General features: G+C 33.2%; 50 protein-coding genes (2 of these 50 only partly in view). 14 read left to right on the top strand and 36 right to left on the bottom strand.

Annotated features, from left to right (window positions below; translation table 11 throughout):
* Positions 1-1,302 carry the end of an FAD-binding and (Fe-S)-binding domain-containing protein gene (locus P0R33_RS05950; protein WP_276175693.1) on the top strand. It extends 1,605 nt beyond the left edge of the window, so the window shows 1,302 of its 2,907 coding nt (coding positions 1,606-2,907); its start codon lies off the left edge, out of view; the stop codon is at positions 1,300-1,302.
* Between the two features lie 304 nt (positions 1,303-1,606).
* Here P0R33_RS05950 and P0R33_RS05945 read toward each other — a convergent pair whose 3' ends face one another.
* Complete coding sequence (locus P0R33_RS05945) at positions 1,607-2,767, bottom strand: Gfo/Idh/MocA family oxidoreductase (protein WP_276174644.1); 1,161 nt, start codon at positions 2,765-2,767, stop codon at positions 1,607-1,609.
* Between the two features lie 366 nt (positions 2,768-3,133).
* On the opposite strand from P0R33_RS05945, the gene P0R33_RS05940 reads away from it, so the two are divergent.
* Entirely contained in the window at positions 3,134-5,065 is a 1,932-nt protein-coding gene (locus P0R33_RS05940; RefSeq protein ID WP_276174643.1) for an amino acid permease, read from the top strand.
* 195 nt (positions 5,066-5,260) lie between these two features.
* Here the strand turns inward: P0R33_RS05940 and P0R33_RS05935 are convergent, their stop codons facing one another.
* Positions 5,261-6,493, bottom strand: a complete 1,233-nt coding sequence (locus P0R33_RS05935; RefSeq protein ID WP_276174641.1) for an aminotransferase class I/II-fold pyridoxal phosphate-dependent enzyme — start codon at positions 6,491-6,493, stop codon at positions 5,261-5,263.
* A 447-nt stretch (positions 6,494-6,940) separates the two neighbouring features.
* Here P0R33_RS05935 and P0R33_RS05930 point away from each other — a divergent pair, with 447 nt between their 5' ends.
* Positions 6,941-7,399 (top strand): Lrp/AsnC family transcriptional regulator, encoded by a 459-nt coding sequence (locus P0R33_RS05930; RefSeq protein WP_276174640.1) that lies wholly within the window; start codon positions 6,941-6,943, stop codon positions 7,397-7,399.
* 386 nt (positions 7,400-7,785) lie between these two features.
* Complete coding sequence (gene lpdA, locus P0R33_RS05925) at positions 7,786-9,189, top strand: dihydrolipoyl dehydrogenase (RefSeq protein WP_115886283.1); 1,404 nt, start codon at positions 7,786-7,788, stop codon at positions 9,187-9,189.
* A gap of 56 nt (positions 9,190-9,245) precedes the next feature.
* Here lpdA and P0R33_RS05920 read toward each other — a convergent pair whose 3' ends face one another.
* Complete coding sequence (locus P0R33_RS05920; protein ID WP_276174639.1) at positions 9,246-9,779, bottom strand: hypothetical protein; 534 nt, start codon at positions 9,777-9,779, stop codon at positions 9,246-9,248.
* Positions 9,780-10,077: 298 nt separating this feature from the next.
* Here P0R33_RS05920 and P0R33_RS05915 point away from each other — a divergent pair, with 298 nt between their 5' ends.
* Positions 10,078-10,620, top strand: coding sequence for a lipocalin family protein (locus P0R33_RS05915; protein ID WP_276174638.1), 543 nt, complete (start codon positions 10,078-10,080; stop codon positions 10,618-10,620).
* A gap of 56 nt (positions 10,621-10,676) precedes the next feature.
* Here the strand turns inward: P0R33_RS05915 and P0R33_RS05910 are convergent, their stop codons facing one another.
* Positions 10,677-11,051 carry a DoxX family membrane protein gene (locus P0R33_RS05910; RefSeq protein WP_223705057.1) on the bottom strand — a complete coding sequence of 125 codons (375 nt, stop codon included), beginning with the start codon at positions 11,049-11,051 and terminating at the stop codon, positions 10,677-10,679.
* A gap of 276 nt (positions 11,052-11,327) precedes the next feature.
* Here P0R33_RS05910 and P0R33_RS05905 point away from each other — a divergent pair, with 276 nt between their 5' ends.
* The 3 genes from P0R33_RS05905 to P0R33_RS05895 all read left to right on the top strand — a co-directional run bounded on the left by P0R33_RS05905 (position 11,328) and on the right by P0R33_RS05895 (position 16,240).
* Complete coding sequence (locus P0R33_RS05905; RefSeq protein ID WP_276174637.1) at positions 11,328-12,614, top strand: anthranilate synthase component I family protein; 1,287 nt, start codon at positions 11,328-11,330, stop codon at positions 12,612-12,614.
* Between the two features lie 234 nt (positions 12,615-12,848).
* Positions 12,849-14,159 (top strand): tRNA lysidine(34) synthetase TilS, encoded by a 1,311-nt coding sequence (gene tilS, locus P0R33_RS05900; RefSeq protein WP_276174636.1) that lies wholly within the window; start codon positions 12,849-12,851, stop codon positions 14,157-14,159.
* Positions 14,159-16,240 (top strand): thioredoxin family protein, encoded by a 2,082-nt coding sequence (locus P0R33_RS05895; protein ID WP_276174635.1) that lies wholly within the window; start codon positions 14,159-14,161, stop codon positions 16,238-16,240. The genes tilS and P0R33_RS05895 overlap by 1 nt, the downstream gene beginning before the upstream one ends.
* A gap of 324 nt (positions 16,241-16,564) precedes the next feature.
* Here the strand turns inward: P0R33_RS05895 and P0R33_RS05890 are convergent, their stop codons facing one another.
* The 3 genes from P0R33_RS05890 to P0R33_RS05880 form a co-directional block, all read right to left on the bottom strand.
* Positions 16,565-17,881: an ammonium transporter gene (locus tag P0R33_RS05890; protein ID WP_184166921.1), complete on the bottom strand. Its 1,317-nt coding sequence runs from the start codon at positions 17,879-17,881 to the stop codon at positions 16,565-16,567.
* A 341-nt stretch (positions 17,882-18,222) separates the two neighbouring features.
* Positions 18,223-19,530, bottom strand: a complete 1,308-nt coding sequence (locus P0R33_RS05885; RefSeq protein ID WP_276175692.1) for an amidohydrolase family protein — start codon at positions 19,528-19,530, stop codon at positions 18,223-18,225.
* 38 nt (positions 19,531-19,568) lie between these two features.
* Positions 19,569-22,568 carry an amidohydrolase family protein gene (locus P0R33_RS05880; RefSeq protein ID WP_276174634.1) on the bottom strand — a complete coding sequence of 1,000 codons (3,000 nt, stop codon included), beginning with the start codon at positions 22,566-22,568 and terminating at the stop codon, positions 19,569-19,571.
* A 118-nt stretch (positions 22,569-22,686) separates the two neighbouring features.
* On the opposite strand from P0R33_RS05880, the gene P0R33_RS05875 reads away from it, so the two are divergent.
* From P0R33_RS05875 to P0R33_RS05860, 4 genes are all read left to right on the top strand, one after another.
* On the top strand, positions 22,687-23,664 hold the full coding sequence (locus P0R33_RS05875; RefSeq protein ID WP_276174632.1) for a Gfo/Idh/MocA family oxidoreductase: 978 nt from the start codon (positions 22,687-22,689) through the stop codon (positions 23,662-23,664).
* 156 nt (positions 23,665-23,820) lie between these two features.
* Positions 23,821-24,306 carry a hypothetical protein gene (locus tag P0R33_RS05870; RefSeq protein WP_276174631.1) on the top strand — a complete coding sequence of 162 codons (486 nt, stop codon included), beginning with the start codon at positions 23,821-23,823 and terminating at the stop codon, positions 24,304-24,306.
* A 12-nt stretch (positions 24,307-24,318) separates the two neighbouring features.
* Positions 24,319-24,984, top strand: a complete 666-nt coding sequence (locus P0R33_RS05865; protein WP_276174630.1) for a hypothetical protein — start codon at positions 24,319-24,321, stop codon at positions 24,982-24,984.
* A 97-nt stretch (positions 24,985-25,081) separates the two neighbouring features.
* Positions 25,082-26,617: a YifB family Mg chelatase-like AAA ATPase gene (locus P0R33_RS05860; protein WP_276174629.1), complete on the top strand. Its 1,536-nt coding sequence runs from the start codon at positions 25,082-25,084 to the stop codon at positions 26,615-26,617.
* Positions 26,618-26,685: 68 nt separating this feature from the next.
* Here P0R33_RS05860 and P0R33_RS05855 read toward each other — a convergent pair whose 3' ends face one another.
* The 16 genes from P0R33_RS05855 to gltB all read right to left on the bottom strand — a co-directional run bounded on the left by P0R33_RS05855 (position 26,686) and on the right by gltB (position 44,024).
* Complete coding sequence (locus P0R33_RS05855; protein WP_276174628.1) at positions 26,686-27,555, bottom strand: alpha/beta hydrolase-fold protein; 870 nt, start codon at positions 27,553-27,555, stop codon at positions 26,686-26,688.
* Between the two features lie 50 nt (positions 27,556-27,605).
* Positions 27,606-28,496 carry a hypothetical protein gene (locus P0R33_RS05850; RefSeq protein WP_276174626.1) on the bottom strand — a complete coding sequence of 297 codons (891 nt, stop codon included), beginning with the start codon at positions 28,494-28,496 and terminating at the stop codon, positions 27,606-27,608.
* Positions 28,493-28,867: a hypothetical protein gene (locus P0R33_RS05845; RefSeq protein WP_276174625.1), complete on the bottom strand. Its 375-nt coding sequence runs from the start codon at positions 28,865-28,867 to the stop codon at positions 28,493-28,495. The genes P0R33_RS05850 and P0R33_RS05845 overlap by 4 nt, the downstream gene beginning before the upstream one ends.
* 106 nt (positions 28,868-28,973) lie before the next feature.
* Positions 28,974-29,477 carry an SRPBCC domain-containing protein gene (locus tag P0R33_RS05840; protein ID WP_276174624.1) on the bottom strand — a complete coding sequence of 168 codons (504 nt, stop codon included), beginning with the start codon at positions 29,475-29,477 and terminating at the stop codon, positions 28,974-28,976.
* A 44-nt stretch (positions 29,478-29,521) separates the two neighbouring features.
* Complete coding sequence (locus P0R33_RS05835; RefSeq protein WP_276174623.1) at positions 29,522-30,025, bottom strand: SRPBCC domain-containing protein; 504 nt, start codon at positions 30,023-30,025, stop codon at positions 29,522-29,524.
* Positions 30,015-30,341, bottom strand: a complete 327-nt coding sequence (locus tag P0R33_RS05830) for a metalloregulator ArsR/SmtB family transcription factor (RefSeq protein WP_276174622.1) — start codon at positions 30,339-30,341, stop codon at positions 30,015-30,017. The genes P0R33_RS05835 and P0R33_RS05830 overlap by 11 nt, the downstream gene beginning before the upstream one ends.
* Before the next feature lie 152 nt (positions 30,342-30,493).
* Entirely contained in the window at positions 30,494-31,681 is a 1,188-nt protein-coding gene (locus tag P0R33_RS05825) for a hypothetical protein (protein ID WP_276174621.1), read from the bottom strand.
* A 216-nt stretch (positions 31,682-31,897) separates the two neighbouring features.
* Positions 31,898-32,365, bottom strand: coding sequence for a DUF1572 domain-containing protein (locus P0R33_RS05820; protein WP_276174620.1), 468 nt, complete (start codon positions 32,363-32,365; stop codon positions 31,898-31,900).
* A 51-nt stretch (positions 32,366-32,416) separates the two neighbouring features.
* Positions 32,417-33,577, bottom strand: a complete 1,161-nt coding sequence (locus P0R33_RS05815) for a heparan-alpha-glucosaminide N-acetyltransferase domain-containing protein (protein WP_276174619.1) — start codon at positions 33,575-33,577, stop codon at positions 32,417-32,419.
* Positions 33,578-33,792: 215 nt separating this feature from the next.
* On the bottom strand, positions 33,793-34,158 hold the full coding sequence (locus tag P0R33_RS05810; protein ID WP_276174618.1) for a hypothetical protein: 366 nt from the start codon (positions 34,156-34,158) through the stop codon (positions 33,793-33,795).
* 59 nt (positions 34,159-34,217) lie between these two features.
* Positions 34,218-34,667 (bottom strand): hypothetical protein, encoded by a 450-nt coding sequence (locus tag P0R33_RS05805; protein ID WP_276174617.1) that lies wholly within the window; start codon positions 34,665-34,667, stop codon positions 34,218-34,220.
* 93 nt (positions 34,668-34,760) lie between these two features.
* Positions 34,761-35,126 (bottom strand): hypothetical protein, encoded by a 366-nt coding sequence (locus tag P0R33_RS05800; RefSeq protein ID WP_276174616.1) that lies wholly within the window; start codon positions 35,124-35,126, stop codon positions 34,761-34,763.
* 2 nt (positions 35,127-35,128) lie between these two features.
* Positions 35,129-35,626, bottom strand: a complete 498-nt coding sequence (locus tag P0R33_RS05795; protein WP_276174615.1) for a hypothetical protein — start codon at positions 35,624-35,626, stop codon at positions 35,129-35,131.
* A 387-nt stretch (positions 35,627-36,013) separates the two neighbouring features.
* A complete protein-coding gene (gene lysA, locus P0R33_RS05790) occupies positions 36,014-37,237 on the bottom strand; it encodes a diaminopimelate decarboxylase (protein WP_276174614.1) in 1,224 nt (407 codons plus the stop codon).
* Between the two features lie 723 nt (positions 37,238-37,960).
* Positions 37,961-39,415 (bottom strand): glutamate synthase subunit beta, encoded by a 1,455-nt coding sequence (locus P0R33_RS05785; protein WP_276174613.1) that lies wholly within the window; start codon positions 39,413-39,415, stop codon positions 37,961-37,963.
* A 94-nt stretch (positions 39,416-39,509) separates the two neighbouring features.
* Entirely contained in the window at positions 39,510-44,024 is a 4,515-nt protein-coding gene (gene gltB, locus P0R33_RS05780) for a glutamate synthase large subunit (protein WP_276174612.1), read from the bottom strand.
* 416 nt (positions 44,025-44,440) lie between these two features.
* On the opposite strand from gltB, the gene sucC reads away from it, so the two are divergent.
* Entirely contained in the window at positions 44,441-45,634 is a 1,194-nt protein-coding gene (gene sucC / locus P0R33_RS05775; RefSeq protein WP_111287952.1) for an ADP-forming succinate--CoA ligase subunit beta, read from the top strand.
* 326 nt (positions 45,635-45,960) lie between these two features.
* On the opposite strand, the gene P0R33_RS05770 is transcribed toward sucC, so the two are convergent.
* The 4 genes from P0R33_RS05770 to P0R33_RS05755 all read right to left on the bottom strand — a co-directional run bounded on the left by P0R33_RS05770 (position 45,961) and on the right by P0R33_RS05755 (position 49,397).
* Complete coding sequence (locus tag P0R33_RS05770) at positions 45,961-46,425, bottom strand: DUF1456 family protein (RefSeq protein ID WP_276174611.1); 465 nt, start codon at positions 46,423-46,425, stop codon at positions 45,961-45,963.
* 96 nt (positions 46,426-46,521) lie between these two features.
* The gene (locus tag P0R33_RS05765; RefSeq protein ID WP_276174610.1) at positions 46,522-47,556 is read right to left on the bottom strand and encodes an aminotransferase class I/II-fold pyridoxal phosphate-dependent enzyme; all 1,035 of its coding nucleotides are present in this window, start codon (positions 47,554-47,556) and stop codon (positions 46,522-46,524) included.
* A gap of 1 nt (position 47,557) precedes the next feature.
* Entirely contained in the window at positions 47,558-48,568 is a 1,011-nt protein-coding gene (locus tag P0R33_RS05760; protein ID WP_276174609.1) for a dipeptide epimerase, read from the bottom strand.
* Positions 48,569-48,596: 28 nt separating this feature from the next.
* Positions 48,597-49,397, bottom strand: a complete 801-nt coding sequence (locus P0R33_RS05755; protein ID WP_276174608.1) for an alpha/beta hydrolase-fold protein — start codon at positions 49,395-49,397, stop codon at positions 48,597-48,599.
* 57 nt (positions 49,398-49,454) lie between these two features.
* Between P0R33_RS05755 and P0R33_RS05750 the strand changes: the two genes are divergently transcribed.
* Entirely contained in the window at positions 49,455-49,856 is a 402-nt protein-coding gene (locus P0R33_RS05750) for a TerB family tellurite resistance protein (RefSeq protein WP_276174607.1), read from the top strand.
* Here the strand turns inward: P0R33_RS05750 and uvrB are convergent.
* The 9 genes from uvrB to P0R33_RS05705 form a co-directional block, all read right to left on the bottom strand.
* Positions 49,853-51,844, bottom strand: a complete 1,992-nt coding sequence (gene uvrB / locus P0R33_RS05745) for an excinuclease ABC subunit UvrB (RefSeq protein WP_276174606.1) — start codon at positions 51,842-51,844, stop codon at positions 49,853-49,855. The genes P0R33_RS05750 and uvrB overlap by 4 nt on opposite strands.
* Positions 51,845-51,891: 47 nt before the next feature.
* Positions 51,892-52,830 (bottom strand): alpha/beta hydrolase, encoded by a 939-nt coding sequence (locus tag P0R33_RS05740; protein WP_276174605.1) that lies wholly within the window; start codon positions 52,828-52,830, stop codon positions 51,892-51,894.
* Positions 52,831-52,915: 85 nt separating this feature from the next.
* Positions 52,916-53,152 (bottom strand): uroporphyrinogen decarboxylase, encoded by a 237-nt coding sequence (locus tag P0R33_RS05735; RefSeq protein ID WP_276174604.1) that lies wholly within the window; start codon positions 53,150-53,152, stop codon positions 52,916-52,918.
* Between the two features lie 346 nt (positions 53,153-53,498).
* Positions 53,499-54,446 (bottom strand): 23S rRNA (adenine(1618)-N(6))-methyltransferase RlmF, encoded by a 948-nt coding sequence (rlmF, locus tag P0R33_RS05730; protein ID WP_276174603.1) that lies wholly within the window; start codon positions 54,444-54,446, stop codon positions 53,499-53,501.
* Positions 54,447-54,583: 137 nt separating this feature from the next.
* Positions 54,584-55,246: a thiamine diphosphokinase gene (locus P0R33_RS05725; protein ID WP_276174602.1), complete on the bottom strand. Its 663-nt coding sequence runs from the start codon at positions 55,244-55,246 to the stop codon at positions 54,584-54,586.
* A 131-nt stretch (positions 55,247-55,377) separates the two neighbouring features.
* Positions 55,378-55,827: a DUF1572 family protein gene (locus P0R33_RS05720; protein ID WP_276174601.1), complete on the bottom strand. Its 450-nt coding sequence runs from the start codon at positions 55,825-55,827 to the stop codon at positions 55,378-55,380.
* Entirely contained in the window at positions 55,827-56,309 is a 483-nt protein-coding gene (locus P0R33_RS05715; protein ID WP_276174600.1) for a GyrI-like domain-containing protein, read from the bottom strand. The genes P0R33_RS05720 and P0R33_RS05715 overlap by 1 nt, the downstream gene beginning before the upstream one ends.
* Before the next feature lie 3 nt (positions 56,310-56,312).
* Positions 56,313-57,134, bottom strand: a complete 822-nt coding sequence (locus P0R33_RS05710; protein ID WP_276174599.1) for a DUF4249 domain-containing protein — start codon at positions 57,132-57,134, stop codon at positions 56,313-56,315.
* Between the two features lie 29 nt (positions 57,135-57,163).
* Positions 57,164-57,671, bottom strand: partial view of a TonB-dependent receptor gene (locus P0R33_RS05705; protein ID WP_276174598.1) — the 3' end only. The gene runs 1,874 nt beyond the window's last position; only the last 508 of its 2,382 coding nucleotides appear in the window; its start codon lies off the right edge, out of view; it ends in the stop codon at positions 57,164-57,166.

Here is a 57,671-nt window from a genome sequence, read left to right as displayed (position 1 = left end):
GTGATTTCTGGAAGAGTAGAACCAGATATTAAAACGTTTCAAGATTTTTCAGACAGTTTAGGGATTTTGCGCGCTGCCGAAAAATGCAACGGTTCTGGCGATTGCCGAAAAATGCCTTCTGCGGGCGGAGCAATGTGTCCAAGTTATCGTGCGACCCGAAATGAAAAAGAAACTACTCGTGCGCGTGCAAATGCATTACGTGAATATCTGACGTATTCTGAAAAAGAAAACAAATTTGACCAAAAAGAATTATACGAAGTTTTTGAGTTATGCGTAAGCTGTAAAGCCTGTGCAAGCGAATGTCCGAGTAATGTTGACGTTGCGACTCTTAAAGCTGAATTTTTATATCAATATCAAAAAGCAAACGGATTTTCGACCCGAAGTAAAATTTTTGCCAACAACGCCAAACTGAATAAAATGGGAAGTTTATTCCCGTCGATTACGAATTTTATTTCGAATCAGTCTTTGGTTAAAAAATCAATGGGAATTGCGCCTGAAAGACAAGTTCCGCTTTTAGCGAAAAAGACTTTCAGAAAATGGTATGCAAACAATAAACCGACTGGAACAGATTTTCCAAACGGAAGATTGTATTTGTTTGTGGATGAATTCACAAATTATTATGATGTCAATATCGGAATAGATGCTTTCGAATTATTAACCAAATTAGGGTATCAGGTTTTGGTTATAGAGCATCAAGAAAGCGGACGAACGTACCTTTCGAAAGGATTTTTAGAAGAAGCCAAGAAAATTGCCAATCACAACGTAAATATCTTTAAAGATTTGGTTTTGGCGAATGCTCCTTTGATTGGAATCGAACCTTCGGCAATTTTGACTTTCAGGGACGAATATCTTCGTTTAGCTGATGATAAAGAAGCTGCCGAAAAATTATCAAGAAATGCATTTACAATTGAAGAATTCTTTAAAAAAGAAATCATCGACGGAAAAATAACTCCAGATTCATTCTCCGAAGAGACCAAAGAAATTAAGATTCACGGACATTGTCATCAAAAATCTTTGAGTTCGGTTGAGGCAACTTTTGCTATGTTGAATCTCCCTAAAAATAATACGGTTACGATTTATAATTCAGGTTGTTGCGGAATGGCAGGTTCTTTTGGTTATGAAAAAGAACATTATAAAGTAAGCATGCAAATGGGCGAAGATACTTTATTTCCTAAAGTAAGAAACACGGCAGAAAACGTAAAAATCGCAGCAGCAGGAACAAGTTGTCGTCATCAAATTTATGATGGAACGAAACGTGAGGCACAACATCCGGTTAGTATTTTGAGAAATTGTTTAAAGTAATTTAACAGAAATCCCGATAGCTATCGGGAGCTAAGAATTACGCAAAGAGCGCTAAGGTTTTTTGCCACAGATTAAAGGATTAAAATGATTTTTAAAGAATATTTTAAACAAAGCTAATCCTTAAAGTTTGTCATTTCGACGAAGGAGAAATCTCCGCGAGAAGCTCGACAAAGATTGGACTCTCGTTGCGGAGTTAGTTGCGGAGATTTGCTCCGCCTGTTCGCTATCGCTCGAGTCTCCTTCGTCGAAATGACATAAAACGAGAAAAAATCATTTTAATCCTTTAATCTGTGGCAAAAAAAAACTATTTTAAACTTACTTTTTTGCCTGTTTCAGCGGCTTTATAAATGGCGTTGATAATTTTAACATCTTTAATTCCTTCTTCGCCTGTAATATGATTTGGAAGTTTTTGGTTTGCTAAAATGACTTTGCAAATCTCATCCATTTGGGTTTGCTGTTGGTTGATAACCGGAAAATTAAATGGTTTTCCATCAGATCTTTTTCCTTTAAAAGGTCCATAGCTTACAGCAGGACTCATTTCGAAGAAACCTTCATCTGCGGCAGCGTAAAAACGATCAATTCCAAAACCACACGAACTGCTGCAATTCGCAACGGCACCGCTCGGGAATTCCATTTGCCAAGTGATATTTTCCTCAACTTGAGAAAACATATTTTTGTTATTGACATGTCCAAATTGTGCAGTAACGGCAATTGGTTCTTCGCCTAAAACGTAACGTGAAACCTGAATGCAATAAATTCCTAAATTAATCAAACAACCGCCGCCAGCCCATTTTTTAGTCAGTCTCCATTCGTTGCGGGCGTTTAGATCAACAGGTTTATTGATGTCACGAACATCATAAGTGCTATAACCAAGTCCAGTTTCAATGTAACGAACTTGTCCCATGACTTTTTCTTGTCCCAGTCGTTTTATTTCTAGATGATTAGGTTCGTAATGCAAGCGATAACCCATTGCCAATTGTACATTATTATGGTTGCAGACTTTAATCATTTCTTCGCAATCTTCGGCAGTAATTGCCATTGGTTTTTCGACAATAACGTGTTTTCCAGCCTTTGCAGCGCGAACAGTAAATTCTTTATGCAATGCGTTTGGAGTGACAACATATACTAAATCAATATCCTTGTTTTTTACGATTGAATCGAAATTTTCGTAGTTGTAAATATTCTTTTCAGGAATATTGTATTTCTTTTTCCATGTTTCTGCCTTAGACGGCGTGCCAGTAACAATTCCAGTAAGCTGGCAATATTCAGAAACCTGAAGACCTTCTGCTAATAAAGAAGCATAGTTTCCTAATCCGCATAACGCAATATTTAATTTTTTTCCTGTGTACGGGATATGTGTTTTTTCTGTTTCAGTTATAAAAGAAGGAAGCGTAGTCATAACGACCGAAGCTCCAACACCAAGTCCAAATTTATTAACAAAAGAACGCCTTGTAATTTTTTCCATAAAATGATTCTTTAAAAATTAAATACTCTTAATTAGTAAACTCATTTTGAAGAATGTTACATTTTTTAGCCACAGATTGTACAGATTAAAAAAGTATTATTTTAAGCAGACTTAATTTTAAGATTAGAATATAGATAAACTCTGCGAGAATCTGCTGAAATCATTTTAAATCTATGCGAAATCAGTTTAATCCTTTTAATCTGTGGCAAGAAAAATAATTCGAGAAATTAGTGCAATTCGTGGCAAAAAAAATACTGCTCAAAACAAAATCGTTTCATAAATTTGATTTAACGATAAAATTTGCATTATTTGCAAAATAAAACAAAAACGACTGAATTAAATTAATTTTATAACAGCAAAACATATATGGCATTTTCAAGTTTATTCCGAAAGAAAACAGTACAGGATATTCTGAAGCAGGTTGCTCAGAACGAATCAGATGGTCATAATGCACTAGGTAAACATTTGACCACTAGAGATTTAACTGCATTCGGAATAGCAGCTATTGTTGGAGCAGGAATTTTTAGTACAATTGGAAAAGCCAGTGCAGATGGAGGTCCAGCTGTAATCTTTTTATTCTTATTTACCGCTTTGGCTTGTAGTTTTGCCGCTTTCGCTTATGCCGAATTTGCTTCAATGGTTCCAGTTTCAGGAAGTGCTTATACCTATTCGTACGTTGCTTTTGGAGAATTAATCGCTTGGATTATCGGTTGGGCATTAATTATGGAATATGCCGTCGGAAATATAACCGTTGCGATATCTTGGAGTGATTATTTTACGGGACTTCTCCAAAGCGGTGGAATTCATCTCCCACAATGGATTCAAATGGATTATTTAACCGCTTCAAATGGATTTAAAGATGCCGAAGCTTTAATGCGAGGCGGAAAATCATTCGAAAATTTAAGTACTGCTTTGCAACAAGCGCACACAGCGTGGACAACGGCGCCAACTTTAGGATCATTTCACTTCGTTACTGATATTCCTGCATTATTCATTATTATTTTGATTACAGCTTTGGTTTACAGAGGAATGAAAGAATCTCGTAATGCGAGTAACTTAATGGTTGTGGTGAAACTTTGTGTTGTACTTTTAGTAATTGCAGTTGGAATATTTTATGTTGATACAGCAAACTGGGATCCGTTTGCTCCAAATGGAGTTGGCGGAGTTTTAAAAGGAGTTTCAGCAGTTTTCTTTGCTTATATTGGTTTTGACGCTATTTCAACAACAGCAGAAGAATGTAAAAATCCACAGCGCGATTTACCACGGGGAATGATGTGGGCAATTATTATATGTACGATTCTTTATATTGCAATTGCTTTGGTTTTAACCGGAATGGTAAAATATCACGAATTAAATGTTGGAGATCCTCTGGCGTTTGTTTTCGATAAATTAGACTTAAAATGGATGTCGGGAATTATTGCCGTAAGTGCAGTAGTGGCAATGGCGAGTGTTTTATTGGTTTTCCAAATGGGACAGCCTCGTATCTGGATGAGCATGAGCCGTGATGGTTTATTGCCAAAGAAATTTTCTACGGTTCACCCAAAATTTAAAACACCATCTTTTGCTACAATTGTAACAGGTTTTGTAGTTGCAGTTCCAGCTTTGTTTTTGAACTTGACAATGGTAACTGATTTATGCAGTATCGGAACTTTATTTGCCTTTGTATTGGTTTGTGCAGGAGTTTTAGTATTGCAAAATAAGCCAGAAATTCCAAGAGGAAAATTCAAAACACCTTATGTGAATTCAAAATTCATTTTGCCAGTTTTAATGATTGCGGGATTGTATTATGCTTTTGCATTCAACAATAAAGCGACAATGGCTTTTATTAATAATGAGCCGCAGATTTATGATGCAACTTCAATTGTAACATCTTTAGATAAATCTGAATCTGAAAAAGTGTTCAAGTATTTAGAAAGTATCGAAGTAAACAACAAAACTGCCGAAACATCAGATTTAGAACATTTATTAGGACAATATCAAGACGACGAAGCAAAATATGCTGAAGTTGTAAAAGGCTTGCCAATTGCTGATGCTGACAAATACGAATCAGGTTTTAGTTTGTTCAAACACAAAATTCCAATGTGGATATTCTTATTTGTTTTAGTTGGATTAGCCGTTTGGGCTTTCAGAAAAAACCTGTCTTTAATTCCGCTTTTAGGTTTAATTTGTTGTCTTTATATGATGGCCGAATTAAGCGTTTGGAACTGGATTTATTTTACAGTTTGGTTAATAATCGGATTGCTGATTTACTTTGGCTACAGCCGAAAAAATAGTAAACTAAACGTTGTTAATTATTAGTTGTTAATTATTAGTTGTTAATTGTAAATTATAAATGAAAAGCCGTTCTGATCGATTTCAGAACGGCTTTTTTTATCGCATTTTTGTCATTTCGACGAAGGAGAAATCTCCGCAAGTAACTCCGCAACGAAAAACCAATCTTTGTAGAGCTTTTCGCGGAGATTTCTCCTTCGTCGAAATGACAAACAAGAGTTGTTAAACCTGTAAAACCCGTGGGCTGGAAAGTTTCAAAATCCCAAGCTCAATCATGCACTGTTTCATCATTTCATAAGTACGATCAATATCATTATCTAAACCAATAGAAAAACGAATCAAACCATCTGTTAATCCCATTTCTTTTTGTTCTTCTAACGGAATTTCACTCGAAGTTGAGGTTCCCGGCGCGCTAAATAACGTTTTATAAAAACCTAAACTTACCGCCAAATATCCAAGGTTTCGTTCCTGCATCAATTCCATTAATTCATTTGCTTTTTCCAAAGTGCCAACATCAATTGTCAGCATTCCGCCAAAACCATATTCTGGATTAATCATCGTTTTGTACAATTCATGACTCGGGTGACTTTTTAATCCCGGATAAACTGTTTTTAAACCGTCTTTTTCAAATTGATCCGCCAGAAAATGCGCGTTATGACTGTGCTGTTTAATTCGGATATGAAGTGTTCTCAGATTTTTCATCACACTTGCAGAACGTAAACTGTCCATCGTTGGTCCCAAAAGCATACTAGCTCCAGAATTTACATTTTTCAACGAATTAATAAATTCTTTCGATGCACAAGTTACACCGCCAACCGTATCGCTGCTTCCGTTTATGTATTTCGTCAAACTATGAATCACGATATCAGCACCCAATTTTGCAGGAGAAACTGATAAAGGCGAAAACGTATTATCGACAACTAATTTCAAATTATGTTTTTTAGCAATTTTAACCAAACCACGAATGTCAGCAACTTCTAATAATGGATTACTTACCGTTTCGCAATACAAAACTTTTGTTTTTGCCGTAATTGCCGCTTCCACAATATCCAATTTTGTAATGTCAACAAAGCTCGTTTCAATTCCGAATCTTGGTGTAAAGTTTTTAAGGAAAGCGTAAGTTCCGCCATAAATAGTTCGGCTTGAAACAATGTGATCGCCCGCACCGCACAATTGCAAAAGAGTAGGCGTAATCGCTCCCATTCCCGAAGCCGAGACATTTGCTGTTTCTGTTCCTTCCATCGCTGCCAAAGCCTGATCTAAATACAAATTACTTGGCGAAGAATGACGCGAATACAAATAACAGCCTTCCATATTCCCTTCGAAAGTATCAAACATAGTTTTCGCCGAAAGAAAAGTATAAGTCGAAGAATCAGAAATCGACGGATTCACACCGCCAAATTCACCAAAGTATTGCAAATCTTGAATTTTATCTGCTGGGTTAAAGTCTTTCATAATAGTTAGTTTTTGTTTGTTTTGTTTCAAGTTTCAGGTTTCAAGTTCCAACAACCTGAAACTTAAAACCTGAAACAATAATTTTTAGGAGCTATTCCAGCTTTCCGTTTCAAGTCCTCATAAAAAAGTCAAAGTTTCCAATGTTCTAAAAAGAGCTTCCGTTGGTCGCTTTTTTAAAACAAGAAACTTTTGCCTTTTTTACTCCGGGCTTTCCACTTCAATCTGGGCTAGGACTCTCGTTTTCAAAAGAAATTCTATTCAAAGTAAAGTGTAATCAGAAAATTAATCAACCATTTATCTAATAATTGGATTTTAAAACTATAAAATTGTATTTTTTATGATTTTTAATCTAAATTTGATGTAAAAAGTGTAACTCAGTAGATTTTCATTCTTTTCAATAACTATCAAGAATCAACCAAAAACCTTCAACCAAAAACCATCACCATTATGACTTTAGACGAAATCGATAAAAAACTCTTGGTATTATTACAAACCGACAGTAAAAAAACTAACAAAGAATTGTCTTTAAAACTCAATCTTTCGGTGACTGCGGTTTACGAACGAATTAAAAAACTCGAACGCGAAGGCATAATTAAAAACTACGCAGCCTTAGTCGATAAATCTAAAATCGAAAAAGGATTTGTAGTGTTTTGCCATTTAAAATTGATTCAGCACACCAAAGAATTCTTGACAAAATTTGAAAACGAAGTCATCAAACTCAACGAAGTTTTAGAATGCCATCACGTAAGTGGCGATTACGATTATATTCTAAAAGTCTTAGTAAAAGATATGGAAGCTTACAGGGAATTTTTAGTAACCAAATTAACTTCGTTACAACATATTGGAAGCACACAAAGTATGTTTATGATTAGTGAAGTGAAGAATTCGACGGTGATTTCTTTTTAGGAAGGTTCAAAGTTGCAGAGTGGCAAAGGTTCAAAGTTTTTTTTTGTAGAGACGCACTGCAGTGCGTCTAACGCCCAGTTTGTTATTTCGAATGAAAGGAGAAATCGCACACGAAACACCACAAAGTATATTTCCAATCTTTGTCGAGCTTCTTGCGGAGATTTCTCCTTTCAGTCGAAATGACAATAGTTCGTGATAATCTTTGCCTTAAAAAACTTTGCGACTCTGCGCCTTTGCGAGATTAAAAAAGAAACCTTTGCGTAATTCTTAGCGCCCTTTGCGGTAAAACTTCACAACAAAATTTCACACAAAAAACATTGAAAATTAAACTTCAAACAAAACTTTATTGCTTAATTTTGTAACCGCTAAAATAAAAACAAAATACTATGAGTTCATTTGACGTAGTCATTATAGGTTCAGGTCCTGGAGGATATGTATCAGCAATTCGTTGCGCACAATTAGGTTTCAAAACTGCAATTGTAGAAAAATATAATTCATTAGGCGGAACTTGCCTTAACGTAGGTTGTATTCCTTCAAAAGCATTATTATCTTCTTCTCATCATTATGCTGAAATTGCTCATTTCGCAGATCACGGAATCGAAGTTTCTGGAGATGTAAAAATTAATTTAGAGAAAATGATTGCCCGCAAACAAGCTGTTGTTGATCAAACTGTTGGCGGAATCAATTATTTAATGGATAAAAATAAAATCACGGTTTTCAATGGTTTAGGTTCTTTCGTAGATGCAACGCACATTGCAGTTGCAAAAGCTGACGGAACATCAGAAACTATCGAAGCAAAATATACTGTAATCGCTACAGGATCAAAACCATCTTCTTTACCATTCATCAAAATTGATAAAGAAAGAATCATCACTTCTACTGAAGCTTTGGCTTTAAAAGAAGTTCCAAAACACTTAGTAATTATTGGTGGAGGAGTTATTGGAATCGAGCTTGGACAAGTTTATTTACGTCTTGGTGCTCAGGTTTCTGTAGTTGAATTCATGGATAGAATCATTCCAGGAATGGACGGTTCTCTTTCTAAAGAATTAACTAAAGTGTTGAAAAAACAAGGAATGAAATTCTACGTTTCTCACAAAGTAAAATCGGTTGAAAGAAACGGCGATGCTGTTACAGTTCAGGCTGAAAATGCAAAAGGAGAAACAATCACACTTGAAGGAGATTATTCATTAGTTTCTGTTGGTCGTCGTCCTTACACAGACGGATTAAACGCTGACAAAGCCGGAGTTAAAATTTCAGACAGAGGGCAAGTTGAAGTAAACGATCATTTACAAACTAGCGTTCCTAATATCTATGCTATTGGTGATGTTGTTCGTGGAGCAATGTTGGCGCACAAAGCAGAGGAAGAAGGAGTAATGGTTGCTGAAATTTTAGCAGGTCAAAAACCACATATCGATTACAATTTAATTCCTGGTGTTGTTTATACTTGGCCAGAAGTTGCAGCAGTTGGACAAACTGAAGAACAATTGAAAGCCGCAGGAGTTAAATATAAATCTGGAAGTTTCCCATTCAAAGCGTTAGGACGTGCAAGAGCAAGTGCTGACTTAGATGGATTTGTAAAAATCTTGGCTGATGAAAAAACAGATGAGGTTTTAGGAGTTCACATGATTGGAGCTCGTACAGCAGATTTAATTGCTGAAGCGGTTACTGCAATGGAATTCAAAGCTTCTGCTGAAGATATTTCAAGAATGAGTCATGCGCACCCAACTTTCGCGGAAGCGGTAAAAGAAGCAGCATTGGCAGCAACTGAAAATAGAGCTTTACACGTATAATTTTTTACGTAAATCATATTTTAAGACCGTCTCGTTAAAAAACGAGACGGTTTTTTTTATTCTTTAATTAGCTTGAAAGTATAATAAGTTTCCTGATTTTTTAAATAAACGCTGTAAGTATTGTTTTTCTCATCGTAAATTTTATATCTGTATTTGTCGCCTTTTGTGCTTAAATTTTTTCTTGATAAATTATTGCTCTCAATAAATTCAAGTTCAAATTCGCAATTGCTTTTGTTTCTATAAAAGAGTTTAGAAAAAGTGTTATCACTAAACTTTTCTATCCAATATTTTCCATCTATAGTTACTTCGACTTTGTCGCCAGTGCTTTCCCAGTAATAATATTTTGAATTTTCTTGGAAACTGTCACATTGTTTTCTCGTAATGTTTTCTACGGGTTGATTTTCCTGCATTCCCCATCCGTTTTCTGTTGGTTTTTTTGGGAATAGTGCATTAAATTCGTTACAGTTTTTTTGCAATCGATAAATCATTTTTTCGAAAGCTTTTCGTTGTGATATACTATCGCCAAATTTTGCCAAAAAAGGCATGATGTGAGATTTATTAATGGTATTCAGCCTAATTTCGTTATGCAAGTTCTTATTTTGAATTAATGACTTGCATATTTCAGTGTTTAAAGAGTCTACTGTTTGAAGGGTTTGAGATCTACTGATAAAAGAAAAGAAAATAAAAAAAAGCAATAAATGTATTTTCATTTTTACAACATTGGTTAGTTGTCAAATTTAATAGTTTGGTTCTTATGTTGTAAGTGTTTTTTTAGATTTTTAAGACACATTATTTTTGACGCTTAAAAATATAAACTTGAAGAAAAATTTTGTAAATTAGATGTGTATTTCATGTGCTATCTTTATGTTATTAAAAAAAGATAGTATTATGAAAACTAAATATATAGTTCCGGTTTTGATTGGAGCAGGGATTGGACTCGCATTATATTCTTGCGGAGGAGGAATTCCTAAAAACGCAAAAGCTGTAACCAATTTTGACAGCAATAAATATCTCGGAAAATGGTATGAAATGGCTAGATTAGATTACAAATGGGAAAGAGATTTAAATAATGTTACGGCAGAATATTCTTTAAACGAAGATAAAACTATAAAAGTCGATAATAAGGGCTATAATGTCAGAAAAGACAAATGGGAGGAAAGTGTCGGGAAAGCTAGATTTGTCAAAAAAGACAATATTGGTATGCTTAAGGTCTCATTTTTTGGTCCTTTTTATTCAGGTTATAATGTTGTAGCAATCGATCAAGATTACAAATACGCATTGGTTGCTGGAGAAAGCCTAAAATACATGTGGATACTTTCTAGAGAAAAAACTATTCCTGAAAGTGTAAAAGCAGATTTTCTGATCAAAGCACAAGAAATAGGATATAAAGTAACCGATTTGGTTTGGGTGAAACACGATAAAACGAATTAAACAAAAACCCGACAGTTATAAACTGTCGGGTTTTTTATTTTTAAATGGAATATAAATTATGGAGTAAATATGCTTTTGTAATTGTTCCAGTATCTGTAGATCAAAAATAAGTTTGCCAGAAATAATAATATTGCAATCGGCAGTCCTTCTGGGGCAAGAAAATAATTGATAAACAAAATGTTTACCGTAATCGGTAAGATCAAAATATTTGCTAAAGTTACATAACGCCCTGTTACAAATGCAATTCCGCAAAGCAGCTCGATAGATTTAGCTAAAGGCATTAAATAAGTCGAAGCCATTAAACCTACATTAAAAGCTTTAAAATTTCCTGTAGTTTCAGGCTCTGGCATTAAATGAAAAAAGTAACTGATAGAAGCAAAAAGTAACAAAAGACCAACTAAAACGCGGACAATAATTGTGGCAATTTTCATAATACTTAGGATTTTTTAAGGTTAAAAAATATAAATAAGTTATTGGAAAAGATGCATTTTTTAAAGTCTCAAAACGAGAAACAAAACAAATTTTTGACTGTGTTTTTGAGAATTTTACAATCAAATCAATTTAATTTTAGGATTAAACTAACTGTATATCAAATATAACGAATTTTTTCTTATTAAACAGCTGTATTTTTAACAGTTTTAATAAAATTTACTGCATCGGCTTATCAAAAAATTTTGTCGTAATTTTGAAGTTTAAAATTATCATTTTTGAGAGTTTCCATTCATAAAAATATTGCCAATCCAAAACTGTTTAGAGAACAGCTTTTAAGTTGGGCGCAACAGTTTCGCGAGGTCATTTTTTTAGACAGCAATTCATATCCACAGCAGTATTCTAATTTTGACTGCGTATTAGCCGCAGATGCATTTACTTCTTTAAAAACAGATTATTTCAATGCTTTTGAAGATTTAAAACAATATCAGCAAAATACAAAAGATTGGCTTTTTGGCTATCTTTCTTACGATTTGAAAAATGATATAGAAAATCTTCATTCTAATAATTTTGACGGTTTAAATTTTCCAGATTTGTTTTTCTTTCAACCTAAAAAAATTTTTATTCTGAAAGGAAATGATCTTGAAATTCAATATTTAATAATGTGCGACGATGAGGTTGAAGAAGATTTTGAAGAAATAGTCGAAAGTCGAAAGTCAAAAGTCGAAAGTTCTGGATCGTTAAAAATAGAACAACGTATTTCTAAAGAATTATATGTTGAAAAAGTAAATAAAATGCTCCAACATATTCATGTTGGCGATATGTACGAAGCTAATTTCTGTATGGAATTTTATGCTGAAGATGCAACTATTAATCCGTTAGAGAAATTTCAGAAATTGAATGAGATTTCGCAAGCACCATTTACTGTTTTCTTTAAAAATCATAAACAATATTTGCTTTCTGCTTCGCCAGAACGTTATTTAACAAAAGTTGGAGATAAAATTATTTCTCAGCCAATAAAAGGAACTTCTAAGCGTTTTTCAGATCTTATTGAAGATGAAAAATCTAAAAATATTCTAGTTTCTGATGCCAAAGAACGCTCAGAAAACATCATGATAACCGATTTAGTTCGAAATGATTTATCGCATACAGCACAAAAAGGTTCTGTTGAAGTTGAAGAACTTTGCGGAATTTATTCTTTTCTGCAAGTTCATCAAATGATTTCTACGGTAACGTCAAGATTAGATGCCCAATATTCTCCTGTTGATGTTTTGAAAACTACCTTTCCGATGGGAAGCATGACTGGCGCACCAAAAATTTCTGTAATGGAAATTATTGAAAATTTAGAGGAAACAAAAAGAGGTTTGTACAGCGGTGCAATTGGTTATTTTACGCCCGACGGAGATTTTGATTTTAATGTCGTAATCAGAAGTATTTTGTACAATCAAGAAAATAAATATGTTTCGTTTTCGGTTGGAAGTGCCATAACATCGCTTTCAATTCCTGAAAAAGAATACGAAGAATGTTTGTTGAAGGCGAAAGCAATGCACGAAGTTTTGCAATAATTTTTTTCGCCACGAATTGCACGAATTTTCACGAATTATCTTTCTTCAATTTTAAATAAAAAAATATTTGCCACAGATTAAAGGATTAAAATGATTAAAAAAAATCTGTGTAAATCCTTTTAATCTGTGGCAAAACAAAAGTAATTCGTGTTAATTCGTGCAATTCGTGGCAAAGAACCATGACTTAACATTTCATTTAAAAATAGATCGAATTTAATTTTTTACTTTTATCAGATGTTTTCAAAATTTCAAAACCATATCATTTCGAGATTTCCATTCTTAGCAGAAAAAAAACTTTTTCTAGCAGTAAGTGGCGGATTGGATAGTATGGTTTTGCTTCATTTGTTTGAACAACTGCCTTATGAAATTGCCGTTTTGCATTGCAATTTTCAACTTCGTGGAGTAGAAAGCTTTGGCGATCAAGAATTTATTCAGAATTTCTGTGCTCAAAATAATATTCCAATATTTACCACTCATTTTGATACTGAAGCTTTCGCTAAAGATTATAAATTATCGACGCAAGTTGCGGCAAGAGAACTCCGTTACAGTTGGTTTTACGAACTTTTGGAAGAAGAAAACTTCGATTATATCTTAACAGCACATCATGCCGACGATAATTTGGAAACTTTTATTATCAATTTAACTCGCGGAACTGGTTTAGAAGGTTTAACGGGAATTCCAGAGCAAAATGATAAAATTATTAGACCGCTTTTGCCTTTTTCAAGAGAAGAAATCTTGAAATATGCCGAAGAAAATAAAATAGAATGGCGAGAAGATAGCAGTAATGCTTCAACGAAATATTTGCGAAATAAAATTCGCCATAATTTAGTTCCGGTTTTAAAAGAAATCAATCCAAATTTTCTGGATGCTTTTCAAAAAACACAATCTTTTCTGCAGGAATCAAAAGAAATGGTGGAGGATGCCTCGATTATGATTTATCAGCAAGTGGCAAAAGAAGCTGGAGATGATATTCATTTCGATTTAAATCAATTAAAAAAACTTCCGAATTACAAATCGTATTTATATCAATGGCTAAATGAATTTGGTTTTTCGGCTTGGAATGATATTTACGATTTAGTAGAAGGGCAATCTGGAAAACAGATATTTTCTGAAGAGTTTAGATTGTTGAAAAATAGAGAAACTTTGATTTTAAGTCCGTTTTCTGAAACGTCAGAAAAGGAAGAATACGTGATTAATGAAAACGATACAGACGTTAATTTTCCCTTAAAAATAAGTCTTTGTAACGTAGGTCACACAACTTATGATTCAAATAGAGTTATATTTGTCGACGCCGATAAAATCCGTTTCCCTTTATTATTGCGTAAATGGAAAGAAGGGGATGTTTTTCAGCCTTTTGGAATGCACGGAAAATCTAAAAAAGTTAGTAAGCTTTTTAAAGATGAGAAGCTTTCATTAATAGAAAAAGAAAAAACATGGATTTTGTGTTCAGACGATCAAATAGTTTGGGTTGCAGGAATTAGACAAGATGAACGTTTTAAAATAGAAAAAGCCACAAATAAAATATATAAAATAGAATTACAATAATGAACTTTACTCAAAATCCTCAGACAAGTTTGTCAAGAAATATTTGGACTAAATCTCTGTTACTTTTCTTGTTTTTCTTTGCTTTTGCAAAAGGGAATGCACAAATTTTAGAGCCAGTAAAATGGACTTCTAAAATTGAAAAAAAAGGAAGTAATGCCGTTTTAATATTTGATGCCGTTATCGAAAAAGATTGGCATATGTATTCGCAATTTACTCCAGAAGGCGGACCTTTAGCTTTAGAAATTACTTTTAAAAACCAAAAAGGAAACTATGAATTAGTTGGAAAAGCCAAAGAAGGTAAAACCAGAACAGCTTACAACGATGTTTTTGAAGTTAATGAAACTTTTTTTGAAGGAAAAGCGCACATTGAGCAAGAGATTAAAATTATCAATCCAAACTTAAAAACGGTCGATGTAGATTTTGATTTTCAGGTTTGTAAAGAAGTTTGCATCAATTCTAGCAAAAAGTTCTCAATTGCAGTTCCTTCCACTTTTAAAATAGAGGAAATTCCAGTTGTTGCTGAAGCAAAAGCGGATGAAACTAAAGTAGTAGGAATCGCGGTTGATACTGTTAAAAAAGAAGAAGCAATTCAGCCAAAAGTTGAGAAAACTACAGAAATAGCTAAAGAAGAAATTCCTGCGCCAGCATCATCAAGAAGTTTATGGTCTATCTTTTTTGTAGCTTTCTTGTTCGGATTTACTGCGCTGTTGACACCTTGCGTTTTCCCAATGATTCCGATGACAGTAAGTTTCTTTACTAAGCAAAGTAAAACAAGAGCTGCTGGAATAAAAAATGCTATTATTTACGGTGTTTCTATTATCGTAATTTATGTTGGTTTAGGATTAATTGTTACTAAAATATTTGGTGCAGATGCTTTAAATGCTTTGTCTACAGATGTTTGGTTTAATCTTATTTTCTTTGTGATTTTAGTAGTTTTTGCTACTTCATTTTTAGGAGCATTCGAAATTATGCTTCCAAATTCATGGGCAAACAAAGCAGATGAACAAGCCGATAAAGGCGGGATAATTGGTATATTGTTTATGGCATTGGCTTTAGCAATTGTGTCTTTTTCTTGTACAGGACCAATCGTAGGTACAATTTTGGTTGAAGCTGCGACAAATGGAGGAATCGCTCCAGCAATCGGAATGTTAGGGTTTTCTACTGCATTGGCACTTCCATTTATGTTGTTTGCAATGTTTCCGGGCTGGTTAAATTCATTGCCAAAATCTGGAGGTTGGTTAAATACAGTAAAAGTTGTTTTAGGATTTTTAGAATTAGCATTTGCATTTAAATTTTTATCAAATGCCGATTTAGTTTTACAGTTGCACTTTTTAGAAAGAGAAGTGTTTATCGCCATCTGGATCGCTATTTTTGCTGCAATGACTTTGTATTTATTCGGAAAAATTACATTACCGCATGATAGTCCAACGCACCATATTTCTGTTGGAAGATTATATTTAGGATTATTGACTTTGGTATTTACAATGTATTTAATTCCTGGACTTTGGGGAGCGCCTTTAAAATTAATCAGCGCGTTTCCGCCGCCTCCAACATATAGTGAAAGTCCGTTTGGAGTAGGAGGATCTGGAAATGGTGGTGTGTCTGCAGAATCAGCAAAAGGACTTCCGAAAGGTGCAGAATTAGGTCCTCACGGAATTATGGTTTTTCACGATTACGAAGACGGTTTGGCTTATGCAAAAGAAATTAAAAAGCCAATTATGCTTGATTTTACAGGATACGCTTGTGTAAATTGTAGAAAAATGGAAAACAATGTTTGGTCTGAGCCTGAAATTTTGCCAATTCTAAAAAATGATGTTGTTTTAATTTCGCTTTATGTTGATGATAAACGCGAACTTCCAAAAGAAGAACAATTTACAACGGCATCAGGAGATAAAATTATTACAACTGGTGATAAATGGACAGATTTTATGATTTCAAAATATAAAACTAATACGCAGCCTTTGTATGTAATTACAGATTTAGAAGGAAATAATTTGAACGCTTCTAAACCAACAATTAGTTATGTAAGTGCTGATGAATATTTAAAATGGTTGAAAGAGGGGATTTCTAATTTTAAATAAAAGAATTAAGAATTAAGAATTAAGAATTAAGAATTAAGAATTAAGAATTTTAGCTTTAAATACTTTATTTTAAAAGATATAATATATTTTCTTGGGGGTTGAAATTAATTCAAACAAAAGCGCTCTAATTAATTTTAGAGCGCTTTTTTATTTTATGTGGTATAGAGAAGATTCAATATCGTTTTACTAGTGACTATTTTGTTTATTAATTTGTTAGGTGATTTTCTATGACTTTGGGTGAAGTTGATTTAATTAAAAAAGCGCCCTAAAATTAATTAGAGCGCTTCTTCTTTTATCCAGTAACGAAAGTTGAAAATTAATTTCTTATAAGAATTCTCCGTGTTGAGAAATATCTAATCCTAATTCTTCTTTTTCTTCAGTAACTCTTAGAGGAGTAATTTTATTAACGATGAAGAATAAAACATAAGAAGCAACAAAAGCAAAGATTGAAACAACAACTAAAGCAGTTAATTGGTTGATGAATAATGTTGGAGTTCCGAAGATTAAACCTTGATTATCTCCAACTGCTGGGTTGATTGCTTTTGAAGCAAAAACACCAGTTAACAACATACCTACCATACCACCAACACCGTGACAAGCAAATACATCAAGAGCATCGTCGATTTTTCCTTTAGGGAATTTGCTCACAACAATGTTACTAACAATTGCAGAGAATAAACCAATAAAGATTGCATGAGAAATACTTACGAAACCAGCAGCAGGCGTGATAGCAACAAGACCTACAACAGCTCCAATACAAGCTCCAAGAGCAGATAATTTGTGTCCTAAGATTTTATCAAGGAAAACCCATGCCATAGCAGCAGCTGCAGCAGCAACAGTAGTTGTTCCTAATGCTTGAGTTGCAAGACCGTTTGCTCCTAAAGCAGAACCAGCGTTGAAACCAAACCATCCGAACCAAAGTAAACCTGTTCCTAACAATACATAAGTAATTCTAGCAGGATTTGCTTTTTGAACTTTTCTTTTTCCTAAGAAAATAGCTCCAGCCAATGCGGCCCATCCAGCACTCATGTGTACTACAGTTCCTCCAGCGAAGTCAAGAACTCCCATTTTGAAGAAAACTCCATCAGGATGCCAAGTCATGTGAGCAAGCGGAGTGTATATTAAAATGATGAATAAAACCATAAATAACAAATACGCCCAGAAACGGATACGTTCTGCAAATGCTCCAGTGATTAACGCAGGAGTAATGATAGCGAATTTTGCCTGAAATAATGCGAATAACATAAAAGGAATCGTTGGTGCAAGGCTCCAAGCTGTGTTTGTTCCAACACCTTCAAAGAATAAATTAGTAGATGGATTACCAATAATACCTCCAATAGTTGGTCCAAAAGCTAATCCGAAAGCAACAACAACCCATAAAATTGTAACAATTACCATTGCCATAAAACTTTGTAGCATAGTACTAATTACGTTCTTCTTACCTACCATACCTCCGTAGAAGAAACCTAATCCAGGTGTCATTAACAATACAAATGCAGTTGCAACGATCATCCAGGCAGTATCTCCCGTATCAAACTTTACAGCTTCTGCTGGAATTGGGTTATCTGCAATGATAAAGTTTGAAATAAAGGTTAGTACTAAAATCGTGATAAGAATCACACTTAAAATAATTTTTCGCATAGTTATTTAGTTTTAAAATTTTTGATAAAAGTATAAAATGATTTTATACCCCCTAAAAAAATATAGTCTAGTGTTTAATTTTTGTTAATTTTATATTTTAACCCCCTCTATTTTGAGTGTATCTGTTAAAAATGACTTAAATTTTACAATTTCTTAATCAAAAACAGACTGTGTTTGTGTTTTTAGACGCTTTCAGTGCTTTAAATAAGATAATAATGAGGTGTTTTTAGTTATTTGTTGAAGTATTCTTTGTGATTTTCTAAAAACAATTATTTTTTTAAAAGAAAATGGCATCAAACGAATAATCGTCTGATGCCATTTTTATGATTTTAAATTGGAAACTATTTCTGGTTGTATTTTGCTTTGAATTTATTGTTAAGCTTTACTTGAAAAGTTTCTAGATTGATATTTCTTCCTTGAATAAACGCTGTATTAAGTTTGTTTGTTCTCATATCTAGCGCGTCACCTTCAGAAATAAATAACGTAGCGTCTTTTCCAGTTTCCAAAGTACCGCAAGTAGCATCAATTCCTAATAATTTAGCTGTGTTTGAGGTTATTAATTGAACTGCTTTTTCTTTGTCTAAACCAAAAGTAGCACAAGTTCCAGCCAAGAACGGAAGATTTCTAGCGCCCATACGTTCGTTATCGCCGCTGTTCTCTAAGCCTACAAGAATACCTTTGTCGCTTAATATTTTAGCCATTTTATAAGGTAAATTAACATCTTGATCTGCGCTAGTTGGCATATCGTGAACACGTCTTAATAATACACCAATATTATATTTCTGTAAAGTTGAAGCAGCTTTGTAAGCTTCAAAACCACCAACAATAACAATTTTTTTAATGCCATTTTCGGATGCTAATTGAATAGCGTCTACAATCTGTTTTTCTTCATCTGCATGAATATATAAGGTCAGAGTTCCGTCAAACAATCCTTTTGTGGCTTCCAGAACAATATTTCTTTCTTTAGAAACAGCTTGATTGTAAGTTTTGGCATTAACGAAAAATGCATTAATTTCTTCAGACTGTTTTGGATAATCTTTGTTGGCTTCAATAATTCCTGGTTCAAACCAGTTTCCAGTTCTTCTAAAACTAGATGGAAAGTTCAGATGAATTCCGTCATTCTCTTTCAAAATAGCATCTTGCCAGCTCCATGCATCCAATTGTACAACAGATGATGTTCCAGAAATTCTACCGCCTCTCGGAGTAACCTGCGCAATCAAAACACCATTTGGGCGAACAGTTTCTACTACTTTAGATTCAGAATTATAAGCAATAATACTTCTCACATTCGGATTAAAACTGCCAATTTCTTCATCATCATTTGAAGCTTTTACGGCATCAATTTCTACTAAACCAAGCGTTGAATTTGGTGCAATAAAACCTGGATAAACATGTTTTCCGGTAGCATTAATTGTGGTATCGTATGCATTGTCTGCCAATCTTATGGTCGATGCATCGGCGACTAATGTTAGTTTTCCGTCTTTAAATCCGATTGCGCTATTTTCAATAACGGTTCCGTTTCCTATATGCGCAGTAGCGTTTAAAATTAAAACCGATTTGGTTTGTTTTGGAGCTGGTATCTGCTGTGCATTCAGTTGTGTTGAAGCGCAGAATAACAAAAACAGCTTAAATATATTTTTATGTGTCATCATTTCTCTTTTAATCATTAATGAATTTTCTAAAGTTCTTACCATTGCTCCAATGTGTCGCAGTGGTATTCTTTTTTCTCTTTTCTAGTTGGTTGCTGCGTGCTGTTTCCTTTATTCTTTTCTTGCAGCATTTGTCCAATCAATTCATTTCTTTCCTTTGTAATCGCCGTTTGTTTTTCTGCGTCTTTTTCGATGTCAAAATAAATTACACCTTCAATAATCGTTTTTTCAGCTTTAGCATAAATAGATAATGGATTTTCGCTCCATAAAACAACATCTGCATCTTTGCCTACTTTTAAACTTCCTACTTTGTCATCAATATGTAACAATTTGGCTGGATTCAGCGTAACAAATTTCCAAGCATCTTCTTCAGACACATTTCCATATTTTACCGCTTTTGCAGCTTCTTGATTTAAACGTCTAGACATTTCTGCATCGTCAGAGTTGTATGCAACAACCAATCCTTCATTATGCATAATTGGTCCGTTAAACGGAATAGCGTCGTTAACTTCAAATTTGTAAGCCCACCAATCTGAGAAAGTTGAAGCACCAACACCATGTTGTTTCATTTTGTCGGCAACTTTATATCCTTCTAAAATGTGAGTGAATGTATTGACTCTGAAATTGAATTTTTCAGCGACATTCATCAGCATTAAAATTTCAGATTCTATGTAAGAGTGACAAGTAATGAAACGTTCTTTATTTAAGATTTCTGCCAAAGTCTGTAATTCTAAATCTACTCTTGGCGATTTTCCTTTTTTGTTTCCTGAATTGAATTTTTTCCAATTTTCATCATATTCTTTTGCTAATTGGAAATAATCTGTAAAAACTTGTTCAACACCCATTCTAGTTTGCGGAAAACGAGTCGGATTGTCAATTCCCCAATTGGCTTGTTTTACGTTTTCGCCCAAAGCAAATTTGATAAATTTAGGCTGATTTTTATATAACATTTCTTCTGGCGAAGAACCCCATTTCCATTTTACAATAGCAGAACGTCCTCCAATCGGATTAGCAGATCCATGCAGTAATTGAGAGATCGTAACACCACCGGCTAAATCTCTATAAATATTAATGTCTTCAGAATTTACAACATCTTGAATCGTAACTTCGGCAGTTGAGTTATGACCGCTTTCATTAACACCTTTAGAAATTGCAATATGTGAATGTTCGTCGATAATACCGCTTGTAATATGTTTTCCTTTTGCATCAATAACAGTTGCGCCTGCATCAGAAAGATTTTTGCCGACAGCAGCGATTTTTCCATTTTTTATTAAAACATCGCTTTCTGTTAAAATACCTTCCTTTTCGTTTGTCCAAACCGTAGCATTTTTAAATAATAATGTCTGAGCAGTTTGTTTTTTAGTATCTCCAAACGCCACGTTTGGATACGTTACTGGCATTATCGGATTTGGTTTTTCAACTTTAGCAGTATCTTTTACAGCAACAAACGGACTCGTTTTTACGGCATTCCAAACCAATTCTTCTCCGTTTGATAAAGTCGCTTTTCCAGATAAATTCTGCTGGTTTTCGATAAATCCAGTTAAACGCGTAAAATTAGATTTGATCGTGTCAGCTGGTTTAATAACTAATGTAATCCAGTTTTTAGCAATTGAGAAGGTGCTTTTTATTTTTTTAGAATCTGCGGTTGTAATCTCAGATTTTTGAGCTTCAGCAGTTCCGTCAATTTTCCATTTATAAGTGTCTTTTCCAACTGTTAAGTCGTAATTGCCACGAATATCTTTAGCGTTAAGATCATTCACAATAAATTTTGAACCTTGAACCCAGTTTTCGTATAAAACCGTTTTTTCGTCAAAGATTTCTCCAGAAGTAATAATAAAGTTAGCGAAGCTTCCTGTTTTTAAACTTCCTACTTCGTTGCTTTTTCCTAAAAGTGCTGCAGGAACTGTAGTTAAAGCTTCTAAAGCTTTTGTTTTATCAAAACCATATTTAATAGCTTTTAATAAATTAGGCTTAAAATCTTGTATTTTTTTTAATTTATCAGTCGTAAGAGCAAATACAACTCCGTTATCTGAAAGCACTTTTAAATTAGTTGGCGCCTGATTCCAAAAACGCATATCTGTTAATTCAATTTGATTAGAAAGATATGGGTTTGAAACATCGTAAGCTTCAGGAAAATTTATCGGAATAATGAATTTTGCATTCGTATTTTTAATTTCTTCAATTCTTTCAAATTCGTTTCCGCTTCCTTTTAAGATATAGTTCAGTCCAAATTCTTTTGCAATTTTTGAAGCTCTTAAACTGTTTAATTTGTCTTCTGTGGCAAATACCTGAATCAATTTTTCGTTGGCGGCAAGCGCCTCCAATGATAAATCTTTGGTTTCAGAATTTCCTTTTTTGTACCAATCCAAATCTAAATACATTTGACGCAATAAAGCCATCATACCCATTAAAGAACTTGGATACGCTTGACTTGTCAGCGCACTTTTTGTAAACGCAAAATGATTGGTAATTTTATTAGCAATAATTTGTTTGCTTTTGTCTTCATTGTTTAAAGCGACCAAAACACCGCTTCCTTGAGCAACTCCGTCAACAACGTGAGTTCCTACAACTCCAAAACCTGCTTTTAATAATTCATCTGCTTTTGGCTGATCGTATTTAAAAGCTTCATAACCATTTATTTCTGGTCTAATACTCTCGTTCCAGTAGTAACCAGATTTTTTAGTATCGTAAATTTGATTTCGGTTTCTTCCTGGAGGAAGATTGCTTTTCGGAGTTTCAATTCCGAAATTGGTGTAGATGTCTATAAATGATGGGTAAATAGTTTTTCCTGTAAGATCAATAGAAATACTGTTTTTAGGAATAGTAATGTTAGTTCCGACAGAAATTACTTTTCCGTCCTGAATAAGTAATGTTCCTTTTTCGATTTTTTGGGTTGGAGTAACATAAATTGTGGCATTGGTAAAAACAGTGTAATTTTTACTTTTATTATGTACACTTTCGTTAACAGGGAAATAGTCTTGAGCATGCATTTTTGTTAAAAAAAGGCTCAAAAAGAGTAGTAGTAGGGCTTTTTTCATATGGTATTTACAATTTTGTTGCTAAAAATATGAAATATATGTTACAACAGTTTTATTTTTTTTGAAAATAGTTTTTAGCTTATTTTTAGATATTTATTAATAAGCTGAATTTGAATAAATGGAAAAAGTGAACAATATAAAATGGGGAATTATTGGTCTTGGAAATATTGCAACTCAGTTTGCAACAGATTTATCGCTTATAAAAGATGCTGAACTTACAGCAGTAGCCTCTAGAGATATTATTAAAGGAAAAGAATTTGCCCAAAAATTTAATGCTCAAAAAGTTTACGATTCTTATGATTTGATTTTCGAAGATCCAGAAGTTGAGATAATCTACATTGCAACGCCTCATAATTCTCATATAGAACTTTCTATAAAAGCATTAGAAAACGGTAAACATGTTTTATGCGAAAAACCAATGGCTCTATCTCATAAAGATGCACAGCGAATGATTGAAGCTTCTAAAAAGCACAATAATTTTTTTATGGAAGCTTTTTGGACACGATTTATTCCGTCGGTTCAAGATGTTTTGCAGAAAATAAACAATAACGCAATTGGTAAAATAAATTATATAAAAGCCGATTTTGCCTTTCACGGAAGTGAAACCGAAAACAAAAGATTGTTTGATAAACAATTAGGCGGAGGCGCTCTATTTGATATTGGCGTTTATCCTTTATTTCTTTCTTATATTTTATTAGGAAATCCGAAAGAAATTATCGCGAAAGCCATAAAACATAAAAATGATATTGATTTACAAACTTCTATGATTTTGCAATATGAGTCGGCACAATCGGTTTTGCATGCTTCAATAGTTTCAGAATCTGATATGAAAGCGGTTATTTCGGGAACAAAAGGTAGAATTGAATTAAACTCGCCTTGGTATGTTGCCGATGGCTATTCTTTATTTATAAATGAAGAAAAAGAAGCAACTTTTACTTTACCAACTTTAGGAAAAGGATATTCTCATGAAATTATAGAATGTCAGAATTGCATCAGAAATAATCAAATTGAAAGTGAGTTTTGGTCACATCAAAATTGTTTGGATTTGAGTTTGATTGTAGAAGATATTAAAACTCAAATCGGATTAAGTTTTTAATTAACAAAAATCATATTGACTTAAATTTTAAAAAAGTTATCTTTATTTTAAAATTATTTAGAATGACTTATATCGAATTTTTTGGTGAAATATTAAAATATGCTGGAATTCCAGCATTAATTGCAATTGGTCTAAAATGGTCATTTTGATGTTAAATTGGAAAACCTAAAATCTGATTTAAATCATTTAAAATCTAAAGAGAATTTTAAGTTTACAAAGCTTCACGAAAAAAGATTTAAAGTGTTACAAAAAACATATCAATATGTCAATGAAAATATAGATTTATTAGCTGTAATGGTGTCAAATTACAAAGTAGTTCCTGATGGTGTCTCAAAAAATAAGTATGAAGAAAAACTAAGTTTTAATTTTAATAATTCTTATGATAATTTTAGGAACTATTATAGTATAAATTTGATATTCTTTAGTGAAGAAATCGAACTGCTTTTAAAGAGATATTTTGAGGTATCTAAATTGATTAATGCGCAATATTATGTGGGACAAGAATTAAATACACAATATTCAAGTGAATTTTTGGTTGACGTTGATAGCTTTAGTATTAATGGAACCCAAATAATTGCAGAGCAACTAATACCAATTAAAAAAGAAATTGAAAAAAAGTTTCGAGAGCTTTTAGGCGAGTAGTAGTAAAAAAATATGAATTACTTAAATTACGTTTATCAAATAATCGGTTTTGTTGGTGTACCAGCATTATTTACATTGTATTTAACTCAAAGAGTTAAAGGCAACATTAAAAGCACATACGACCGCAAGCTCGAAGAAATAAAAAAAGAAAATACAAGAGAAATTGAAGAAATTAAAAAGGAACATTCGAAAGAACTTTCTCAATTCCAAACGGAACTTAATCATTTAAAGTCCAAAGAAAATTTTAAGTTCACAAAATTGCACGAAAAGCGATTTGAAGGATTAGCAGAAATTTACAGTTATCTGTCGCAATTAATGGAACTTTTGCATATGTACAGTGTGTCCATAAAGAATCAACAAAGTAATAATACAGACAATATTGAAATCGCTAATACTCAAAATAGTTTTATAAATACCTATGCTGAGTCATCAAAATATATATCTCGCAATATGTTATTCTTTGATGACAAAACTGAAATAATGCTTGTAAATTATATGATACATTGTCGAGACTTTTTTAATATATATGACCAATACAAGTATATGCAAGAAATTAATAAGGAAGATAACTTAGGCTTTACATTTAATTTTGACTCAGAATATCAAAAATTGGAAAAATTGATATTTCCTCTTAAGAAAGAAATTGAGAAAGAGTTTCGTAAATTTTTGGAAGAATAAATGATAAATACCTGTATTAACTAATATTATTTGTAATAAAATATTTACAATTAATTATTTTTCATTAGTTTTAAAAAAGATTTAATGAATATAATTTATGTTAGTAAAAGTTTACGGAAGTGCTGTTTTTGGAGTAGAAGCGACAACAATCACAGTTGAGGTTCATATGGATAAAGGTATTGGTTATCATTTAGTTGGATTGCCAGATAATGCAATAAAAGAAAGCAGTTACCGAATTGCAGCAGCATTAAAAAACAATGGATTTAGTCTTCCAGGAAAGAAAATCACAATCAATATGGCGCCTGCCGATCTCAGAAAAGAAGGTTCTTCGTATGATTTGACTTTAGCTATGGGAATTCTTGTTGGTTCAGATCAGATAAAAGCTCCGGAAATTGAGCGTTATATTATAATGGGAGAACTTTCTCTTGACGGAAGTCTACAGCCCATTCGTGGAGCTTTGCCAATTGCAATAAAAGCTAAAGAAGAAGGTTATAAAGGTTTTTTTCTTCCCATTCAAAACGTAAAAGAAGCTGCGATTGTTTCAGGTTTAGATGTTTACGGAGTTGAAAATCTAAAAGAAATTATTGATTTTTTCTCAGGAAAAGGAACTTTACAACCAACCGTAATTGATACAAGAGCAGAATTCTACAAAACGCTAGATTTCCCCGAATTTGATTTTTCAGATGTGCGCGGTCAAGAAAGCATCAAACGCTGTATGGAAATTGCGGCAGCTGGTGGTCACAATATAATTTTGATCGGTCCTCCTGGAGCAGGAAAAACCATGTTGGCAAAACGAGTTCCAAGTATTTTGCCGCCTATGACTTTGAGAGAAGCTTTAGAAACAACTAAAATTCACAGTGTTGCAGGAAAACTAAAAGAAGTTGGTTTAATGAATCAGCGTCCATTTAGAAGTCCGCATCATACTATTTCTAATGTTGCATTGGTTGGAGGCGGAAGTTATCCGCAGCCTGGAGAAATCTCAATGGCGCACAATGGTGTTTTATTTTTGGATGAATTGCCAGAGTTTAAAAGAGATGTTTTAGAAGTAATGCGTCAGCCTTTGGAGGATCGAGAAGTAACTATTTCACGAGCGAAATTTACGATTACTTATCCATCTTCATTTATGCTTGTGGCTAGTATGAATCCGAGTCCGAGTGGATTTTTTAATGATCCAGGTATGCCAAACACAACCTCTCCTCACGAAATGCAACGTTATATGGGTAAAATTTCAGGTCCGTTATTAGATCGAATAGATATTCATATTGAAGTTACGCCCGTTCCATTCGAAAAATTAGCCGATGACAGAAAAGCAGAAAGTAGTGTAGAAATTCGGAAACGTGTTACAGCAGCAAGAGAAATTCAAACCAAAAGATTTGAAACGGTTGAAAATGTTCATTACAACGCTCAAATGAGCAGTAAACTGATTCGTGAATTTTGTGCTTTAGACGAAGCTTCAAAAGAATTGCTGAAAACCGCGATGGAGCGTTTAAATCTTTCTGCAAGAGCTTATGACAGAATTTTGAAGGTTTCCAGAACTATCGCTGATTTAGACAATTCAGAAAATATTATTTCGCAACATATTTCTGAAGCAATTCAATATAGAAGTTTGGATAGAGAAGGATGGTTGGGGTAAAAAAAATGTGAAATGTAAAATCAGTACATTGATTTACATTTCACATTTAGTCATTTTATAAAGCTATTTTATTCTTTAGACAGAGGATAAAAGAATTTAAAGGAATTAGCAACTGCGGGATGCAATATCGTTCCGTGATTTTCTTCAGGGAAATAATCAAAGTATACTTTAATGCTTTTGCTTTTTGAGAATTTTATTTTTTCTGCCAATAAATTTGCATCAACTTCCATTACACGCGGAATTGCAGTTGGAGTTAAACCTTCTTTACCCACAGCGATATAAATTTCGGTTTTTTGGCTGAAATTTTCTTTCAATATTTCAGAATCTGAATTTAGCAAAGAGCCATTATCCCACCATAAACTCGGACTAACAATAACGTATTTATTAAAAAGAGAAGGTTTTTTAAATAAAATTTCGGTTTCTAATAATCCGCCAAGAGATTGACCAATAATCATTTTTGATTCGTTAGTTTTATATTTTTTATCAATAAAAGGCTGTAGTTCTTTTTCGATAAAAGCTATAAATTGATCAGAATGACCAGTGCTTGGAAAACGAGTTTTATCGTTTTCTACCGTTGTCGGAAATGTAAAATCTCTACGTCTGTCAACAGTTGCAATACCAACTACAATCGATTTTGGAACCTGATTGATCCATTCAAAACTATTAAATTGAACTAATCCAGAAATATGAATAAAATCTTCGTCGGCAGAACCATCTAACAAATAAATAACTGGGTATTTTTCATCTTCGTTTGGATTGTAGCCTTCAGGAAGATAAATATTTAAGATTCTTTTTTCTCCTAATTCTTTTGATTGAATTTCATCAATAACACCTAAAACAAATGGTTTAGAAGTTTCAGCAGTTTTAGTTTTGTTTTTTTGGCTGAATATTGAAGTAAAAAATAAAAGAGAAAAAGCCAGAGCGTAAAAATTGTTCATTAGAAAATGATGTAAAATGTTTTTATAAAATTAATTTTAATTAAGAGATTTCACGATTTTATTTTAAGATATAGATATTGTAAATCATCTTTTGAAGCTGAATATTTAAAATATTTTTCTTTGTAAAGAATAGAATTAAAATAAATTTCCTGCGTCTCTTTTTTGTCTCTTAGACTTGAAACGGCCATAAACTGAGCAAGAAGTACGTTGTATAAATTGCTAAAATTTACTTCACTGTAAGATTCTTTTTTTTCATAACCAATCCAGTTAAAATCTTTAAAATCAAGATCCGTGTAATAGTAATATTTTTTGCCATTAAAAAGGGGAATTTTTTCAGAAAAAGATAAAATTTTATCGTAGTTTTTCAGCATTAAAAGCACTTTAAAGCGTGGTCCAACAAAAGAATTAATGATATTAAAATAAAATATGCATTTCTCGGTTTCGTTTTTAAAACCCAATGCCTCGATATCAATATTTTTCATGCTTAAGTCAGCAGTATTAAATAAAGATGCAATTCCCCCATGAATCCTGTAATAATAATTATCTAACAGCCAGCTTTCATCTATTTTCTGTGATAATATTTCTTTTGCAATTTCAATATTTGATATAGGTTTTCGTTTTTCATTTACTTGATTATAATGAATTTCACGAATGATATACCACATTGTCAATTCGTCATTGCTTGGTCTTGACAAATATTTGTTAGATAATATTGTTTCTTCGCCTTTTCCAACTTCAATCAATGTTTGGCAAATTTGATTTAGTTTCGGAGTTTTTAATGAATCTATTGACTTTGCAAATTGTTCCCCTGTCGCATTTGTGTTTTTAGAATAAAGTTCGCTAATCGCGATAAGATTTTTTAAATCTTTATCATTGAGCTTTATCTGTGCAGACGAAACTAAAAACAAAAATGTAAAAAGTATTGAAATTATTTTTTTCATTGTTTGAAATTTTGCATTTCTTTCACTTCTTGTTCCGGTTTGTAGTAACTATTTCTGTTTGTAGTAACAATTAGAACGCCTGCTTCTCCATAATTTCCATAAATATTAATGCCTTTTTGTTTTTCTAAAGCAATTATTTTTTTGATTTCCATTTTAGAAAGAACCAATTTCTCATTTTCTAGATCCTGATAACGATGCGGAATTCCGTCTACCACAACTATTGGTTGCTCTGTAATTTTTCCGGCTTTAGCTAGTTTTGCTATAGAATCTGAAAGATATAGTTTGTCTTTGCCTTCATCTGAAAGTTCATATCTATTTTGAGAAAAAACCGTAATCGAAAGGAATAAGAAAAGCAAGGTAAAGAATTTCATCATTTGTTTACGTTTAATGGTTATGAAAATATATTTTTTGTATGTCGAAAATACAAAAAAATCCTGCAAATTTTGCAGGATTTAGATTTTCCAATTATTTAATTTTTTATTTAGATTCTTCAGCAAAAACAGCATCCAAACCTTCCATTGCAATTGTGAAACCTTCTTTGAAGCCCATTTGAATAATCATTTCCAAATCCGAAAGCTTTTCATGTCTAATTGCAATATCGACGAAAGTTGAATTCCCATTTTCTGAAAAAGTAACATCCCAGCTTGAACGCGGAAAATCATTATTTATATTTCCTTCATTGTCTGAAAAAGCATCAGAATATTTGAAATTCGTTTTCGGACTAATCGAAGTAAAATCGGCAATTGCCCAGTGTTCTTCGCCTTCAGGGCCAACCATTGCGTACAATCTGCGTCCACCTTCTTTAAATTCCATGCTTTTTGTTCTTGATTTCCATGGAGCAGGTGCCCACCATTTGTCTAGAATTTCGGCTTCTGTCCAAGCAGACCAAACGTTTGCCAGTGAAGCGTTGAATTCGCGTTTTACATTTACGGTACTATTTTCTTTATCTACAGTAAAATTCATTAAAAGATTTGATTTCATTTTCTTTAGATTTTAATTCGTTACTAATTAATTTGATTCAAATGCTATTGTTTTCGAGTCTCGAAGATTTTGTCCAAACTTTCCATTGCAGATGTAAATCCTTGTTTGAAACCCATTTCAATTATTTTTTGCAATTCTTCAAAACTGTCACGTTTGATATGAATATCAACAAGGGTTAACTCGCCTTGTTCAGAAAAAGTAATATCCCAATAGGAGCTTCCAAATTCAGAATTCGGATTTCCGTCAGCATCACAAAAAGTAGCAGAATGTTTAAAATTTGTTTTCGGAGAAATCGAAGTATAATCAAAATAACTCCAACGTTCTGTGCCGTCAGGACCAACCATTGCGTACAGTCTTTTTCCGCCTTCTTTAAATTCCATACTTTTGGTTTTAGATTGAAATGGAGCTGGAGCCCACCACATATCCAGAATTTCAGGCTCAGTCCATGCAGACCAAACATCCGATAAAGGTGCGGCAAATTCACGTTTTACATTTACGGCTTTATTTTCCTTGTCTACAGAAAAATTCATTAGCAAATCAGTTTTCATTTTCTTTAGATTTTAAGTTTAGTAATACTTGATCTAATTGACTAAAACGCTGTTCCCAAATTGCTTTAAATTGCTCCAGCCATTGATCAATTTCTTTCATTTTATCAATTTTGAGCTGATAATAAATTTCTCTGCCCAATTTTTTTTCTTCCAATAAATCACATTCATTTAATATCTTAATGTGTTTAGAAACGGCTTGTCTAGTAGTTTGAAATTGTTCTGCAATCGCATTTGGTGTCAATGCGGTAGAAGAAATCAAAACTAAAATCGCTCTTCGCGTCGGATCGGCAATTGCCTGAAAAATATCTCGTTTCATCTTTTTTATTAATTACGCAAGTAATCAGTTGCAAATATACGCAACTTTTTGGTTGCGCAATACAAAAGGAAGTTTTTTTTTAGTTAGAAAGATCGTAAACAAAAAAAGGCGCATTAAAATTGCGCCTTTTTCTAGAATTATATGTTACATAATTATCGTCTAATTTTATTTCTCACGATAATATCTTTTAGTTTAGCTTTTAAGTCTTCGCCAGTGTCATAAACCATCTGTTCGTTGTTCGGAAAAGGAACAGCACGTTTAGAAAAATAGCTTTGATAATTATCATCGCAAGCATTTCGATCGCCTTTATATTTTGAATAAACATTTTCAAAAATATATTCGCTGCTCAGCGGAAAAGTCTGAACCAATTGATTCGATTTTAAATCCACATAATCAACTTTTGCCGTTACCAAACAAGATTTAAATTGTCGAAATTCATAAATCGTAGCTCGGATAATTTTATAGTTATCAACTTTAATTTCTTTTCCTAAACTATCTTTTACAGGTCTTCCGCGACTATCCAAAAGTGTTTTTACGCCATCTTTTAACTGTCTTTCCTTGACAAATTCTTTTTCTTTAATCTGCTCTGGCGAAATTGCGATTTCTCTAAAATTAAGAATCAAACTATAATCGTATGAAACATTTTTTTGTTTTGTACTGTGGTAAACCGTCCATTTGTCGTTTAAACCATAAGTTTTAAAATCTAACAAATCATTTTGCAACATTTTCGGAATCACCATATCTGTTTCGTTTTTAGCATAAACATCAACAAAATCAGTTCCTTTAAAAAGCGCGTCATCCATCAATTTCTTGGTGTTTTTGTAACCAGGATTAATACTTTCTAAATACGCAAAATCATCATAAGCTTTTCTAAAATCCATTTTATTATTAGATTTTAAAAGTGCTGAAGCATTTTCATATAAATATTTCGAAAGCGCATTTTTACTATTTACAATTTCAGTCGAATAATTATCAAATGAGAAGTTGGCATTTCTACCTTGCTTCAATAACTTCAAAGGCAAAATCGGACCAATTTTTTCCTGACGGTTATTTAGCTGTAAATAAGTATTGTAAATTCGTTCGGCGTTAGCAGGATTGCCTTCCTTGTTTAACATTTCCAGATTACGCAAATCTCTATCTTTCGCTTTTGCAAAAGCCTCTTCGAGCAAATACACATAATCTTGTTTTCCTTTAGAATCTTTATTAGTTCTCAAAGCTTCGACAGCGCGATCAATTGCACCGTCATAATTTCCATCACTTATCAGCGCTTGAGTTGTCTTTACGCCACATGAAGATAGAACCAAAAAAAGTATAGAAATTAGTAAAGTAGTTTTTTGCATAGTAATTCTTTTGAAGGTGTAAATATATTTCTTTTAATATTCAACAACTATGCCTTTTTTAAGATTTTTTTGAGGAGCAGATTTATAGGTTTTCATAAGAACTATTAGTCCCGCTTTCGCCTTTATCTCTCCTCCCGATAGCCATCGGGATTCGAGGATATCGGCTCTATCGGGGCTAGATTAGAACGTTTGGTTTTTTTAGAAATAAAGAAAAAACTAATCGGTTAATAATTTTTTTATCAATACGATTTGTCCTAAATGGTAATAACTATGTTCAATCATTGCTTCAATGTTTCTTCTGTACGAACCATATTTTACATCTACAAAATTTTCGTTGAGTTTTTCATCAGTTATTTGTTCAATTAGAGATGCAAATTCTTCAGCATCATTCCAGAATTTAATTAAAAAATTTTCCCATTCTTGCTGAGAATTTATTGAAGGAAAATCAAAACTGAATTTATCTTTTATATCCAGTGTTCCACCTTTGAATACATTGTTTATTCCATCAATATAATAATGAATATGTTGTGCCAGAAGTGCAATCGTATTTAGATTTTGAATAGGAGCAACGGCTATTTTCCAATCCAGATTTTGTAGCTGATCTTTGTAATTGGTATTAGCAATCCATGTTCCGTTTAAGATTACTTCTCTAAAACGACTGGCAATTTCTATTGTATTTTTCATATTACATTAAATTGTTTTAGCATAAAAAATGCAGAAAAAGTATTTGTAAAATTAAACGTATTTCAGCCACCAATGCTGGTTTTCAGCTTTATATTTTCCAAACCATTGGCAAGGTTTATAAAGTAATGCCACGACAAAAATCCAAATTATATAGATTATCCAAATCGATAAACCGCTTTCAATGCCTTTTGGTCTTCCAAAAGTTCCAGTAGCAAATTCAAATTGAGAAAAACTAAAACCTTGTAAAAAAAGCATAATTAATGTTAGAATATGAATAACATAAAAATGAACCACAAAATAAAATAAAGGAACTTTTCCGTAAACTAAAGCTACTTTTTGAATTCTGTTTGAGAATCGTTCTGCAAAAGCTAGAAGTAAAAACATGATTCCCAAAGTCACCAGACAGAATAGGAGAGAAGGCGGGTATTTAGTTACATTTATAAAAGACAAAAAAGTAAAAACGGCATCTTTTTGTGTTGTCCACAAAACAGGATCTCCATAAATATTTACAAAACGAATTATGATAAATAATATTAAAGCACTTAAACCAATTTTTGTAAATAGTTTTTTTCTTTTTTCTTCTGCCAATGCAAAGAATTTTCCAGTTGCAAAACCAACTAGCATTATGCCAAGCCACGGAATCGGTGGATAACCCATTATGAAAGCTCTTCCAGAAAATGGAATTACGATTGGACTGAAAAACGGCGCCAAAATGTTTTTTAGAACTGAATTTTCTTCAAATGGGATAATTGGTAAAATGTTATGAAAAAAGAGTATGAAAAGTCCAATAAATCCTAAAATCTGAGAACGGATTTTAAGCAGTAAACTTAAAACGATAAACCCAAAACCAATTGCCGCAATCACTTCAAACAAAACGGAATGAAAGCCAATATCGAAGAACAATCCAAAATTGACAATGGTGAATTCTAGAATAAGCAACCAAAGCCCTCTTTTGAATAAAAACTTTCTCGTTTCGGCTAAATTATTTTTATTTTGAAGCGAAAGATAAACCGAAGTTCCAGCCAGAAAAACAAAAGTAGGCGCACATAAATGAGTGATAAAACGCGTAAAAAACAACAAAGGCGAAGTAGTCGATAAATCGGTTGGACTTTGTGTAATCGAATCGACATGCATTAAATCGCGAACATGATCAAGAGCCATAATAATCATTACAATTCCGCGAACAATGTCTATTGATGGTTGTCGTTTCATGGGTTTGATTTTTAAATACTTAAGAGTAAATCTAAGAAAATATTTTTTAAGTATTTAAGCAATAATAGTAATTGTAAATGAATTGCTTCCAACTTTAGCTGGAGGTCTTTTGATAAAAATAAAAAGGCTTTAGCCAAAAAAAGATTTGGCTAAAGCCCTATTAGAAAGACTTTATTATTAACCTCCAGCTAAAGCTGCAGGCAATTGAAAAATATTTAGTTAGATTTTCTAATTTTCACTTGATACACAATTTCCCAAAAAATAATGGAGATAATAGCATTCGTAAAAATGGCAGTTTTAACCTGGTACGGATCGTAATTAACAAACAAATGCAGGTTTGTAAACTGTAAAGCCAAAAACATCGAAAGAGCAGCAATTGCAACAGCACAAAGTACATTAAGCAAAGGCTTCCATTTTAAAGCAAAAAAAGCATAGATAAGATTTAAAACTCCGAAACCAACTCCCAAAACAACAAACGGATCTCCTTTTATTTTTTCGTTCAATGAAAGCAAAAAGTGCGTTGAAGTAAGATATAAAAAGAATAAGATGGAATAAATTAGGATTCGTATTTGTGGTTTCATTATATATTATTTTTTATCGGGTAAAAGTAAGCATTTAAAATGAAGCTCTGATTAGGATTTTATTGCAAAAGTGTTTCGACTTTATTTTCCGATTTTTCTTTTAGTGGACTGTCGGATTTCAAACTCCAAATGATTAGAAATTTTCCTTTTGCGAGATATTCTTCTGGATGCTCATCGGTTGGCTGACCATCTTTTCCCCATAATAAACCTTGCAGAAAACGATCGCCTTTAAAAACGTGTTCAAATTCAAAATACATAATAGAACCTTTGTCTCCTTTATTTTTAAAACTTTGAATGGCTTTACTTTTTACAGTTCCAACAATATTGCTGTAGGTTTCAATATCAGTGTAAAAATTACAAGCCTGGGGAGTTACACAGATATTACCGTCGTTTGAAATGTAACCTTTCGGGATTTCTTTTGGTTTTAGTTTTAGGTCTGTGAGGTTTTGGCTGAAGGAATTTGTTGTTAATAAGGAAAATATAATGAATAGAGGAATTGTAGGTTTCATTTGTTGAATATTAGTTTTTGTGATACAAAAAAAGCACAAAATCATAAGATATTTGTGCTTTTGTAAGATTTTTATTATTTAGTGATGCTTTTATTATTCTGTTTTTTTAAGAGGACTGTTAAAATTGCCAATCTCATCTATAGCTTTTTTTATTAAATTTTCATTTGGAATCGGATCTAAATTCCCTTCAATTTCATTAATTATATCAGTCCAATATATGTATTCTTCGTCTGTAAATTCTGATGCTTTTTTATTAGCTTCCTTCTCAATGAAATTTATCATTTTTAAGGTTGTTGATTTTACTATTTCATTAGGAGCACTTTCTTCTTCATCAACAAAAATATCTTTTTCGTAATCTGCAAAATATTCTGCTTGTTTTAGGTAACGCCCTAAATAGTAAAACGAGCTTCTTGTATCTGGGATAGATAATTCTTTTATTATATCTTCTAAGTTTTCCATTGTTATCCAATTTTTATTATGTCAAATGCTGATTGAGGTAAATTTGATAATATATATTCATGCGAAAGAGGATTAGCTTTAGCCCTAATTTCTACTTTTTGATAATATGGTACAGCTTCAATTCTTGAAATTACACAAAGTAAAGGTCTAAATTGTTCATTTTTTGCAAATTTTGTTATTGTAATAATTTCTTCATATTGTTCTTGAGAAATTTTTCCAAGTTTAAACATAAAATCTGCTCCTTTTCTAAGTCCTCTTTTATTAAAATTAATTTTTGTATTATGTAAATCACTTCCGTCTATTTCTTTTTTTAATTGTGTGTAAATTTCAAGAGGTGAAGAGCTTGGAGGTACTGTAAAGTGTGGTGATTGAAAATCAGAGCCAAAATACGGTGTACACCACATATAGTGTAAATCATTGTAATATCTTTTATTTATATTGTAGGCAAGGGTTGTCATCGTTGAGTACAATATTGGGTTTTTTATATCATTTAAAGACATGTTTTTTTGATTTATTTGTTACTATAATGCTTACTTTGCATTTAAGTAGCTAATATAGAATTTTATTTTAATAGAATGTATTGATTTTTTATAGATAGTAATTTTTTAAGTATTCTCGATTAGTTTTTTTTAAAATTAACTTATATCCTTTTTTTATTTCTTTCATTAATTACGATAAAGCAATCATTATGTTTAAATTGTTTTTGCATTTTTAATATTTTAAAAAATTCTATATTATTGATATGAATTGTTTTGTTGAGTTTTTAATGAATTTTTGAATGAGAAACACAATTCTTTTTGGAATTACATTTAAAATCAATTATTCGAAAAAAAATCCCGCCTCAATTAAGAAACGGGATTAACTAGATATTCTCTTTTTTTTTATTTTTAAACTGTTGCGGCAACTTCTTCTGGCAACGGAATTTGATTTTTAAGTAAATCTTCAAATGTTTCAGCTTGGCGAATTAAGATTCCTTGACCGTTCATCCATAAAACTTCGGCTGGTTTGTATCTTGAATTATAGTTGGAAGACATTGAGAAACAATATGCTCCTGCATTTCTGAACTCTAAAATGTCACCTTCTGTGATTTCAGCAATTCTACGGTTGTTGGCGAAAGTATCAGTCTCGCAAATGTATCCTACAACAGAGTAAAAACGCTCTTTTCCTTTTGGGTTAGAGATGTTTTCGATATGATGTGAAGATCCGTAGAACATAGGACGGATTAAGTGGTTGAAACCACTGTCAATTCCTGCGAAAACTGTTGATGTTGTTTGTTTTACTACGTTTACTTTTACTAAGAAATGACCTGCTTCGCTCACCAAGAATTTTCCTGGTTCGAAAATCAAGGTTAAATCTCTGCCATATTCTGTACAGAAAGCGTTGAATCTTTTTGATAATTTTTTACCTAATTCTTCGATGTCTGTTTCGATATCGTCTTTTTTGTAAGGAACTTTGAATCCGCTTCCGAAATCTAAGAATTGTAAATCTTTGAAATGTTTAGCCGTATCGAACAAGATTTCAGCAGCATACAAGAATACTTCGATATCTAAAATATCAGATCCTGTGTGCATGTGAATTCCAACGATGCTCATTTTTGTATTTTCAACAATTCGCAAAATATGCGGAATCTGGTGAACAGAAATTCCGAATTTACTATCGATATGTCCAACAGAAATGTTAGCATTTCCGCCCGCCATTACATGAGGATTGATACGGATACATACCGGAATATGTGGATGTTTTGTTCCGAATTGCTCTAAAATAGATAAATTGTCGATATTGATTTGTACACCCATTGCGGCAACTTCTTCGATTTCTTCTAGGGAAACGCCGTTTGGTGTAAAGAAAATTCTTTCGGGTTCATAGCCAGCATGAAGTCCTAACTGAACCTCCTGAATTGATACAGTATCTAACCCAGACCCCATGTTCTTTAATAACTGTAGAATCGCAATGTTAGACAATGCCTTCATGGCATAATTAACTCTTAAATTCTCAACCTTAGAGAATGCTTTAGTTAATCGGTTGTACTGTGATTGGATTTTTTCAGCATCGTAAACATACAATGGACTTCCAAATTGGTCTGCTAACTGCAGTAAATCTTTTGCTTGCATTTTTAAACTTATTTTATGCAAAGTTATTACTCTTTTGTGTATCAGCAAATAAATTAAAGAAAAATAACAAATTATAACAAATTGTTTGTTTTTGAACAAAAAGTTTGTGTTTTTGAAATTTTGTAACGTGGTAGGAGGTTCAAAGGGGCAGAGGTACAAAGATACAAAGGTTTTTTGCCACGAATTTCACAAATTACACTAATTTATAAATGCTGTTGAGAATTTTTTGCCACAGATTATATGGATTAAAAGGATTTCTTTTATCCTAAATTTAAAAACAAGCCAAATGTTTGAATTTAGCCCCGATAGAGGCGGTATCCTCGCATCCCGATAGCTATCGGGAGGAGAGATATAGCCGAAAGCGGGAACTATGTTTATTTAAATGCCAATTGTGATGCTTCAAAATATTTTTGTTTGCCACGAATTGCACAAATTTTCACGAATTATATTTTTTCGCAAAATGCTCAAAACATAGCCCGTGGTTTCAACCACGGGAACGCAATATATGATTACGCTCAATCCGTAACGTTTCCCGTGGTTGAAACCACGGGCTATGTTTGAAATAGAAATCGGCTAGAAAATAAAAATTCGTGAAAATTTGTGCAATTCGTGGCTAAGAAAAAAATCCTTTCAATCATGATAATCTGTGGCTAAAAAAACAAAACCCCTGAATTATTAATTCAAGGGTTTGTTAGTAGTATGTGTTGTATTTTTATTCGGTTTTTATAGGCTAGGAAGATCTCCTTTTCCTTTAGTAGGCAAGTTTGTAGATCCCATAAGGAATAAATCTACTTCTCTTGCTGCTTCGCGACCTTCTGAAATAGCCCACACGATTAATGATTGTCCTCTTCTCATATCACCTGCAGTGAAAATGTGAGGAACATTTGTCTGATAGTTATGCGCTTTATAATTGCTTCTAAAATCAGTTTCGATTCCTAATTGCTCGCTCAATGTTTTCTCAGGACCTGTAAATCCAAGCGCTAATAAAGCTAAATCGCAAGGCCAGATTTTCTCAGAACCTTCTTTTTCGATTAATTCAGGACGCTGACCTGGAGTCATTTTCCATGCCACTTCAACTGTTTTTAATCCAGTTAACTCACCTTTGTCGTTAGAAATGAATTCTTTAGTGTTGATCAACCAGTTTCTGTCACAACCTTCTTCGTGAGAAGATGATGTTTTTAACTGCAACGGCCAGAAAGGCCAAGGAGTTGACTCGCTTCTTCCAACTGGAGGTTTTGGTAAAATCTCAAAGTTAGTTACCGATTTAGCTCCATGTCTGTTAGAAGTTCCAATACAGTCAGAACCCGTATCTCCACCACCAATAACGATTACATCTTTACCAGTTGCTTTAACTTGATCTGGAATTGATTCTCCAAATAAAACTTTAGTTTGTTGTGTTAAGAAATCCATTGCCTGAACAACACCTTTGCTTTCGATTCCTTTAGTTGGCAAGCTTCTTCTTTCAGTTGCTCCTCCGCATAAAACGATAGAATCGAATTGGTTTAATTCTTCCACACTGAAGTTAACCCCAACGTTTACATTCGTTTTGAAAGTGATTCCTTCTGCTTCAAGAATAGCTACACGTCTGTCTATAATTCCTTTTTCTAATTTGAAATTTGGAATTCCGTAACGTAATAAACCTCCAATTGCGTTGTCTCTTTCGAAAACAGTAACGGTGTGACCAGCTCTGTTTAATTGTTGAGCAGCTGCAAGACCTGCAGGTCCTGAACCAATTACAGCAACAGTTTTACCAGTTCTTGTTTTTGGCGCTTGTGGTTTGATCCATCCTTCAGCGAAACCTCTTTCTACAATGCTTTTTTCGATATTTTCGATAGAAACCGGATCTTTGATAATTCCTAATACACATGATTTCTCACATGGAGCAGGGCATAAACGTCCTGTAAATTCTGGGAAGTTATTAGTAGATTGTAAAATCTCTAATGCGCTTTGCCATTCTTCCTGATGTACCATGTCGTTGAAGTCAGGAATTAAATTTCCTAACGGACAACCACTGTGGCAAAAAGGAATTCCACAGTCCATACATCTTGATCCTTGTTCTTTTAATTTATCTTTTGGTACCGGAATAGTAAATTCATTGTAGTTAGAAACACGTTCTGCTACTGCTAAATTACTTTCATCGGCTCTGTTATATTCTTTAAATCCGCCTATTTTACCCATGACATTTAAATAAATTTAGTTGTGAGTTGTAAAATGTGAGAGGTGAGTTAAAAAACTTAGCACCTCTGCACCTTTGTATCTCAGAACCTTTTAATTAAGCTATTAATTCTTCTATTTTTTTCTCTTCTGCAATTCTTTTTAATGCTTTTTTGTAATCAGTTGGCATTACTTTTACGAAGTGCTGTTGTTGGTTTTCCCAGTCTGCTAAAATTCTTTTTGCTAATGGACTGCTTGTGTACAATGAATGATTTTTGATCAATTTTCTTAGTTTCGTAACGTCCTCTTCTTCCAACGGATCGAATGCAACCATTTCCATGTTGCAAACTGTTGAGTCGAATTTCTTATTTGGATCGTAAACATAAGCTACACCACCGCTCATACCAGCCGCGAAGTTTCTTCCTGTTTTTCCTAAAACTACTACTGTACCACCGGTCATGTACTCGCATCCGTGATCTCCAATTCCTTCAACAACTGCTGTTGCTCCAGAATTTCTAACACAGAAACGCTCTCCGGCCATTCCATTAATATAAGCCTCTCCGGTAATAGCTCCGTAAAGGGCAACGTTTCCAATAATGATATTGTCTTCAGGTTTGAAAGTTGCAGTAGGAGGTACTTTTACAATTAATTTTCCTCCAGAAAGCCCTTTTCCTAAATAATCATTACAGTTTCCGTGAATTTTAAATGACAATCCGTTTGTTGCAAAAGCACCAAAACTTTGTCCGGCAGAACCTTCAAAATCAACTAAAATAGTGTCATCAGGTAATCCTTGTGCGCCGTAGATTTTTGAGATTTCGTTACTCAAAATCGCACCTACAGAACGGTCTGTATTTTTAATTTTAAAGGTTACTCTTGTTTTTTCTTTTCTATAGATAGACGGAATCGCTTCTTTGATGATGTCAAAATCCAATACATTTTCAAGTTGGTGATCTTGAGTTGTTGTATTATGATTTGGCTCTGTTTTCGCTTTTTCCGGTTTGTATAGAATTGATGACAAGTCTAAACCATTTGCTTTATAATGTTTGATGGCTTTGTTCACATTTAATTTTTGTGACTGACCTACCATTTCTTTTAAAGTTCTGAAACCTAATTGTGCCATGATTTCTCTTAACTCTTCAGCAATGAAATACATGAAGTTGATTACGTGCTCTGGAGTTCCTTTGAAATTTTTTCTCAATTCAGGATCCTGAGTTGCAATACCAACTGGGCAAGTATTTAAGTGACAAGCTCTCATCATGATACATCCAGAAGCTACAAGCGGAGCCGTTGCGAAACCAAATTCTTCAGCTCCTAATAAAGCTGCGATAGCTACGTCACGACCTGTTTTCAGCTGTCCGTCACATTCAAGAACTACACGACTTCTTAAATCGTTTAAGATCAAAGTTTGCTGTGCTTCCGCTAAACCAAGTTCCCATGGAATACCTGTGTGTTGTAAAGATGTTAATGGTGCAGCTCCCGTTCCTCCGTCGTAACCAGAAATCAAGATAACGTCAGCTTTTGCTTTGGCAACTCCGGCAGCGATGGTTCCAACTCCAACTTCAGAAACTAATTTTACGTTGATACGAGCTTCACGGTTTGCATTTTTCAAATCGTAAATCAACTGAGATAAATCCTCAATTGAGTAAATATCGTGGTGAGGAGGAGGCGAAATCAAACCTACATAAGGTGTAGAGTTTCTAGTTTCAGCAATCCAAGGCACTACTTTTTCTCCAGGTAACTGTCCACCTTCACCAGGTTTTGCTCCCTGAGCCATTTTAATCTGGATTTCTTTAGCGTTTGTCAAATAGTTGATCGAAACACCAAAACGTCCTGATGCAACTTGTTTGATAGCAGAGTTTCTAGAATCTCCGTTAATTTCTTTCTGGAAACGTTTTGGATCTTCTCCACCTTCCCCAGAGTTACTTTTTCCACCAATTCTGTTCATTGCAATCGCTAAATTCTCGTGTGCTTCTCTAGAAATAGATCCGTAAGACATTGCACCCGTTTTGAATTTCTTTACAATTTCTGTCCAAGGTTCTACTTCATCAATAGAAATTGGATCTAAATTATTGAATTCAAACAAACCTCTAATGGTCATTAAGTTTGAGCTTTGCTCGTTAACGGCATTTGAGTATTCTTTATAACTTTCTGGGCTGTTTAAACGAACCGCTTGTTGTAATTTAGAAATCGTAGTTGGGTTAAACATGTGTTTTTCACCGCCACGTCTCCATCTGTAAATACCTCCAATTTCAAGAGACAGCAAGTTTGCAATTTTTGAATTTGGGAAAGCTTTTTGGAAACGTTTTTTAACCTCTTTTTCAACTTCCATTAAACCGATTCCTTCAATTCTTGACGGAGTGTAAGGGAAGTATTTAGATGTAAATGTTTTGTTTAATCCTAAAATCTCGAAAATCTGAGCAGCTCTATATGAATGTAAAGTAGAGATACCAATTTTGTTCATGATTTTTACGATTCCTTTTGCAATCGCTTTGTTGTAATTTACAACTGCATAATCAGCTTTTACTTTTGTAATGAAACCTTTTTCAACTTGATCGTGAATGATTTCATTTACCATATAAGGGTTGATAGCACTTGCACCGTATCCGAACAATAAAGCAAAATGATGAGGTTCTCTTGGTTCTGCAGATTCGATGATGATTCCGAATTTAGAACGAACCTGTAAAATGTTTAATGAGTGGTGAATGTAAGAACAAGCCAATAACATTGGAATTGGAGCTAATTCTTCGCTAACACCTCTATCAGATAAGATGATGATGTTGCATCCTTCTTCAACTGCTTTAAAAGTAGCCTGAACACATTTTTCAAGGGCACGCTCTAAACCGTTAACTCCTTTTTCTATTTTATATAAAGTAGAAATAGTAGCCGATTTGAAATCTGGGTGATCGATATTTCTAATTTTATCCAAATCCTCGTTAGAAACAACTGGATTTTGGATTTTTAGTTTTTTACATTGTTTAGATTCAATTTCAAAAATATTGAAATCTCCACCAATTGCTAAACTGATATCAGTAATGATTTCTTCACGAATACCATCCAACGGCGGGTTAGTAACCTGAGCAAATAATTGTTTGAAGTAATTGTATAACAACTGAGGCTGATCTGAAAGAACTGCCAAAGGAGTATCGTTACCCATAGAACTGATTGCTTCAGCTCCGTCGCTACCCATTGGATTGATGATTGTTTTTAAATCTTCAATAGTATAGCCAAATAATTTTTGTCTTGTTACGAAATCTAATTTTTCAACAGGAGTAGGGTTGTTCGTGTAAGGAACACTAGCCAATGGCAATAAGTTTTCGTCAACCCATTGTTGGTACGGACGTTTTGTAACTATCGCTTTCTTAACTTCCTCGTCTTCGATGATACGACCTTCATTCATGTCAACCAAGAACATTTTTCCTGGCTCAAGACGACCGTGCTGAATTACATCTTCTGGATCGATGTCTAATACACCAATTTCAGATGACATAATTACGAATCCGCTTTTTGTTAATGTATAACGAGAAGGACGCAATCCGTTTCTGTCTAGTAAAGCACCAATTACGTTTCCATCTGTAAACGGAATAGAAGCAGGACCATCCCAAGGCTCCATGATACAAGCGTTGTACTCATAGAAAGCTCTTTTCTCTGGAGACATTGTTTGGTGTTTTTCCCAAGCTTCAGGAACTACCATCATCATTGCCTCTGGAAGCGAACGTCCAGTCATTAATAAAAGTTCTACCACCATATCCATAGAAGCAGAATCTGATTTTCCTTCTAAGATAATTGGGAATAATTTTTTGATATCATCGCCAAAAACTTTGCTTTGCATAAGCTCTTCACGAGCACGCATGCGGCTTACGTTTCCACGAAGTGTGTTGATCTCACCATTATGACACATATATCTAAACGGTTGAGCTAAGTCCCAAGATGGGAATGTATTTGTAGAGAAACGTTGGTGTACAAGCGCTAAACGAGTCACTAGGTCCGGATCTTTCAAATCTATATAATAACGGCTGATGTCTTCCGGCATCAATAAACCTTTATATATTATAGTAGTTGTCGATAAACTAGTAAAATAAAACATATGGCTTTCAGAAGTTTTTGATCCTCTTACGGCATGTTCAGCAATTTTTCTAGCTGCAAAAAGTTTTGCATTAAATTCTTGTTCAGTTAAATCTTGTCCGTTTTTAGAAACGAAAACTTGTTTAATTGTTGGTTCTTTTTCTGCGGCAATTTCACCTAAATTTTCAACGTCAACTGGCACATCTCTCCAACCTAAAACTTTTAAGTTTTGGTCTTTAATAGTAGCCTCAAATGCATTAATGCAAAAAGAAACCTGGTTTTTGCTTTTTGGTAAAAAAACCATTCCTACTGCATATTCACGCGCTTCAGGGATTTCAAAGTCACATACTTTCTTAAAAAAATCATGAGGAATGTCGAATAAAATTCCGGCTCCGTCACCAGTTCTTCCATCAGAACTAACGGCACCACGATGTTCTAATTTAATTAAGATGTCTAATGCTTTGTGAATAATATCATTTGACTTAATACCATTCAAATTACAAATAAATCCTGCACCACAATTGTCGTGTTCAAATTCAGGCAGATAAAGCCCTTGTTCTTTAACTCTCATTCTTGATATTTTTTTTACAAAAATAAAGATTTCGTTAAACATAATGTATTGAAATTATGCTTTTGCTTTCATTTTTGCTGTAATATTAGAAAATGGGTTCTTAATTATTAATATTATTATATAAAGCATCGCGAATTGCTAAAAATATAATTACTCTTAAAATATATTAGGAAAAATCGTCGGGAGGCCAATAAAACCGATGAATTTTTTGTTAAATATCAAACGTTTTATAGGGTTTGTGTTAACATTAACAAATTATTCAGTTAACGATTTATTTGCTTTGATAAATTATCAACGCTTAATACCTATATATAACATTTATTTAATTGAAAAAGATTTTCCTATTAAGTTGTATTTTGTTACTTTTGTCGCACTTTTATTCTGAAATAAATTCAGGACCAGACAAATTCTATATTATGAACATACACGAATATCAAGGAAAAGAAATTTTAGCGAGTTACGGAGTACGCGTGCAACGCGGAATCGTGGCTAATAATGCAGTTGAAGCTGTGGCTGCTGCAAAACAATTAACTGCCGAAACTGGAACAGGATGGCATGTAATTAAAGCACAAATTCACGCAGGTGGTCGTGGAAAAGGTGGTGGAGTTAAGCTGGCAAAAAACTTACAGCAAGTTGAAGAGTTAGCAGAACAAATCATCGGAATGCAATTAATTACACCTCAGACTCCGCCTGAAGGTAAAAAAGTTAACAAAGTATTAGTTGCTGAAGATGTGTACTATCCTGGAGAAAGCGAAACTTCTGAATTTTATGTTTCTGTTTTATTGAATAGAGGTACAGGACGCAACATGATTATGTATTCTACTGAAGGTGGAATGGATATTGAAGAAGTTGCTGAACATACTCCACACTTAATCTTTACTGAAGAAATCGATCCTTCTGTTGGATTACAAGGTTTCCAAGCTAGAAGAATTGCTTTTAATTTAGGTCTTTCTGGAAATGCTTTTAAAGAAATGGTAAAATTCATCGATGCACTTTACAATGCTTACATTGGTTCTGATGCTTCTATGTTTGAAATCAACCCAGTTTTAAAAACTTCTGATAACAAAATCTTAGCTGTAGATGCTAAAGTAAATATCGACGATAACGCTTTATACAGACAAGCTAAATATGCTGAAATGAGAGATATCCGTGAGGAGAATCCAATCGAAGTTGAGGCTAAAGAAGTTGGTCTAAACTATGTGGATCTTGACGGTACTGTAGGATGTATGGTAAACGGAGCTGGTCTTGCAATGGCAACTATGGATTTAATTAAATATGCTGGTTTTGAGCCTGCTAACTTCCTTGACGTAGGAGGAACTGCTGATGCAAAACGTGTTGAAACAGCTTTCAGAATTATCTTGAAAGATCCAAACGTAAAAGCTATTTTAATTAACATCTTCGGAGGAATCGTTCGTTGTGATCGTGTTGCTCAAGGTGTTGTTGATGCTTACAAAAACATGGGAGATGCTATTAAAGTGCCAATTATCGTTCGTTTGCAAGGAACAAATGCTGAAATTGCAAAAGAATTAATTGACAACTCTGGTATGCCAATTTTATCTGCAGTTCAGTTCCAAGAAGCTGCTGACCAAGTTAAAGCTGCTCTTTCTTAATTAAATAAGAAATCAATTTATATAGAAAATCCATTCCGAAAGGAGTGGATTTTTTTTTGATTTAACCGCAAAGTCCGCAAATTTTTTTTAGAGATTGTGAATGCTAATAAAGTTCGCAAAGCTATTATGTATAAAGCTTTGCGATTTTTTTGAGAACATAGCCCGTGGTTTCAACCACGGGAACACAATGTATATTACGCAATTTGTATTTTACAAGCGTCACCGTGGTTGAAACCACGGGCTATATTTTAAAAAGAAAAGTTCGCAAAGCTTTATGAATAAAACTTTGCGAACTTTGCGTAAATCCTTGTGTTCTTTGCGGTTAACTATTTCTTATTTTTCCCGTTTTTAAAAACCACTTTTTCAACAACATCTGGTTTTCCATTTCCTTTTGGGAATGATTTCTTCTTAGGTTTTCCAGTTGCTGAACCTGATTTTGAAGGACTTTTGTCGCCTCTATATTTTTCTGAATCTTTTGGAGCGGCTTTAAATTCAGGTCTATCTTTAGATGTTTCTTTCTTCGGAATTTCTGCTTTATGTTTTGCTAAAACGTCAGTTGGATTTTTAGGGTTTTCTTTAGTTCCTCTTAAATGAATTACCAATCCGTTTAGAAAGTTACGCAAAACCTGATCGCCGCATTCCATATAATTTGGATGATCTTCGGCTCTAAAAAAAGCTCCAAGCTCAGATTTCGAAATTCTAAAATCTACTAATTCTAAAATTTCAACTATTTGGTCATCACGGAGCATCAAAGCCACGCGAAGTTTTTTAAGTATATCGTTATTTGTCATATTTTTTGTTTAAAGTTTTTTTGTTTCAGGTTTCAGGTTTTTATCCGAAACTAAAACTTATTATTTGCTTTTTGCAAAGGTAGTTTTTTAAAATGATTAAAATTGAGAATTAAAATCATTTAAAACTTCAACCAATTTATATAAATCTTCTTTAAGATGATTTGCTGTAATTACAATACGATTTAAAGGTTCAGCGTCTTTTGTGTATTTAAAACTTGCAATAATAATTTTTTCTTGCTTTAGTTTTTCTACCAAATCATTCGATAAAAGATAAATTAAAGGATAATTTCTATCAAAAAGTATTTCGTTATTTTTGGTTAAAATCGAATCGATATAACTCAAATTATCTTTCAGTTTTTTATGCTGTATTTTATAAATTTCTTTTGCATCAGAAAGTGTTTGGACAAAAGCAGGATTCATTCCCGCAGCGCTTGTAAAAGTTTCTAATTCTTTTATTTCATTGATAAATTCAGAATCTGATGCAATAACACCGCCAGTTAATCCAAAAGCTTTTCCGAGAGAAGAAACCAATATTTTTCTTTTAATTGGAAATTTAATTGAAGCATAAATTCCTGAGCCATTTTCGTTTACAATTCCCAAAGAATGAGATTCGTCAATAACTAAGGTAATTTCTTTATGGCTTGAAATTTTCTCTAGAAATGATAAATCAACAGGTTGCGTTTGAAATGAAGGTACTCCATCAGTCAAAATTGTTATTTTTTCTGGTTTCGAATCTAATAAGCGATTATTCAGTTTTTCGTCTATAAAAACAGGAAAACTATTTTCAATTTGGATAGCCGAATGAATTTCATTTAAATGATAAAAAGAATCAGTCTGTTTTTTTAATTTTTCCAAAACCAATTTTCCAGCCAACATTCCTGAAGAAACCGTAACGACGCTTTCTGAGCCAATATGAGAAGCCAAATAGGTTTCGCCTGCATCATAAGCGGTTAATTGAATATTTGCCGTTCTGGAGCTTCCGTAAGTAGTTCCCCATTTTAAAATATTCTGAACGACTAAATCCTGAAAGTCTTTGTTTGTCGGAAGTCCTAAATAGGCAGTTCCGCCAAAATACAAATACTGATTTTGGTCAATTTCGATAATACGGTCTGGAAATTTTTCGACTTTCATTTTATAAAAGTGTAACTCCCGTTCCGTTTAAATCAGAATAGCTTATTACACCGTCTTTAATGGTTACGCCAGTTGCAATATCTTCTGCCAAAAGAAGTGCACCGTCCATATCTACATAATCCAATTGAGGCAGCAAATGCGCAATCGCAGAAATTCCAACGGTAGATTCTGTCATACATCCAACCATTGTTTTTAATCCTAATTTTTTAGCATCTTCAATCATACGTTTTCCAGGAGTTAAACCGCCGCATTTTACAAGTTTTACATTTACACCATGAAAATGATTGTGGCATTTTGCAACATCTTCTTCAATAATACAACTTTCGTCAGCAATTACGGGAAGAACAGAATGTTTGAAAACTTCTTTATGACCTTCCCAATTGTCTGCTTTCATAGGCTGTTCTAGAAATTCTACCCCCAGTTTTTTTAATTCAACTGCGTTATTAATAGTTTCATCAACTGTCCATCCGCAATTGGCGTCGATTCTAAAAACAGAATTGGTGTGTTTTCTAAGTTCTTTTACAATTTCGATGTCTTCCTTAGTTCCCAATTTAATTTTGTAAATAGGCCAAGGAAGTTCTTTCATTTTAAAAACCATTTTTTCAATCGTGTCAATTCCGATTGTATAATCTGTTAGCGGATTATGATCGGTTTTGTAATTCCACAATTCGTATAATTTTTTGCCTTTTTTGCGAGCATACAAATCATTATAAGCCAAATCTAAAGCGCACAAAGCAAACATGTCATCTTTTAAATACGGATGCATTTTTGCCCAAAATACTTCTGGAGTTTCATCTTGGGTATTTTCGATAATGCTTCTGATTTTCTCCAAATCCTGAATCATCATCGGAACTGTAATATGATAATAAGGATTGGAAGTTGCTTCTCCAAAACCAGAAAAACCATCGCTTTGCAATTCGACAATTAGAGAAGGTTGAACATCAATTGATTCTCTAGAAATGGTGAAAGTGTGTTTTAGTTTGAGATTATACTCTCTTAAAATAAGTTTCATTTTTATAAATGTATTTTTTTATTTCTAATTAATAAGCCAGCCAAAGTAGCGCTTCAACAAAATTATCACGCCAAAGTTTTTCATTGTGTTCGCCACCTTTTACAATCTTTATTTTGTCGAGATGGAGGCAGTAACAGCGTTTGGTATCTAGTAAACGCTTCATTTTTGTTAAATCGTTTACCATGTCATCACTTTCTTTATCGCCACATAAAAAATAAATTTTAGTCTTGATTTTAGATTGTTTTTCTGTGAAAGTATAAATGTCGTTAGAAAACCAAAAAGAGGGCGAAAAAACTCCAGCTTTTCCAAAAACTTCGGGATATTTTAAAGCGCCATAATAAGAAACTAAACCTCCAAGCGAACTTCCGAAAAGAATCGTGTTTTTTGGTTTTGTTTTGGTTCTGTAATTTTTATCGATATGTGGTTTTAGGGTTTTTACAATAAATTCCAAGTAATTATCGGCATTTCCGCCGCCATATTTTTCATTTTTAAAAGGAGTTAATTCATCGATTCGTTTTTCGTTTCCATGTTCAATTCCAACAACAATTACGGGAGCTTTTAAACTGTCTAATTTTTCATCAACATTCCATTCTCCAACGTAAGAAGTTTTTGCGTCAAATAAATTTTGGGCATCGTGCATGTAAACAACGCTGTATTTTTTCTGAATCTCTTTGGAATAATTTTCTGGAAGATAAATCCAGATTTTTTTTGAGGTATGAAGTTGAGGCGCTTCAATTGTAAAAGTCGTTACATTTTTTGAAGCGGTGCTTTCTTGAGCCTTTCCGATAAGGGTAATTAAAAATAAAATAGCTAGAAAAATCCTCTTCATTAACCGTGTTTTGTAATTTTATTTAAAAGCAATATTTTAGCTAAAAATAATAAATTGATGAATACAGAAGCAGAAAAAAGAAGCTTACTTTTAGAAATGATTATGTTCGCCACTGTAGACGGACATCTGCATAAGCGTGAGCACGATTTTTTAAAATTGGTGGCTTTAGAATTGGGTATAAGCAATGAAGAATTTCAGGATTTATTTCATCAGGAAATGAAACCAGTTGTTATAAAATCTGAAATGCAGCGTATCAATCAATTCTATAGATTGGCTTTGTTAATGCATTGCGATGGCGTTTTGCACGAAAAGGAATTTAAAGCGATTCAGCAAATTGCTTTAGAAATGGGATTGAACCTTTCTGCCGTAAAACGTGTTTTGCAAATGATGAAAAATACGCCAAATACGGTAATTAATCCAATTGTGTTAATGGAAATTTTTCAGGAACAGCACAATTAAGCCAACTGTTCCTGTAGTTTCTTAATTTCATCACGAAGCTTAGCAGCTTGTAAGAAATCTAATTCTTTAGCCGCTTTTTCCATCGTTTTACGCTTTTCGCGAATCATTTTTTCTAATTCGGTTTTTGATAAATAAGCTGTTTCTGGTTCGGCAGCAACCGGAATTGGATGTCCTAATTCATATTCAACCAATGGATTTTTGGTAAACGCGCTTTCGATTTTTTTGTTTAAAGCCTGAGGAACGATATTATTTTGTACGTTGAAATTAATCTGTTTTGTTCTTCTGTAATCGGTTTCGTCAATTGTTCGCTGCATGCTCGCCGTAATTTTATCGGCATACATAATTGCTTTTCCGTTTAAGTTTCTTGCCGCACGCCCAATTGTCTGTGTTAAAGATCTATGATTACGTAAAAAACCTTCTTTATCGGCGTCTAAAATAGCAACAAGCGAAACTTCGGGTAAATCTAAACCTTCACGAAGTAAATTAACTCCAATTAAAACATCAAAAAGCCCTTTTCTTAAATCTTGCATGATTTCGATACGTTCTAAAGTATCAACTTCAGAATGGATGTAACGACAGCGAATGTTTACTTTTGTTAGATATTTAGCTAATTCTTCGGCCATTCTTTTGGTTAAAGTTGTCACTAAAACCCTTTCGTCCAATTCACATCTTACCTGAATTTCTTCGATCAAATCATCAATCTGATTTAAACTTGGGCGAACTTCAATAACTGGATCTAATAATCCAGTTGGACGAATAATCTGCTCGACATAAATTCCATCCGATTTTTGAAGTTCATAATCGGCAGGAGTTGCAGAAACATACAGAACTTGATTTTGTAAAGCTTCGAATTCTTCAAACTTTAATGGTCGGTTGTCCATTGCTGCTGGGAGACGGAAACCATATTCAACTAGATTTTCTTTTCGGCTTCGGTCGCCTCCATACATGGCATGAACCTGAGAAACCGTAACGTGACTTTCGTCGATAATCATCAGATAATCACTTGGAAAATAATCTAATAAACAGAAAGGTCTTGTTCCAGCTTCACGTCCGTCAAGGTAACGTGAGTAATTTTCAATTCCAGAACAATAACCCAATTCTCGAATCATTTCGAGATCGAAATTGGTTCTTTCTTCTAAACGTTTAGCTTCAAGATGTTTTCCGATTTCTTTAAAGTAATCAACTTGTTTTACCAAGTCTTGTTGAATCTGCCAAATTGCGCCTTGTAAAACTTCTGGAGAAGTCACAAACATGTTGGCAGGATATATGGTTAATCTTTGAAATTTCTCTATTACCTGAGAAGTTTTCGCATCAAATGCTTCGATTTCTTCAATTTCATCTCCAAAGAAATGAATTCGATAAGCATCATCAGCATAACTTGGATAAACTTCAACCGTATCTCCTTTAATCCTGAAAGTTCCTGGATTAAAATCGGCTTCTGTTCTGGCATATAAACTTTGCACTAAACTGTGTAATAATTTAGTTCGCGAAATAACCTGATCTCTTTTAATTTCAATTACGTTTTTCTGAAATTCAACAGGATTTCCAATACCATACAAGCAAGAAACTGACGCAACAACCAAAACGTCGCGTCTTCCTGAAAGCAGGGAAGAAGTCGTGCTTAAACGCATTTTCTCCAATTCTTCATTGATAGATAAATCTTTCTCAATAAAAACTCCAGTTACGGGCATAAAAGCTTCTGGCTGATAATAGTCGTAATAAGAAACGAAATATTCAACCGCATTATTCGGGAAAAATTGCTTGAATTCTGAATACAATTGCGCCGCCAAAGTTTTATTATGAGCCAAAACTAAAGTTGGTCTTTGCACTTCCTGAATTACGTTTGCAACTGTAAACGTTTTTCCGGAACCTGTAACTCCCAATAAAGTTTGATATTTGTCTCCGTCGACAATACCTTGAGCCAATTTTTGTATGGCTTGCGGCTGATCTCCTTTCGGACTATATTCTGAAGAAACTTGGAATTTCATTTGCGTATACTGAAAATTTGGTTTTGTAAAGATACGAAGTTTGAACGCTAATCTAAAAAATTAATAACGGCATCGTTTACAGTCTTTGGCTGATCGATGGTTAAAAAATGTCCAGCATCTTTTATAATTTTTGTTTTACTATTTGATAGATATTTTTTTGCTCTTTCTAGACTTTCTTCAGAATTAATAACATCATTATCACCGATTAAAACCAAAACTGGATTTTGAATTGATTCTAATTCTTTATCTGAAAAAGGCATCATTTTGAGCATGCTCGAATTGGATTTTGCATATTTATTCGCCAAATAAAATTGTCTCTTATAAATGACACTAATATTTTCTGGATGTGTAGAAAAAGTCTTCAATGTTTTTCCGAATTTTTTTTCACTTGGAAAAAATTTCAGCATCAAAGCTGCTGACGTTTTTCTAGGCTGATCAATAAATTTAAAAGTTTGTGCAGGACTTAACAGCACAATTTTATCTATCGAATTGGATTTTTGAGTTGCTAATAAAGTAGCAATCCAGCCACCTCGAGAAGCAGCGACAACATCGAATTTCTTTAGTTTATAATGATTGAAAACTTCATTATAAAAAACAAGAATATCTTTTGACGAAAGTGGCTTCGTAGTCAAATTAGATTTGTTGGGTTCCATTATAAAATCAATTGCGTAAATGCGGTGATTTTTGGCTAAAGCCTTAATATTCGGATACCACATGGTAGAACTGGCATCCATTCCGTGAAGCAAAACCAGATCTTTTCCGTTTTTTGGTCCAGCCATTACAACATGCGCTGTTCCGAAACTTGTTTTTACATCTTCTTCTGTGTAAGGAATGTTCCAAAGTTTCAAAGCTTTATCATAAGCTGCTTGATAATTTACTTCTTCGTTTTTGGTTTTAAAAACATAATCTTCAAATTTTGGTTTTTTTGAAGCACAACTTGAAACTAAAAATAATACAATTAAGATTCGGGAATATTGTTTTAACATGGTGATAAAATTCAATTTTAAGCTTAAAGTTACGATTTGAGTAGCCTAAAAGTGTATTAGAATTTTACTTTAAAGTATCATAATTTTAAGATTTTTCAGTTTTAGAAGTCAGATAGTAAATCTGCACAAATGCTAGAATTGCATTTGGAATAATTACTGGCCAAAGCCATTGATTGAAATCTCTGTAATCATTTAGAAAAATACCGTAAATGACAAAGCAAATACAGCCAAACATATTAATAAATCGGATTGTTCTAAGGTTTTTCAGCAAGAAACCACCAACAATAAAAACAGACGCGAGATAACCAATGTATTCTGCCATAATCTTGATTTTAAATAGTTTACAATAAATGTAGCAAAAGCAAACTAAAAAATCAAAATTTGGTATTGGAAATCAGATATTTGAAGTAGTTTGTTTGCGGTTTTCTAGGTTTTCATTTGTCGAACTTTTAGCTTATCAAAAAATATTTCGCCCCTCTGGAGCTTTCAAACTACGACTAATAATCTTCTATAAATATTTCGTCCCGCAGGGACTATTCCCAAAATCATTAATTCATCAATTTGTGGTAAGGCTCCAGAGGAGCCAAATATCTATAGCAAGATTTCTAAGCCATATTCTAAAGCTCCAGCGGAGCGACATATTCTAATTATTACTGAAAGCAAATGTTTTAAATTAAAAAATTTCGATGATTATCACTTAAAAAACTCCAAGCCACAATACGACTGTTTTTCTTTCCTTGCGACATTTCGATCGTTTTTACCGAAACGGCATTTACTTTCTTCAAGATTTTATAAATCGAAGAAAGATTTTCTTTTTTCGAAACTAAAGTTGTAAACCATAAAACTTGCGATGGATATTTTGCACTTTCGTAAATCATTTGAGTTATGAATCCGATTTCACCTCCGTCGCACCATAATTCAGCATTTTGACCACCGAAATTTAAAACGGGATTTGTATTTCTTTTTTCTTTCGGATTAAGGTTGGAAACTTTTCTAGAAGTACTTTTATTGGCTTCTTTCGCAGATGCGTGAAAAGGCGGATTACACATCGTGAATGTAAAACGATCTTCGGGTGTAATTATATTTTTAAAAATAAATCGAGATTCTGTTTGCTGTTGTAAACTGATAGAATCGATTAAATCTGGATTTGCTTCAATAATTTTACTGCAATTTTCGATAGCTTTTTGGTCAATATCTGTTCCGACAAAACTCCAATTGTAAATCGAATTTCCTAAAATTGGATAAATTAAATTGGCACCAGTTCCGATATCCAAACCTAAAACATGAGGTGTTTCGGGAATTTGATTGTTGTTGCTTTCTGCCAATAAATCTGCTATGTAATGAATATAATCTCCACGCCCAGGAATTGGCGGGCAAAGATAATTTTTAGGAATATCCCAATTTTGAATATTGTAATAGGTTTGAAGTAAAGCTTTATTTAAAGTTTTTACAGCAAGCGGATTACTGAAATCGACCGTTTCTATTCCGAATTTATTGATAGAAACAAAAGCTTTCAATTCTGGACAATTTGAAATCAGTTTTTCGAAATCATATCTAGAACGATGAAGATTTCTTGGGTGTAAATTGTCTTTTTGTGAATTGTTTTCTGCTTTCATTTTTATTGATTTCGAGACAAAGATAGGTATTCCTTTTTTTAAAGAATGCTCCATAGGAGCGTAATATTTATAGTAGATTGATTTATCATTAAAGAAAATATTTCGTCCCGCTGGGACTTTTTTATTTTTTAATTTTTCTAATCAAAACATTCCATTAAAAGTAAATCTCCTTCGCGATGTGTAATCGTTACAATGCCATCTTTTTCAACAGAATTACTGCTTCCAGTTCTGTAGCCCATTGTAAGTGTATCATCGTTTAATTCGTATTTCAAATTGGTAGAATTAATTCCATTTACGACACCAATAGGAATTAGAGAAATGGGAGTTTTTGCAGTGTACCATTTCTCAAATTTTGAAGGCAAAAGAAATATTTTCGAATGATCGTCGAGAATTACAATCTTAATCAGATTACGATAACGAACAATATTGGTCAAATTTGTAATAGTATGATCGGCGCGTTTTCCAGTTGCCCAAACGACGTTTACGGCTGGAATTTTTCTTTCGATAAGATAATCAAAAGCTTTTTCCAGATCTGTTTTATCTTGGTCTGGAGTATGAACGATTTCTATTGGAAATTGCGATGTTTTGTAAATTTCTGGATCAAATCCATAATCAAAATCTCCCAAAAGAACATCGACTTTTATGCCTAACTCAATGACTCTTTCTATAGCCGAATCTAAAACAACAACCAAAGGAGACCATTCTAATAATTGTCCTAAAAGTTCAGGATCGCAAGCCGCTCCATTCGCAATTATTAAAGCTGGTTCCTGATCGTCTCGTACTATATGATGTGATGACATGTGAGTTTTTTTGAATGTGAAGCAAAGATACGGGTTAGAATTTTAGATTGTAGATTTTAAATTTTAGATTTTTTTCGACTTTTAAATAATCTAAAATCTACAATCTAAAATCTACAATCTAAAATCTAAAATCAGAAATCTAATAATCTTCGGTGGTAATTTATTTGTCCTAAATGATAAGTTAAATGTGTTGAAAGATGAACTAAGAAAAATCCTGTTGTCATTTCTTTTTCAAATACAATTTGAGGATAAATTTTCTCTAAATCAGTTTCGGTTAAAGAATCTAGAGCATTATTTACTACTGAAATTGTATTTTCTATTTTTGAGATTAACTCAGATTTTGGAATATCTTTTAACGAGAATTCTAAAGGACGATTTCGAACATAACCTGTTTTTCCAATTTCGGCTCCAATGTAAGTATTCAGATTTCCAATTAAATGAAGACAAAGATTTCCTGCCGAATTGGATATGTTTTTATCGATAAGCCATAATGAATTTTCGTTTTCATACGATTCGATTTCGAATTTAAGTTTATCTAAATCGCGATTAAAAAGTATTTTTAAGGTTTGAATTAGTGTCATTAATTTCTGTTTTTTATCGGAATCCAGATTTCTTCCTCAGAATTCGGATCGTCTTTTTTATATTTTTCATTCATTACGGCAAAATGAGGTCTTTCGTCAACAATATATGCTGAATTTGGAAGCCATTCTGCAAAAATGTAATTGTAAGTTTTGTGAGCTTCTGTTGCTGGTCCAAAGTGAAGAAAAACGGCATACAAACCTCCAGAAACGACTAATGTTTTCATTCCATGCGGAAGGTCTTCATAGTCAGAAACTTCTACAGCGGCCCATTTCTGGAAATTGTCGCTAGGATTAAAATTATCAAAATAATTTTCTGGATAAACTTCTAGCGAATACAAATTTGAATTTATTGTATTTTTAATTTCTTTCTTTTTTGGCATAAAAGCATTCCATAATTGAAAAGTTTTGTTTTCGATGAAGGACATTTCTATAAAATGACCAGTAAGTTTTTTTTCGGTTAAGGTTTTGATTAAGGGCTGCATAAATTATTCGATTTTGTATTTTTTATGATCGGTTTCGCTCAAAGAGAAATAGCCGAGAGGATAATTATTTTTATCTGTTGTATTAATTATATTTCCTTTTACAGTTGCTGGCGGAGACTGAAACGGACCTCCAACGTTAGAACCCGCAATGCTTACTAGAATATTCATGTAATTATAATATTGTTTGGAGATGCCGTAATGTGTTACTTCAATTTCATCTCCAGCCTTTAAATCCTCATCTTCGGTGCTGCTGTAGATTTCATTTCCCTGATAAAATTTATCTTCAGATACGTAATAAGATGAAGTTACTTTGCTAGAATAAACGTATTTAAACAAATAATAATTTTCTTCATCAGCTGGATCAGTGTAAAAAGCTTTTATTTCGATTTCTTTTCCTGTAAAACCGCCGTCGTTTTTTTGTTCAATTCGAGTTATCGGCGCAACAGATTTTAAGGTTTCAGTTGCAGTATAGGTATTTCCTTCGTTAATAACGGTTAGAGTGTAGGTTTCATTAATAACTGGTATAAAATTATTGCAGACATAACGACCAGATTTATTAAGCTCTGTAAAATTGAATCTTTGATTTTTGCTATTGTTTACAAAAATTACCGCGCCAGAAACTATAGGCACTAATTGATCAAAATAACCTGTTGTGGTTGTTAATTTAATAACTTGTTGTCTGCCTGTTGAACCTTTTTCCCAATTAATTGCTGCTTCGATAACCAATTTTGGAGGCGCAGTGTCTAAGTCAACATCAACAACATCTTCACAGCTTGTAAAGAAAAGAGAAGTAAAAAATGCGATAAAAAAAACTAATTTTTTCATAAGTATATTTTTAGTTTCAGACTTCATTTTTAGAATTTGAAATTATAACTTACTGCTGGAACAACCCCGAATATAGATAATTGTACAGCTTCATTTACGCCAGTGTCAACATTTTGGCGAAAGTTAATCGATGCGGCATTCATTCGGTTATAAAGATTATAAATACTGAAAACCCATTCTCCTTTCCAATTTCTATCCTTATTTTTTCGCGGTGTCAAAGTAGCCGAAATATCCAAATGATGATAAGCGGGAAGTCGGTTTTCATTTCTTAATCCATAACTCGGAACGGTAATTCCTAAATACTCATATTGACCGTTTGGATAAGTTACAGGTTGTCCAGACTGCAAGGCGAAATTAGCGCCAAAAGACCATTTTTCATTTAAATTGTAAGCAGATGTGATAGCTAAATTATGCGTTTTGTCATAAGCAGAAGCGTACCATTTTCCATTATTAATTCCTGGTTCTTCAGGCGTTCTTCCTGGTGTTTGCTGTTCCGATTTTGATAAAGTATAAGAGATCCAGCCATTAAACTTGCCT

Source organism: Flavobacterium sp. YJ01 (assembly GCF_029320955.1).
Lineage (GTDB): Bacteria > Bacteroidota > Bacteroidia > Flavobacteriales > Flavobacteriaceae > Flavobacterium.
Note: the sequence above shows the minus strand (reverse complement) of the source record. Positions and strands in the feature narration are given on the sequence as shown.

Bases quoted from the DNA above. Each gene is read 5' to 3' on its own strand.
- P0R33_RS05740 (WP_276174605.1), bottom strand. From the start codon at position 52,830: ATGTTAAAACAATATTCCCGAATCTTAATTGTATTATTTTTAGTTTCA.
- uvrB (WP_276174606.1), bottom strand. From the start codon at position 51,844: ATGAAATTCCAAGTTTCTTCAGAATATAGTCCGAAAGGAGATCAGCCG.
- P0R33_RS05795 (WP_276174615.1), bottom strand. From the start codon at position 35,626: ATGTCTTTAAATGATATAAAAAACCCAATATTGTACTCAACGATGACA.
- P0R33_RS05770 (WP_276174611.1), bottom strand. From the start codon at position 46,425: ATGACAAATAACGATATACTTAAAAAACTTCGCGTGGCTTTGATGCTC.
- P0R33_RS05915 (WP_276174638.1), top strand. From the start codon at position 10,078: ATGAAAACTAAATATATAGTTCCGGTTTTGATTGGAGCAGGGATTGGA.
- P0R33_RS05860 (WP_276174629.1), top strand. From the start codon at position 25,082: ATGTTAGTAAAAGTTTACGGAAGTGCTGTTTTTGGAGTAGAAGCGACA.
- P0R33_RS05945 (WP_276174644.1), bottom strand. From the start codon at position 2,767: ATGGAAAAAATTACAAGGCGTTCTTTTGTTAATAAATTTGGACTTGGT.
- P0R33_RS05710 (WP_276174599.1), bottom strand. From the start codon at position 57,134: ATGAAAAAATTAGTTTTTTTTATCGCATTTTTTACTTCTCTTTTCTTT.
- P0R33_RS05835 (WP_276174623.1), bottom strand. From the start codon at position 30,025: ATGAAAACTGATTTGCTAATGAATTTTTCTGTAGACAAGGAAAATAAA.
- P0R33_RS05845 (WP_276174625.1), bottom strand. From the start codon at position 28,867: ATGAAATTCTTTACCTTGCTTTTCTTATTCCTTTCGATTACGGTTTTT.
- gltB (WP_276174612.1), bottom strand. From the start codon at position 44,024: ATGAGAGTTAAAGAACAAGGGCTTTATCTGCCTGAATTTGAACACGAC.
- P0R33_RS05885 (WP_276175692.1), bottom strand. From the start codon at position 19,530: ATGACACATAAAAATATATTTAAGCTGTTTTTGTTATTCTGCGCTTCA.
- P0R33_RS05765 (WP_276174610.1), bottom strand. From the start codon at position 47,556: ATGAAAGTCGAAAAATTTCCAGACCGTATTATCGAAATTGACCAAAAT.
- P0R33_RS05865 (WP_276174630.1), top strand. From the start codon at position 24,319: ATGAATTACTTAAATTACGTTTATCAAATAATCGGTTTTGTTGGTGTA.
- lpdA (WP_115886283.1), top strand. From the start codon at position 7,786: ATGAGTTCATTTGACGTAGTCATTATAGGTTCAGGTCCTGGAGGATAT.
- P0R33_RS05855 (WP_276174628.1), bottom strand. From the start codon at position 27,555: ATGAACAATTTTTACGCTCTGGCTTTTTCTCTTTTATTTTTTACTTCA.
- P0R33_RS05875 (WP_276174632.1), top strand. From the start codon at position 22,687: ATGGAAAAAGTGAACAATATAAAATGGGGAATTATTGGTCTTGGAAAT.
- P0R33_RS05755 (WP_276174608.1), bottom strand. From the start codon at position 49,397: ATGAAGAGGATTTTTCTAGCTATTTTATTTTTAATTACCCTTATCGGA.
- P0R33_RS05720 (WP_276174601.1), bottom strand. From the start codon at position 55,827: ATGACACTAATTCAAACCTTAAAAATACTTTTTAATCGCGATTTAGAT.
- P0R33_RS05830 (WP_276174622.1), bottom strand. From the start codon at position 30,341: ATGAAACGAGATATTTTTCAGGCAATTGCCGATCCGACGCGAAGAGCG.
- tilS (WP_276174636.1), top strand. From the start codon at position 12,849: ATGTTTTCAAAATTTCAAAACCATATCATTTCGAGATTTCCATTCTTA.
- P0R33_RS05930 (WP_276174640.1), top strand. From the start codon at position 6,941: ATGACTTTAGACGAAATCGATAAAAAACTCTTGGTATTATTACAAACC.
- P0R33_RS05750 (WP_276174607.1), top strand. From the start codon at position 49,455: ATGAATACAGAAGCAGAAAAAAGAAGCTTACTTTTAGAAATGATTATG.
- P0R33_RS05785 (WP_276174613.1), bottom strand. From the start codon at position 39,415: ATGGGTAAAATAGGCGGATTTAAAGAATATAACAGAGCCGATGAAAGT.
- P0R33_RS05895 (WP_276174635.1), top strand. From the start codon at position 14,159: ATGAACTTTACTCAAAATCCTCAGACAAGTTTGTCAAGAAATATTTGG.
- P0R33_RS05890 (WP_184166921.1), bottom strand. From the start codon at position 17,881: ATGCGAAAAATTATTTTAAGTGTGATTCTTATCACGATTTTAGTACTA.
- P0R33_RS05840 (WP_276174624.1), bottom strand. From the start codon at position 29,477: ATGAAATCAAATCTTTTAATGAATTTTACTGTAGATAAAGAAAATAGT.
- P0R33_RS05815 (WP_276174619.1), bottom strand. From the start codon at position 33,577: ATGAAACGACAACCATCAATAGACATTGTTCGCGGAATTGTAATGATT.
- P0R33_RS05825 (WP_276174621.1), bottom strand. From the start codon at position 31,681: ATGCAAAAAACTACTTTACTAATTTCTATACTTTTTTTGGTTCTATCT.
- P0R33_RS05810 (WP_276174618.1), bottom strand. From the start codon at position 34,158: ATGAAACCACAAATACGAATCCTAATTTATTCCATCTTATTCTTTTTA.
- P0R33_RS05940 (WP_276174643.1), top strand. From the start codon at position 3,134: ATGGCATTTTCAAGTTTATTCCGAAAGAAAACAGTACAGGATATTCTG.
- lysA (WP_276174614.1), bottom strand. From the start codon at position 37,237: ATGCAAGCAAAAGATTTACTGCAGTTAGCAGACCAATTTGGAAGTCCA.
- P0R33_RS05805 (WP_276174617.1), bottom strand. From the start codon at position 34,667: ATGAAACCTACAATTCCTCTATTCATTATATTTTCCTTATTAACAACA.
- P0R33_RS05715 (WP_276174600.1), bottom strand. From the start codon at position 56,309: ATGCAGCCCTTAATCAAAACCTTAACCGAAAAAAAACTTACTGGTCAT.
- P0R33_RS05910 (WP_223705057.1), bottom strand. From the start codon at position 11,051: ATGAAAATTGCCACAATTATTGTCCGCGTTTTAGTTGGTCTTTTGTTA.
- rlmF (WP_276174603.1), bottom strand. From the start codon at position 54,446: ATGAAAGCAGAAAACAATTCACAAAAAGACAATTTACACCCAAGAAAT.
- P0R33_RS05820 (WP_276174620.1), bottom strand. From the start codon at position 32,365: ATGAAAAATACAATAGAAATTGCCAGTCGTTTTAGAGAAGTAATCTTA.
- P0R33_RS05850 (WP_276174626.1), bottom strand. From the start codon at position 28,496: ATGAAAAAAATAATTTCAATACTTTTTACATTTTTGTTTTTAGTTTCG.
- P0R33_RS05935 (WP_276174641.1), bottom strand. From the start codon at position 6,493: ATGAAAGACTTTAACCCAGCAGATAAAATTCAAGATTTGCAATACTTT.
- P0R33_RS05800 (WP_276174616.1), bottom strand. From the start codon at position 35,126: ATGGAAAACTTAGAAGATATAATAAAAGAATTATCTATCCCAGATACA.
- P0R33_RS05735 (WP_276174604.1), bottom strand. From the start codon at position 53,152: ATGGCAGAATACATTGGTTATCTCGCGTCTGTTTTTATTGTTGGTGGT.
- P0R33_RS05725 (WP_276174602.1), bottom strand. From the start codon at position 55,246: ATGTCATCACATCATATAGTACGAGACGATCAGGAACCAGCTTTAATA.
- sucC (WP_111287952.1), top strand. From the start codon at position 44,441: ATGAACATACACGAATATCAAGGAAAAGAAATTTTAGCGAGTTACGGA.
- P0R33_RS05760 (WP_276174609.1), bottom strand. From the start codon at position 48,568: ATGAAACTTATTTTAAGAGAGTATAATCTCAAACTAAAACACACTTTC.
- P0R33_RS05880 (WP_276174634.1), bottom strand. From the start codon at position 22,568: ATGAAAAAAGCCCTACTACTACTCTTTTTGAGCCTTTTTTTAACAAAA.